Source organism: Rhodococcus sp. IEGM 1354 (assembly GCF_030056855.1).
GTDB lineage: Bacteria > Actinomycetota > Actinomycetes > Mycobacteriales > Mycobacteriaceae > Rhodococcoides.
In genome coordinates this window covers 171,780-221,046 of the sequence record NZ_JASHKT010000008.1, presented here as the reverse complement: position 1 = coordinate 221,046, position 49,267 = coordinate 171,780, and the positions used below count along the sequence as shown (strand labels likewise).

Below are 49,267 nucleotides of genomic sequence, written 5' to 3'. Positions count from 1 at the left end.
TTCGGCACTGACATTCATCGACACACTGTTGAGTTCTCAAAGAACACGCACACACCATGGTCACCGTGTGAACGGCAACGTCCGGGGCTTACACGCTCGAACCCCAGACATGGCTGATAAGCTCTGCCTTGTCTGGGTTGTTCAGGACGTACTCCGTACAACCTCGTTGTCCCGGTTTGTGAAGACCGGGTCGGTGTCCGTGTCGCTCTGACTCGACAAAAGTTACGCGAAGACCAACGCTTACGCAAATCGCCAGGTCAGATGTAATTTTCGTGTGAACATCTAGGTCGAGCGTGCAGTCAGACGACGGCGATGGCGTCTATCTCGACCAACATCTCCTCGCGCGGAAGCCCCGTGAACACGGTCGTCCGGCTCGGCAGCACGTCGCCTGTCGTGTTCGCCGAGACGAACTCGCCATAGGCGTCGTTCATGATCGAGAAGTCCTCACGCTTGGTCAGGTACACGCGCAGCATGACGACGTCGTCGAACGTCGCGCCGCCGGCTTCCACGATTGCCTTGACGTTCTCCAAGGTTCGAGTGGTCTGCGCGGCGACGTCACCTGGGAACAGGTATTCGCTCGTCGCCGGATCCACCGGGCCCTGACCCGAAACCTGCACGAACGGCCCTTTCCGCACCCCCTGGGAGAAGGTGCGTGCCGGGGCCGGGGCACCGGTGGTGCGGATTTCGATCTTTTCGCTCATGATTTTCCTTCCATCGAACTGTCGTTTGTCAGTGGGCGGTCTTATCGATCGGGCGGCCGCCAGCCCAGTCCCTCGGAAATTGCCGCTGCCGTGCCGCGCACTGCGGGCAGCGCAGCCAGTACCTGCTGATGGTCGAGCAACATGTCCGGTACCGACATGGACACCGCGGCCACCACGTCTCCGGTCCCGTTGCGCACCGCGCAGCCGATGCAATTGACGAAAGACTCGTGTTCTTCACGGTCCTCCGCAAAACCCTGCTGGTCCACGAGCTCGAGCTCGCGCAGGTACTGCTCCGGTGTGGTGATCGTGCGTTCCGTGAACGGCGTGTACGTGATGCGTCGAGCGATCTCTTCTCGTTCGGCGCGCGGGCGGCCTGCGACCAGTATCTTTCCCACCGCGGTGCAGTGCAGCGGTGCCGGCCGGCCGACGCGTGAGTACATCCGCACGCTCTGCTGTGCGTCGAACTTGTCGATGTAGATGACCTCCCCCGCCTCGTACGTGGCCAGGTGCACCGTCTGGCCCGTGTCGGAGTTCAGTGCAGCGAGATGCGGTCGCGCGACGGTGCGCACGTCTCGCTGCTCGAGCGCGTGATTTGCGAGCTCGAACAGCCTCGAACCGAGTTGGTACCGGTGATCCGCTCCATGGCTGACGAACCTGTCCGATTCCATGGTCCGAAGCAGTCGCAGCACCGTCGTCTTGTGTACACCGAGGACTGCGGCGAGTTCGTCGAGTGACTTCGATCCGTCCCCGAGCAAACCCAGGATCGTCAGCGCCCTCGACAAGCTCTGGCTCACAACGCCGCCTCGGTGTGCACCGCTGCCACGGCCGCGTAGTCGAGTGTCGCCCACGCATTGTCGTCGATTCCGACCAGTGCTGCCAGTTCGTCGTGCGGCAGGACTTTCGCCACATCACCGTGGCCGGTCAATGCGCCTGCGGCACAGAGATGTCCGAATCGCACACGCTGCGCCGCGCTGTATCCCATCAGGAACGCGGCCAGAAAGCCGCCGGCGAAAGCGTCACCGGCACCGATCTTTTCGACGACGTCGAGTGTCAATGCGGGTACGTCGACTCGCGCGACGCCCTCGAATGCCGTCACGGTATGTGCATCGTTCTTGATCACCAGATGACGGGGCTCGGGAAACATCTCGCGTAGTTCCACTGGACTCGAGGCCCCGAACACCGAAGCGGCCTCGTCGGCACCCATCGCCACGATGTCGCTACCGCGGACGTGCTCACCGAGGACGCGGGCCGCGTCGTCCGAACGCCCGGCCCACAAGGCCGGCCGATAGTTGAGATCGAAGCTGACAGTGGAGGGGCCGGCCATGAGGCTTCGCGTCAATTGTTCCGCAGTGGGTGAGATGGCGACGGTGATGCCGGTGAAATGGACGATGTCGGCGCAGTCGATCGACGCCTGCACCTCGTCGTGAATATCGTTGGGCGAGAGCGCAGTAGCAGCCGAAAAAGACCGGTAGTACGTCATCGCGCTGTCTCCCAGAGGCAGGTCGTGACGGTGATCGGACCCCGATCCGCGCTCCTTGATGTAAAGGCCCGTCGGCCGCCCGTTGTCGACGATCACGCCCGACGTGTCCACACCGGCAGCGTCGAGTTCCGCGACCAGATATCGGCCGAACCCGTCGTCACCCACTCGCGAGACCCAGGCAGCCTCGATTCCCAGTTGGACGAGGACACGAGCCACGTTGGCTTCCGCACCTCCAGCCGTCCGATGGAACGTCTCCGACCGTTCCAATGGGCCGGGGTCCGCGACGAGGACAGCGAGGCCTTCGCCTACACACACCACCCTGGGGGCTGTCATGTCCGTCTCCTCGAACTCTTGCGGGAATGCATCGTTGGATGCAGACTACAAGTGAACCACACGATACGCAACCGTCGTTGCACATAGCGCAACGCAGAAATCGAGGAGACTGACGTGATCGACACTGCCGGAGTCGAGGCGCTGAGTCGACGACTCCTGGGGCCCGAACACAAATCGCTCCCAGCGAGATCGTGGGGACAGAGCGCCGAGAGCTTTCTGGCCACCGCGCCGCGGCTGTCCGAGTTCACCACCCCTGTACTCACCCTCGACAGGACACGCATCGCATCGAACGTCGATGTGATGGCGCAGTGGACCGAGAAGGCGGGCGTCCTCCTGGCACCCCACGGCAAAACGACCATGGCTCCCCAACTGTGGAAGCAGCAATTGGATGCGGGCTGCTGGGCCATCACCCTCGCTACCGGTTGGCAGGTTCAGGTGGCACGCGCATTCGGTGTCGAGAGAATCGTTCTCGCCAATGCCGAAGTCGATCCTGTTGCTCTGAACTGGGTTGCCGCCGAACTGGACTCGCATCCCGAGTTCGAGTTCTACTGCTGGGCGGACAGCGTCGCCACGGTGCGAGAGATGAGCCGCATCCTTGCCGACCACGGCGATCGACCGGTGTCCGTCGTCGTCGAACTCGGCGGCGAGCACGGACGAACCGGCGCGCGAACGACCGAGGAGGCCGTCGCAGTAGGACGGGAGATCGCCGCGTCACCGCGCCTCGCACTGGCCGGTGTGGGCGGCTACGAGGGTGCCCTGAGCCACGACCGTTCCGAGGCCGGTCTCGCGGCAGTACGCACCTACCTCGACACTCTCGCCGCACTACATCGCACCTTCGATGCCGAAGGACTGTACGGCGATCACGCCATTGTGACCGCAGGCGGGAGCGCGTACCAGGATCTGGTGGTCGAACGCCTGCATTCTCTGACCTCGGGCAACGGCGTGCGCACCGACGTCGTGCTCCGATCCGGGGCCTACGTGGCGCACGACGACGGCTTCTATTCGCAGATCTCACCACTGACTCCCGCCCGAACCGAAACGCCGTTGGTTTCTGCGATGCACGGATGGGCGCGCGTGGTGTCACGCCCCGAGCCCGGCCTCGCATTGCTGGACGCAGGTAAGCGCGACTTTCCTTTCGACGAAGGAATGCCCGTCCCGCAACGTGTTCGAGGCAATGAAGTCCTGGATCAGGGCGCGGAGGTGACGGCACTCAACGACCAGCATGCATTTCTTCGACTACCGGCGGACGACGCCGACGCACTTCCGGTGGGGGCGGTGCTGCGGCTCGGCCTGTCGCACCCCTGCACTGCGTTCGACAAATGGCGTCTGATCCCCGTCGTGGACGACTCGGACAGCGACGACCCACTCGTGGTCGATCTGATACACACCTTTTTCTAGGAAGCAGAACTTGATGGCGGACACACTATTTCGCGGGTTCGACGTCATCGACGGCACCGGTTCCGCACGGCTGCGTCGGGACGTTCTCGTCCGTGATGGCACCATTGCAGCACTCGCCGCGCCCGGAAGCCTTTCCAGCGCAGACAGAACCGTCGATGCAGCACCAGGTCACGTCCTGTCCCCCGGCTTCATCGACATGCATGCGCACTCCGATCTGGGGTTGCTGACCGATCCTGGGCACTTCGCCAAGATCAGCCAGGGTGTCACCACCGAGGTGATCGGACAGGACGGCATCGCGTACGCGCCCATCGACGATGCGACGTTGGACGTCATCCGGCGACAGATCGCCGGGTGGAACGGCAATCCCCTGGATCTGGACTTCTCCTGGCGGACGGTTGCGGAGTATCTCGCCCGACTCGATCGAGGCATCACCCCGAACGCCGCATATCTGGTTCCGCAAGGAACCCTGCGCTACCTGGCCGTCGGTGCCGATCGACGTCCCGCAACGCCGTCCGAGATCACCCACATGCAGGAGTTGCTGGCACAGGGTCTGCAGGACGGTGCCGTCGGAATGTCGAGCGGACTCACCTACACACCCGGAATGTATGCCGACACAAGCGAATTGCGAGCACTGTGTGAGGTAGTGGCAGACTTCGGCGGGTTCTATGCTCCCCACACCCGGTCGTACGGCGCGGGTGCACTCGACGCCTACCAGGAGATGCTCGATCTCTCCAGAGAAACCGGATGCGCCCTGCATCTGACCCACGCAACGATGAACTTCGGTGTCAATCGTGGTCGGGCACGCGAATTTCTGGACCGCGTCGACTCCGCCATCGCCGACGGCTGCGACGTCACGCTCGATACGTATCCGTACCTACCCGGGGCCACGACTCTGTCTGCGCTGCTGCCGAGTTGGGCGATGTCGGGTGGGCCGGACCGAGCGCTGGAACGACTCGACGATCCGGCCGAGCGTCGTCGCATAGCGCAGGACGTCGATGTCGACGGCTCGGACGGCTGCCACGGAGTCACCGTCGAGTGGGAGACGATTCAGCTCAGCGGAGTATCGAACCCGGAACTCGACCGGTACGTCGGTCGCACGATGGCCGACATCTCGGCGGACGAAGGGCTCGAGCCGGTCGACGTGTTCTTCGACTTTCTACGCCGCGACGCTCTGGCCACGACCATCCTGCAGCACGTCGGGCACGAGGAGAACGTTCGCGAGATCATGCAGCATCCGCGCCACATGGGCGGCAGTGACGCCATTCTCGTAGGCGAAAAGCCACATCCGCGTGCGTGGGGAACGTTCCCCCGCTATCTGGGCCACTACGTGCGGGACGAGCAACTGCTCTCACTCGAGGAGTGCATCAATCACCTGACGGGTCGTCCGGCTGCACGGTTACGACTGCGCAGTCGCGGCACGATCGCCGTGGGCCATGCTGCCGATCTCGTGGTGTTCGACCCGGACACCGTTCGAGACACCGCCACGTTCGAAGAGCCCAAACAGCAGGCCGAGGGAATCAGCCACGTGATGGTGAACGGTTCGTTCGCGATAGACGATTTCCTTCCCACCCACTCCTTGGCAGGCCATGCCCTGCGTATGGACTCAGCCAGAAAGCAGACGTCGTGAATGCATTGACGACAATTCTCGAAGACCGCGCACTCGCCGTGGTGCGCGCGCCGCACATCTCGGATCCCGCCGCACTCGCACACGCCCTGACCGGCGGCGGTATTCGCGCTGTAGAGCTCACGTTCACCACGCCGGGAGTCCTCGACCTCATCCGCGCCGCATCCGATGCGGGTGCCATCGTGGGGGCCGGAACGGTCCTCACAGCCGATCAAGCCCGGGCCGCCCTGGACTCGGGTGCCAGTTTCGTCGTGACACCCGGGCTGCGGTCGGACGTCGCCGCCGTGGTGACCGCCGCGCGCATACCGCTGATGATGGGGGCACTCACCCCGTCCGAGGTGATGACCGCGCTCGACCTCGGTGCAGACGCGGTGAAGATCTTCCCGGCGCGCACCGTCGGACCGGCTTATTTCAAGGATTTGCTCGGTCCGTTCCCGAATGCACGTCTGGTCCCGTCCGGCGGCGTCAACGCCGCGAATGCCGCGCACTTTCTGGCAGCCGGAGCAGTGGCAGTGACTGCCGGCACGGATGTGGTGCCGCCGAATTCTGTTGCTACCGCTCAGTGGGACGACATCGCGGCACGAGCCCGGGCATTCGTCCACGCCATCGAAACCGCCAACGAGAAAGAACTGTCATGAATTCTGCCGTCGACTGGCTGAGAACCTCCACACCCGGCCTTCTGGTGTTGTGCGGCATAGCAATCGCCGTGTTGCTCGTCGTGATCATCAAGATCAAGCTGGAACCGTTCGTCGCATTGCTCATCGTCGGACTCGGCCTGGCCCTGGCTGCCGGGCTTCCGGTCAATCAAATCGTCGGAACCGCGATCAAGAGCAACGAGTCGTTGCTCGAGACCGGCTTCGGCGGAATTCTCGGGCATATCGCCGTCATCATCGGCCTCGGCACCGTACTGGGGGCCATACTCGAAAAGTCCGGCGGCGCACAGGCGTTGACCGCCAAGTTGCTCGGAATATTCGGCGAGCGCGGCGCTCCCGTCGCGATGGGCCTGCTCGGATTGATCTTCGGTATCCCGGTGTTCTTCGACATCGGCATCTTCGTGCTCGCCCCGCTGGTGTACGTCGCCGCGCGCCAAGGCGGAAAGTCGCTGGTGCTGTACGCGTTGCCGATGCTCGCCGGCTTGTCGATGACGCACGCATTCTTGCCACCGCACCCCGGGCCGGTGGCACTCGGTGGACTGCTCGAGGTCAATCTCGGTTGGCTGATCCTGTTCGGCTTCATCTGTGGCATACCCGGATTCATCGCTGCGGGCCTGGTGTGGGGAAACTGGATCGGCAAGCGCATCATCGTCGACGTTCCGGACGACTTCATCAACGACGGGGACGACTCGCCCCGCGACTCGAACGGTGGCACCGGTGCCGTCACCACCGCACGACCGGTGGTCACGATGCCTCCCTCGGTGGGCACCATCGGCGCGATCATCGCAGTGCCGCTGGTCCTCATCCTCGGAGCCACCTTCGGCAGCATCCTGCTCGACCCGGGCAATCTGCTCGAAGTGCTGACATTCTTCGGCACTCCGGCCGTTGCACTGCTCATTGCCGTGCTGATCGCGTTCTACGTTCTGGGTATACGCCGCGGGTCCACCGTTCAGGAGCTGAGCAAGCTCACAGGTGAGTCGCTGCGCCCGGTGGGCATGCTGTTGCTCGTCGTCGGCGCGGGTGCCTTCTTCGGAAAGGTCATCTCCGCCACAGGGATCGGCACTGCACTGGCCGACACCATGGCGGCAGCAGGTCTACCGATCATCGTCCTGGCGTACATCATCAGTTGTGCACTGCGTGTCGCACAGGGTTCGGCCACCGTCGCGATCGTCACCACCGGTGGCATCGTGGGCCCTCTTGTCGCAGCGCAGGACTACTCTGCCCCCGCCGTCGCATTGATCGCCATGTCCATCGCAGCGGGCTCGATCATCGCGAGCCACGTCAACGACGGAGGCTTCTGGATCATCTCGAAGTTCTTCAACCTCACCGTCAAGCAGACGCTACAGACGTGGACCGTCCTCGAGACGATTCTGTCCGTGGTCAGCTTCGCGGTTGCCGGCATTCTCTTCGCGATCATCGCCTAGCTCGACGGCGCGGCCGGGTGTCGATGTCGGCACCTGATCGCGCCACTGGGAATGCACCTGATCGCCGACGAAATGCGTGTTCTCTGCCGACATCTCCCGGCTCCCCGACCGTCCGACGAGATCGTCGATTCGGTCGTCCAGGCTGTGGGCGCGAGCCATGGCGTCCGACGTACGTGCTTCACCCTCCGAAGATTCGACCAGATCGGCCAAACGAACCAACGCAGCAACTCGTCCCGTCAATTGGGTCCATACGACTTCCAGTGCGCGGCGACGTGATTCGACCTGTTCCGCCGTGTCCTCGTCGACCATCGTCCGACCGATTCTGATCAATTCGTCCCCTACCGAGCGCAAAGACGTTGCATCGACCGAGATTTCGGCGAGCTCGACGAACAGATCGACCTGGCTTCGCTGAAACTCGAAGTACGTCGACTGCCACGCAGGCGAGCGATGTATGCGATCGAACGAGGTGCCCGCGAGAAACAGCAGCGTGTCGTAGCGGTCCGTGAATCGGTCGTCTTTGCGATCGATCAACTGATCGACCACCCCGGCTGCCCACTGCACACGTTTGTCGATGGGCGTTCTGCGTGCAAGCGTGCTGACTCGATCCTTTGCGGCGTCCGCCAACGTCAGACCTCGCTCGGCGAGCACCCCGTATCTGTTGGGTGCAGGCGTGTGCATCAATGCATCGAAGACCGCGTCGCGCTGTTCCAGGTCGAGATGAATGCCTTCACGCCGTTCCTTGCGTGCCGCGCGGACGCCGTTGGCGTAGTGCCGGTTCGACATCACCACCGTGGTTCGCAGATGCTCGATCCGCTTGTTCGACTCCGCGACTCGCAACTTGTAGACCAGGGCCGCGCCGGGCTTGCCCGACGAATCCTTGGCTTGCCATCGATCTCGCTCGTCCACCAACTGCCGCAGGGTTCCGAATCCCCCGACCGACGGGAGCGAACGCCCCGCATGCCACCGAGCGATGAGCACCGTTCTGGTGGCTCCGTCGACCCTGCCCGCAGCAACAGCCGTTGCGGCGGCGTCGGACAACGGCTCGGAATGGCCGGGCAGCCGACAGTCGGCGCAGAGACGATGCACCCGGTCATCGAATCGAGCGCGCTGCTGCGCCGAATCACCTGCTTCGAACTGGGACATGACTACTCCTCGGTCGCACCGCCGTCCGGCGCGCTCGCAATCGAGTGTTCCAGAAAGTTCAGATCAACCCCTTCAGGGTTTCCTCCGTGTGCGGCTTCTTCTCCGCCAGCAAGGTGCGCGCCTCGTCCAGCCCCTCCCAGACATTCCACATCAGTACCCCGCGCACGACGGCATCGTCGTCGAGGTAGTAGACGACGCCTTCTTTGCCGATCGTCTTCCAGTCCTCCACCGTTTTCATCGACGTTGCTACCGTTCCGATTGCCTGGTAGCCGTCGTCGTACACGTCGGAGTAGAAGTACGGCGTGTAGGTGTAGGCCGTTCCGGCACCTGCCATGTTGCGGCCCGCCGCTTTGCCCATCTCGGTTGCGTTGTCCACGTGCTCGATGCGTCGGCGACCGAGAATGGCGTCCGGATAGTTGGCCACGTCGCCGGCCGCGTAGATGTGCTCGTCCGCGGTGCGTAGGAACTCGTCGACGACGATGCCGTTGTCCACCTCGAGACCTGCCGCCTCGGCCAGGTCTGTGCTGGGCCGGACACCGAGTCCGAACACGACCCCGTCTGCTTCCACCGCGGACCCGTCGTCCAATTGCAGCTGAACACGAGCCGACGCCTCCGCTCCCGACGTGACCTTGGTTCCTCGGCGCACGGTGACCCCGTGATCGGAGAACCCCTTGTCGAACCCGGCGGCCAGCGAGCGGGGGAACATGTGGCCGCCCACGACGTCGTCGGACGTGACGAGGGTGACTTTGACACCCTGTTGAGACAGCGCTGCTGCGATCTCCGTTCCGATGTAGCCGCCGCCCACCACCGCTATGTGCTCCGCGGTCTCGGTCAGTTCCCGCAACATCCGGTAATCGGCGAAGGTGCGGAAGTAGATCACTCGCGGACTGGGCGACAGGTCGATCTGCGTCGGTGCTGCGCCGGTTGCGAACAAGAGCGTTCCATACTCGTGGTTCTCGCCGTTCGCTGTCGTGACCGCCTGCTTCGACCGGTCCACCGACGCGATACGCGTAACCGTATGGACCTCGGCACCGGTGTCCGAGGCGGTGCCGAGGGGAACCTGATCACGGCCGAAATCGCTGTCGGTCCACAACTTCTTCGACAACGCGGGGCGCGTGTACGGCTCGTCGGAGTCGGCTCCGAAGATCCCGATGGAACCCGTTGCGTCGTGTTCACGAATCCCACGAGCAGCACTGTCGGCAACCATTCCGCCGCCGATGATCAGGTAGTCGTATCGCATCGCTCACTCCTTGCACGTGGGGGTATCGACGACCTGGCTACCCGGAACGGCGTGAGCGCAACCACTCCGACGCCTCAGTTCGGAAGGCCGGAGCAAATCGAACCGAACGAACTGTATGCAGCATCACACCCCGTAAAGGTTGGCCCAGGCCCGTCCAGTGGGCATCTTGGTTTGCGAGACGAAACATCGCGTTCACACATTTTGGGTTGTAACGGTTCGGCTCGGACGAACGACTCACACCTCAGGACGCGAACAAAAGGAGACGATGTGACTGTTCAGATCGATTCGCTCGCAGCCGGCACCAGCAATGCCGACAATGCGATCGCAGACGTCGACCAACTCTTCGACGAAGTTTCAACGCTGGACGCCAACATCCTCGACGCCATCGAGCGCCGCACCAGCTTGGCGCGCACCCTCGCTGCCGTGACGCCCGACGCCACCGTGTCGGACACCACAGCAGACCCCTACGCCGATCTCGGCAACGACGGCCGTGTTTTCTCGCGGATGCTTTCCCGCCTCGCGCAGATAACCCGGTAACGTCCTTTCCCCCTTTGATTCGCAGTCTGCGGCCCCGTCGAGCACGTCTCGGCGGGGTCGCGTTGTGTCTGGTGAACAGGCACCGGTGAATTTGTGGACGGCCCGTTGTCAGTACCGGCACAACCGTTGTTCGACGGTTGCACAGTGCCGGTCCCCGACGAATAGGTGTAATCCATGTCCCGTTTGCTGTTCGCCAACATGCCCGTCCGCGATGTCACGGCCACCCGCGCATTCTTCGAGGGTCTCGGCTTCGAGTTCAACGACATTTTCAGCGACGAGAACACCGCCTCGATGATCGTCAGCGACCAGGCCACGGTGATGTTCCTGGCCACATCGCGGTTCGGGGATTTCATCTCCGATTCGATCTGCGACACGACGTCGGCTCGTGAGGTACTGATGTGTATTTCGGCCGACAGCCGCGCCGAGGTCGACTCACTCACGGACGCGGCCATCGCTGCGGGTGGATCGAAGTGGATGGAACCGCAGGATCATGGGTTCATGTACGGCAGAGCATTTCGTGATCTGGACGATCACGTGTGGGAAGTGATGTGGATGGACCCCTCGGCCGTTCCGACGAGCTGATTTCGCTCAGAGGCGGTCGGGCAGTCCGAATCGATCGAACAGCGACAGATCGAAGAAGCAGGCGACATGCCCGACGCCTCGAGCGTCGACGTCGAGAACGTGTAGTTGGAACGGTCGATGTATTCCGTCCTCGCCCACCATGTAGAGCCCGTACGCAGGTTGACCGTTCGCTGATGTCGCCACCATTCGCATGTCGCCCGCTCCCTGTGCGGGGCAATTGTTTCGGATGAGAGATCCGATCGTCTCGGCTCCCTGATACCAGCCGACGAACGGAGGCATCTCCCACACCGCGTCGGAGGTGAAGAGTGTGACCAGCCGGTCGATGTCGTAACTCTCGAAGCACTCCACGTACTGGGTCAACAGGTGCTGCAATTCGGCGGATTCGATGGGCTCGACGTTGTCCAGTTCCGGGGCGATCTCGTCCAGTCGCTCGCGGGCCCGCTGCAGGAGGCTGTTGACGGCAGTGGTCGTCGTGGCGAGAACCTCGGCAACCTCGGAGGCCCTCCACTGCAACACCTCGCGCATCAACAGCACTGCGCGTTGTCTCGACGACAGATGCTGCAGCGACGCGACGAAGGCGAGGCGAACCGATTCCCTCCCCACCACCAACGTGGCCGGGTCGTTCGAGTCGGCCAGATCCGAATCGGCGATCGGTTCGAGCCACGGCACCTCGTTGTTCTGCACGAGTTCGTCGGTCGGGCCGGAACTCGGCGCGCCCAGCCCGGTCGGTAGCGGACGCTTGGCTCGCCCCTCGAGGGCGGTGAGGCACGTGTTCGTCGCGATTCGATACAGCCAGGTGCGCAGCGACGATCGGCCCTCGTACTTGGCGTACCCCCGCCAGGCGCGGATGTAGGTCTCCTGGAGCATGTCCTCGGCATCGTGGATGGACCCGGTCATGCGGTAACAGTGCGCCAACAGCTCGCGACGGAACGGATCGAACTGCGCGACGAAGTCGTCGTTCTGCACAGATGCCACGGTCATGCGCAAGAGCTTAAACCGGGTTCGGCCGCATCGGCGGCCGATCGCGCGCCACCGCCGGAATTGGTCGGGCCCTTGGGTTAACCTCGGCTCGTGACATCGCTCAGCAGCATCGACGACTTGGTAGAAGAGCTGTATCTGCACCGTCGTCGCGCGTGGGAAGCCGCACTCGTCACCGCACAGAATTTTCTCGAGACCATCGCCGACGAGATACTCGAAGACGTCGACCGAGACAGACTCAATGCCCAGACTGCGCGGATCAAGGACCCTGGCAGATCTGCCGACAAACTCCGTCGATATCTGTCCGAGGGACGCATCAGCGAGCCCCACGACGCCGACGCCGTAGCCGAGGCACTGCCCGATCTGGTCGGCATCAAGGTGCTGTGCAAGACCCCACGGGACCAACTCTCGTTCGTCACCGCACTCGAGCGCGCGTGTACCGATCCGAAATGCTCGGTGCGGTTCGCACAGCCTCCCACCGACTACGTCTCGTTTCCCAAGCCCAGCGGATACCGGGCATATCACGCTGTGCTCGTCGTGCGAGTGGCCACGCATCAGGGCGACCTCGACGTGAAGGTGGAAGTTCAGGTCAAGACCCGGCTGCAGGACGCGTGGGGCGAGCTGACCCACGAGGACATGTACAAGCCCGGTGAAGCACTGAAACCGACCAAGAAGCACACGGATTACGCCGCACACATGGCGCACCTGCTCGATCAGGTCGACGCCATGGCCGACGATCTCGCCGCACAGCTGGACTCGCTGACCGCCGCCTCGAAGGACGGCAGCGTGGCAGCACCCGACCCGATTCCCAAGGATCCCGACTTCATCCGGGCCCGCGTCACGCGCACCGGCCCTCGCTACGCGCTCGCCGTCGGTCCGGACGGGCGCCGTGGGCTCGTCCCCGCACGGTCGGTCAAAGCCGTGATCGGCTCGACCGATCGCATCGCAGTCAACGATTACCTCGAGGTGGGCGACTACATCGACGTCGTCGTGGAGGACTCCGAGGACGCGCTGTACTACCACCTGACCTCGCAGCCGCCGCGGCGCACACAGGGAAAGAAACGCAAGCGCTGACCGGCGTTTCTCAGGAAGATCTCACGTCGGTCCGGTAGACATGCCATCTCGTGACCACTACCGAGAAACCCCAGGTCGTCACCGACGGCGATAGCGTCGCCGCAACTACGACCGGCACCCGTGTCATCGGCCGTCTGCGCAGGAGACTCCGGTCTCCCGATGTGATGGTCCCGACCGTCGCGTTCGTGCTCCTTGCATCGCTGTACTCCACGATGTCCGTTCTCGGCCACCGTCAACTGCGCACATCGGGCTTCGACCTCGGTATTTTTGTGCAGCAGGTGGCGTCGTACTCGCAGTTCCGGGCTCCGACCTCCGATTTGCTGGGCACCGGCTACAACACTCTCGGCGATCACTTCTCGCCGATCACGGCCCTGCTCGGCCCGGTGTATCGCGTCTTCCCTCATGCCGAAACGCTGCTCATCGCTCAGGCGGTTCTGTTCGCGCTCGCGGTGATTCCGATCGGCCGATTGGCGGTGCAGAAATTCGGCACTGTCGTCGGAACAGTGATTGCCGGCGCGTTCGGCCTGTCGTGGGGCGTACAAGCCGCGCTGAACTTCGACTTCCACGAAGTGGCCTTCGCGATGCCGTTATTGGCGATGTCCCTGGTGGCTCTCGTTCGCGAACGCTGGGTGCCCGCTCTGACATGGGCTCTTCCGCTGGTGTTCGTCAAAGAGGACATGGGTTTGACCGTCGTCGTCATCGGCGCGCTGGTTGCCTTGTTCACCACCGGCCGTCCGCGCATCCTGGGAGCGATGACCGCGGTGTGGGGGCTGACCTGGGTGATAGTGGCCGTCAAGGTCATCATTCCCGCGCTGAGCTCCGACGACTCGTACGGCCAGGGCTCGAAATTGCCGCCCATCGGCGAAGGGATCGCCGATACCGCGCACGGCCTGGTTGCCGGGGACTCCCGGGCCGCGACGGCGTTCCTGCTGCTTGCCGTCACGGGGTTCTTCGCGCTGCGATCCCCACTTCTGTTGGTCGCGGTACCGACGGTTGCCTGGCGCTTCCTCAGCGACAACACCAACTTCTGGAAGCCGATCTACCACTACAACGCCATTCTGATGGTGATCGTCTTCGTCGCCCTCATCGACGCCTTGGCACGCAGCGAGCGCCACGCCCAGCTGACCGAACGGGGTCGACGAGCGATCGTCGCCTTCGTCGCTGCGTTCGCACTGGTGGCGCTACCGTTCCTGCCCATGTCGCGGATGGTGCACGCCGAGGAGTGGCGTGTCGATCCACAGGCAGCCACTGCCCGCGACATCTCGGCCTGGATCCCGGCCGGTGATCGTGTTGCAGCGTCGAACAATCTCGTGGCACAACTCGTCGCCGACCACGACGTCTCGGCGTTTCCGCAGCGACCGACCGACTCGACCGTCCCGGACTGGATCGTCGTCAACCGAGAACGGCCCGCGGGTTGGCCGACCGACGAACGCGGCGATCGGCAGGCGATCGACCGGGCACTGACCACCGGATACGACGTCGTCTTCTCCGTGGACGGTATCGAGGTGCTGCACCGCAACTGAGCGGTCCCTACTAGGGTTTCGATCAGTTCGGGCATTTCGGAACCGCGGGGTTATCGAACTCTCGACACTCGACCGATCACGACAGCTACGGCAAGGCAGGTACAGGACATCGACGCTCGAACCGGCGATCTCGGCACCACCCGAACAGCATCGAAGCGATCACCGTGGAATCGGAAGAATCCGTACCGCGCGCAGGTGTCGAGCAACCGACTGCTCTCCGGTCCCACCTCGGCGAAAGAAGTACGACACTTCGCGATCGACCTCGGGGACAGCGGGATCACCTACGAGGCGGGAGACGGATTCGGTGTCAAACCCGTCAACGACACCGCACTGGTCTCGGCCGTCATCGGCCGTCTCGGTGTCCCCGCAGACACGGCCGTCCACACCAAGTCCGGAGAAATCAGCCTCGCCCAGGCACTGACCACCGAATACGAAATCGGCATACCGTCGATGGACCTGATAGAAGCCGTCGCTGAGCGGGCCGGTGATGCCGAACTGGACCACGTACTGCAGAACGGCGACCGCGCGTCGTTCGACGCGTGGACATGGGGACGCGACGTCGTCGACGTTCTCGACCTCGATCGGTCGGGTGCACTCGACCCGGCTGAATTCCTGGGCTTGCTCCGTCCCCTGCAGCACCGTGTCTATTCGATCTCGTCGTCCCCGACAGCGCACGAGGGAAGCGTTCACCTGACCGTGTCGACCGTGAGGTATCGATCGGCCGAACGAGATCGCGGCGGGGTGTGCTCGACGTACTTGGCGGATCGCGTCGGCGACGCGCAGGAAGCGGGAGTGTTTCTCTCGGCCAACAAGTCGTTCCGACTTCCTTCCGACGACACTCCGATCGTCATGATCGGTCCGGGCACCGGGGTGGCACCGTTCCGTGCGTTTCTGCACGAGCGTCGGGCCCGCGGTGCCTCGGGCCGAAACTGGCTGTTCTTCGGGGACCAACATCGAGCGAGCGACTTCCTCTACGAGGACGAACTCACGGAATTCGAGCGTGACGGTCTGCTGACGAGGCTGGATCTGGCGTTCTCGCGTGACCAGTTCGAGAAGATCTATGTACAGCACCGCATGCGCGAGGCCGGAAAGCAGCTGTACGGCTGGCTCGAAGAAGGCGCGCAGATCTACGTCTGTGGAGACGCGTCACGCATGGCGCAGGGAGTCGACGAGGCACTCCACGAGGTCGTCGCCGAACACGGTGGCCGCTCCTCCGACGCCGCGGAGGACTACGTGAACGACCTCAAGCGTGCGAAGCGCTACCTGCGCGACGTCTACTGACGGCCGTTCTTGTCGGACCCCTTCGCTACCGTCACGGGCACAGCAATGAAGTTCTCGTCCGAGTAGAGGGTGTGCACCGTGAACGCAGTGCAGAACGACCATTTCGACTCCACCACCGCGCGTGCATGGGGCACGTTCACCGAGAATCTGCACGCGCACCTGCGGTCGCTGCCGATGCGGGACTACATCACTGTCACGGCCGCGCAGGCCAGCCCGGGCGAGCGTGGGCTCCGGCCGTACATCGACATCGCAGCCAGGGACGACGGGGCTCTGGTGTCGGTCGCGTCGTTGCCCTCGCTGCTGTATCCGCAGGCGCCGGAGTCGGTCACCCTCGATGTCCAGTTGCTCGACTTCGGATGGCTGGACCGAGGCAAGCCCGTCGCAGACGGGTCGATCATCGATCTGACCCGAACGGATTCGAGGGCCGACGCTGCGCTCGTCGCCGAAATGGTGACCCGGGCGTTCCGTGAGTTGTGGAACGTGCCCCACCCGTCGTTCCTCAGCGTGTGGGGAGTCGCCGCAGACGGATCCACCTCGGGCCCGGTCGATCTCCAGCGTGGAATCGTCGGCGTCCGGTCCAGCACTGCCGTGGACGGCAGTGCCGAGTCGACGCCGACCGATCCCCCGTCCGACATCACCGACGTTCCAGCCGAACTGCGATCACTGCACACCCTGTGCCAATTGACCGGTCAAAAGATCGACGCGCAGACAGTGCACTCGGTGTGCGTGGGGGCGGACATCGACGAACTCGGTATCCATGCGCTTGCCCTGCATCGCACGGCGGCCGCGCACTCGGACCGCAACGCAGCCGAGGGGGCGGACACCTCGATCGCGGTGTGGACGGGTCTGGCCCGAACCTGGCTGTTGGTGGCCCGCAGTATCGCAGCTGCAGCCGGATCGGACCGGCACGCCTACCGCTGAGCTGCTACAGAATCTTTCGCCGCAATCCGCTGGCCCGCAGGACCTGTCGTTCCACTCCGGCACGAATGGCCTCCTCGGTGCCGATCACCCGCACATGCGACCTCGCACGGGTGATCGCGGTGTAGAGCAACTCGCGAGTGAGCAGAGTCGAAGCCTCGGCGGGCAACAGAACCGACACGGTGTCGTACTGACTGCCCTGGCTGCGGTGAATCGTCATCGCGTACACGGTCTGCACGGACGACAGCACGTTCGGGTGAATGAGAATGTGGCCGCGTCCCCGCGCGAAAGCAGCCATCGGCGTTCCGTTCTCACCCGACACCACAACACCCGTGTCGCCGTTGTAGATTCGCGCTTCGTGATCGTTTGCGGTCACCAGCAGCGGCTGACCGGGGTACCAGTAGGCGGGGTCGAGGAAGGTCTTGTTCGCTTCTCCTACCCATTCGAGTGCCAGCCGATCCCACAGCGCGACGCCCCACCGCCCCTCACGGTGCGCGCACAGAAGTCGATGCTTCTCCAGTCCCTGCAGCGCCGCGGCGGCGTCACCGCGGGTTGCCGCCGCTGTGACCTCGGCGGCGGTGTCGACCACGTCGGCGCGCAATGCGTCGGTGTCCTCGGGTGCATGGAACGAGATCTGGTCGTCGCCGGATTCGAGTAGTTTCATCACCTCGTCACCGCGACCGTCTCGAACTGCGACGGCCAGACGGGCAATCGCGCCACCGAATCGTCTACCACGGCTGAGCCGAACCACTCCGCCGCGCAACCTGTTTCGCTCGAACGTGCTCAGTGCCGCCTCGTCAGGATCCTCGGCCGCAGCGAAATCCGCGTCGACGAGTTGCGCCAACACAGGGTTCTCGACGCCGGTGACCGGGCGTGCCACGAGGTCGGCCAACACTGCTCCGGCGTCGACGGACGTCAACTGGTCGGGATCGCCCACGAGTATCAACCGCGATTCCGGTCGTACTGCTTCGAGCAGTCGGCACATCATCGTCAACGACACCATCGACGTTTCGTCGACGACGACGACGTCGTAGGGCAGTCGATTGTGGGAGTCGTGACGAAACCTGGTCTTGCTTCCCGGTTTCCACCCCAGCAGGCGATGCAGAGTCATTGCTTTCAGTTCTGCCGGGAGACCCAGCAGCCCCGCTTGTTCGGCCACCGACTCCTGCAGACGAGCGGCAGCCTTGCCGGTGGGGGCAGCAAGACCGATTCTCACGTCGCTGCCGTGTTCTCGGACCAACAGCGCCAGGATTCGAGCCACCGTGTGGGTCTTACCGGTGCCCGGTCCGCCCGCTATGACCGTGGTCCAGTGCGTCGCCGCCAGGGCTGCTGCAATCCGTTGACGATCGGGAGGGGTGGTGGGTGCGCCGGAATCGTCGATGAACAGGCCGGCCAGCGCACGCTCGATCTTCGCCCCGTCGACGACGGGGTGCGACTGCGATCGAACGTCGAGTATGCCTCGAACTGTGTTCTCCTGCAGGTGATATCGATCCAGGTACAGCAGTTCACCCAAGTCGGTGTGCACCAGCTTCAGTGGCGTCAGCGGCCCATTGGCGCTGCCGACCACGAGCGGACTGACCGCCAACGCGTCGAGAACGTCGGACAGATCGGGCCAGGGAAGAAGGCTCGGATCCACGTCCGATTCCTCGTCCACCGTGACATCCCGCAGGCGCTGCAGGTCCAGACATATCGATCCGGATCGCACTGCGCGCACCGTCAGAGCCGTGGCGAGCAGCACCGGTTCGGAGGCTTCCCCGGCCAGGGCACCGAGCCGCAACGCCACGTGCACGTCGGCCGCTGTCAGTACACCGGCGTCGTTGAAGGACCGCAGAATTCCGCTGCCGCGCAGCGCCGTCGAGACACTCGTCATCGTTCCACCTTTCCGGCGAGCAGATCCGACAACTCGACCACCAGTGCCGCAGGCGGATCCCAGTCGAACACACCGCAGCCGGCCGGAGTCAGTGGCCCCACCATGCCCCGAACGAACAGGTACCGTACTCCGCCGAGATGCGTCTCCGGCCGGTAGTTCGGTTGACGCCATCGCAGATACCTGTGCAACGCAACGGCATACAGAATGGCCTGCAGTGGATAGTGCGACCGCATCATTTCCTGCGCCATTTTCTCGCGCGTGAAGTTGCCGGTCGTCAGGTCGCCTCGGGCCAATCGGTTGGTCTTGTAGTCGACCACGACGTAGCGAGGGCCGGGTACCCGAAGGACGGAGTCGATACTTCCGGTGAGAAAGCCGCGCAATGGGGTGGCTTCCACTGCATCGAGCAGATCGGCGTAGTCCGCGAGCACATCCGCCGGGTCGAGATGTCGACGTAGCAGCTGCGCAACGGATGTCAGAGTCACGCTCGATGCCACCGGGTCGTCGCCTCCGGCCAAGGGCAACTCGAAATCCAGCTCGGCCAGGTGGTCGTTCGGCGCGATGTCCGCCAGCGTCCCGAAGCCCAACGGTGTCTGCATCACCGGCAACAGAGCGGCTGCCAGAGCCGTCGGATCGACATCTGCCATCCGTGAGGCAACGGCAGCTCTGCAGCGCTGCTCGAGTTCGGACAGAAGATCGGCTGCGGAGGTATCGACGTGCTCGAGGGCCTCGTGCACCAGGGTTCCGAATGCGGCACCGGCCGGCATTCCGTTCATAGGTGACGCGATCCCGTCCACGGTCTCGTCTGGGTTCGCGCTTCCCAGCGGAGGTTCGACAGGCTCATCCGCTTTCTCGGGCCGCTCGGCCTCACTGGTCACCCCCACCTCCGGCTCGACGGGCGACGCATCGTGTGCGTGAGCTGTCAAGGCCGAGTACGACGTTCGACGCCACAGCAGATCCAGAGCACGCCCGAAGCGAGCGGCAGTGACGTCGCGGTGTTCCTCCTCGGGGCGCACCCACTGCTGATCCGAGGGTGGTGTGGGGCCGACTGCCTCGATCGAGATCAGATCCGCTGACGGACCGACCCAAGATTGCAAGCGGTTGGCGGTAGTGGCGTCGTCGAGCACCTTGTACGACGGCTCCGGCTGCGCAATCCCCGGAATGCGGCCGAACAGCATGCGGTGCAACGACGACGTAGCGGTGTTGCGTCCCGGTGCCCACCACAACACCACCTGACACTGGGCTCTGGTGAGTCCCACGTACAGCAGCCGTAGTTCTTCTCCGGCTTCTTCCCGATCGTTGACGAGCTTCCGTGCCGCGTAGCCGGCCCCGGAGGGACCGCCGACGTCCCGGATGCGGTGGCCGTCCTCGTGGAGCAGCAGGGTCGACGGTGAGCTGAAGTACAGCGTGTCCCACGCGTACGGAAGGTAGACGACGGGAAACTCCAGTCCCTTGCTCCCGTGCGTGGTCATGATCTGCACTGCCGCCGAGTCACTGTCGAGCCGGCGACTGCGATCGGTGGACCCGCCGGCTGCCGGCTCCTTGATTCGATCGGTGAGCCACCGGGTGAGAGCGGTGATTCCGTACGATTCGGATACCGCTGCACGATTGAGCAATTGGGCGATGTGCCGCAAGTCGGTCATCGTGCGCTCCCCCGCCTCGACCGCGAGCAACCGAGCATCGAGACCCGACTGCGCCGACACCCGCTCGAACACTGCCGCGAAACCCGCCTCGTCGAACAGCACGGAGTACTCACGCAGCCGGCTGCTCACCTGCGACAGTGCGTCCTCGGCTCCTGAATCCATCTGGGCAGCAGTCCAACCGAGCAAAGGCGTCAGGGCTGCGAGTCTGACGCGGTCGGTACGGTGCGGTTGTTCGATCGCTTGCAGGAGCCACAGCCAGTGTCGAGCACTGTCGGTGCCGAAGACGCTGGTGCTGCTCGACACCACCGACGGCACACCCACTGCGTCGAGCGCATCTCGAATCAGCGCAACCTGTTTGGTCGTGCGAGTCAACACCGCAATGTCCCGCGGTTCGACCGTCCTCGGCCCGTCCGGCCGGTCCATGACGGCGTTTCCGGACAGGAGCGTCACGATCTCGGCCGCCACATCCGCAGCCACCCGACAGCGAAGTCGATCCACCGCCGGGAATCCCGAACGTAACGGTCCTGCTCCGGTGCGCGGCAGATAGCGCAGACGCAGCGGAGAATGTCCTGCCATGCGCGAGAACGGGTTCCGCGCTTCGACGCGATGGACGACGATATCGTCGTGTCCGAGGGCGGCACCTCCGTAGAGATGGTCCAACGCGTCGAGGAGCCCGGAGTCGCTACGCCAGTTCGCCGTCAGCTCGTACAGATGATCGGCCGACTGCACCGCATCCAGATAACTCAGCACTTCGGCACCGCGGAAAGCGTAGATGGCCTGCTTCGGGTCTCCGACGAGGATCAATGTCGTGTAGCCGTGAAAGGCCCGGCGCAGGATGTCCCACTGCATGGGGTCGGTGTCCTGGAATTCGTCGATCAACACGACACGGAACCGGTCTCGCACACGCGCGCATGCTGCCTCCCCGTGCACGGGATCGGACAACACCGAGTGCAGGAGTCCGAGTAGATCGTTGTAGTCGCGGATGCCGAGAAGACGTTTGCGCCGCTCGACCTCACGGCGGGCCTCCCGAGCGAACTGCACTCGCAGGGCGGCCTCCCGGTTGCCGTCGTCACCGTCGAGGTCGTCGATGTCGGGGTACAGGATCGATTGTTGATCTCCGACGGCAGCCGCGGCCAGTTGTTGGGCGTCGCGTCGCCCGAACGGTGGTGCCTCGTCGTCGCCGCTGAACATCTGCAGATACAGATCGTCGACCACCTGCTCGAGCAGATCCGACACCGACTCGACGAACGTGGATTCGGGTTCGCGCTCACCCGCGATACCCAGCCCGTCGAGCATGCGTTGACAGAAGCTGTGCGTGGTGACGATCGTCCCGGCGTCGAAGTCCGACAGCGCTTTACGCAGTCGCCGGCGCCGCTTGTCCACTTCCTCTTCGTCTGCCGCGGCGAGAAAGGCGACGAGAGGGTCGCGCGCATTACGTGCAGCATCCGGATCCCCGAGGTCTCGTGCGATCGACGCGAACCGGCTGCGGGTGCGATCGCGCAGTTCCTGGGTCGCCGCCCGACTGAACGTCACCAACAGTAGATCCGAGATCTCGGCCAGTCCTTCGGCGATGTACCGCGCCGCGAGTCCGACGATCGCGTACGTCTTGCCCGTTCCGGCACTGGCCTCGAGCACGGTCGTCCCGGTCGGCATCGGACCGAGTAGGTCGAATCCGCGTGCGGCGGTCATGCGTTCCCCATGTTCTCTGCGGCCAGCAATGGATCCCACAACCGGCGGGAGAGAACTCCGAAGCGGCTCTGCTCGTTCGCGGGGGCGGTCTCGTCGTCGAGAGGGCTCGGATCGAGCAACGTTCCGAACGAGAGCGACGGGCCATACACGTATCGCAACGATCGGTCGGTGCCATCACCGAAATCGCCGCGCCACGCCCAACCGGCAGATTCGTAACCGTCCTCGATCGATCCGCCGCCGAACCGCTTCTCCGCGTAGGCAGCTGCCGTCCCGGTCGAGATCGGCAGCGGCGCAACCAATCCGCGATCCCGCAGGTCCACCACGTCGCGGAGTACCGCGAGGGGATTCGGAGGGGTCGTCAGGCGGGACCGGCGAGGCGGACGCATTCCGCTGGCGCGCCCGATGGTGACCGCGCTCCACTCCCCCGGCTCGGACGCTGCCACCGCCAGCAGACGCACCCACGCCGCGAGCCTGTGCTTGGCCGCCAGCCGTGAGTAGGACGAACGCACGAGTGTCCGGTCGTGAATGCCGGTGACGGTACCGGTCAGACGTCGCCCATCACCGAGATCGACCACGATGTCGGTGGTCTCGGCCGGGCCTTCGTGAAACGGCGCGGCCGCGTCAGCGATGATTCCGACGACTCGGCGGATGTCGGACATCTCGCGTCGACCTTGATGAAACGGAGGCAACGTGCCTCGCCGCCACTCGGCGTCGGCGAATTCGCCGATGTCTGTGCCGGCCAGCACCGCTGCCAACATCCGATCGCCGATGTTCCACCGAGACAGCGGATCCAGTTCGATGTCGAGACTGTCCGCCAGATCGTCTTCGAGCTCGGGAACTCGAAACCCGAGACGTTGACGCAGAAACGCCTGAACCGGATTCTCCACGAACGCGATCACGTCGGCGAGTTCCACGTCGCCCGAATTCGCTGGGGGCAATGCATCTGGCAAGAACAACGGCACCGGTACGGACGGCCGCTGCTGAGACACTGCGCCTGCCAACGCCACCGTGTCGAAGCTGAACGGGTGTCGGGCCTCGAAATTGCGAGGATCGAAGGGCTGCAGCGGATGCCGGTGTTCGACGCTTCCGCCGGCGGTCACGTCGAGGACGTCCATCAACTCCCGCAGTGGGATCGCGGGCGGCTTGGTCGATCCGTCGACGGGGTCGGCACCGGTGTAGAAGAGCAGTAGCTTTTCTTCGGCGGACATCACGGCATCGAGCAGGAGTTGGCGGTCCTCGCTGCGGATGTCGCGTTCGCCGACGGCCGGGTCGCGTGCGAGGACGTCGTCCCCGTCGAGGCTGCCGACGCGGGGAAACACCTCGTCGTCGAGACCGAGGAGGATCACGACGCGGTGCGGGACCGATCGCATCGGCACCATCGTGCACACGGTGAGCTCTCCGGTGCGAAAGTTCGCTCGGGTGGGGCGGCCGGTGAGCCGGCCACCGAGCATGGCGCGCACATCCGCCAGCCGCAGCTCGGCGGTGTCGCCGTGCTCGGTGGCCTCGGCGATCTCGCGATGCGCTTGCGCCAGTTGCCATTCGTCGGCGGTGGGCACGTCGGCAAGCAGATCGAGGGTGCGGCCGAGCTGCCGCGTCCATTCGGTCACCGGGGCGCGCCCGGACAGCGCCCGTAGTACCGAGGCGAGCCGGTCGACCAGCTCGGCGAATCGGCCCGCAAGCCCGATGTCGTTACTGTCCACGTCGTCGAGAGGCAGCGCGAGGTCGAGATAGTCGTTCCCACTCTCGTCCGCCGCTACCCCGAGGAGGATACGGTCGAGTGCGGACTTGAAGGTGTTCTGCCGAAAGTTGTTCAAACCGAAGGATTCTCGTTGTCGTACCGTCAAACCCCAGCGGGCTCCGGACGTGGCGACCCATTCGCGGAGGCGTTCGAGGTCGTCGTCGGTGAACGAGAACTTCTGCCGCACCGGGCCGCTCGCCGCGAAATCGAGTAGTTCGCTGGCCGTCACTCGCCCCTCGGAAAAGTCGAGCACTGTCGCCACCACATCCAGTACCGGATTGGTGCGACGCAGGCCCCGATCGGCAAGCCGGACCCGCAGTCGATGACCGGGATGCACCAATGTGGCCTGGCCGAAATTGGCACGGATCAGCGGCGCATAGGTTTCGACGTCCGGGCACATGACGAGCACGTCACGGGGTTCGAGAGTCGGGTCGTCGGTGAACAGATGCAGCAGAGACTCGCGCAGCACCTCGACCTGGCGAGCAGGCCCATGACATGCGTGAATCTGCACAGTGCCGTCGGCGAGCGCCGCTTCGCCGACCGTCGTTGCGTGGGAGGGCACTTCGTCGCCGGCGATGTCGGATTGGATCGTTCCGAGCAAGGTCCGCGTTGGTTCGGGGCCTTCGTGGTGCACGGTGCGATCGGTGATCGAGCCGATGGTCGCCTGCAGTTCCCGCACGTCGCGCGACAGACTCGCCAGCAGCGGGTGCTGGACGGCCAGAGCGGTCGCATCGTCTCGTCGTCGGGTGGCCGCCGGGATGTCGGCGAGTGTGGCCCACATCGACGGGCTGGGGTGTGGGATCCAGATGTGGACGTCGCGGTGGTGCGCGAGCGCGTGCAGGATGTCGAGCTGGTCGGCGGTCAGCCGAGTCGGACCGAACACCGACAGCCTGGACGGTAGGTCCACTGCGTTCGGTTCCGATCGCAGTGTCGAACACGTATCGGGAAGGCGCTCGGCCGGACTCGGACTGCCGATCCGCTCGCGTACCAGGCTCCATATCCGCGGTTGCCACGTCAGGTCGTCGTCCAGTTCCTGGCCGAGCCCGTCGGTGAATCGTCCGGCGCGCCAGTCGCGCAGCATCTGCGGTCGCTGAGATCCGTAGGCGCGGAACAGCTCCGCGATGTGGGCGGCCGTCGACCAGCGGCGCCCTACCCGATGATCGTCCGATCCCGCACCCAGATGCTTGGAGAGCACCGCGGCCCACGGTTCGGTGCGGCAGTCGTCGATCACCGACAGCGCGGTCCACAGCACTCGGTTGTGCGACCACGGGTCGTCGTCGGGATCGATGCCGTCGACCTCGGAGATGGTGCGCGCGACCAACCTCGCCGGGCTCGGAAACTCGATGTTCGCGGCTATTCCATCACCGTCGGGAGCACCCAGGACGCTCGACAGACGCTGTGTGAGCCACCGCTCGACACCTCTTGCCGGCACCGACACGATTTCGGGCACGAAGGCGTCGGGCAGCGGCTCGGACAGTAAGTCGGCGAGGGCTGCAGCGAGCGTTCCTGCACGTTCGGCGCGGTGGAGCGTCAACACGGTCGAAGTCCCCTGCCTGCTCGTCTGAGAACGCCCGAATTCGGACTGGTGACGACCCTACTCGAGCCACCGACAAGTTCTGTCCGGTGAGTCGAGCCCTCGGCAGCGGTCCGTATATGCAGAACCCGACAGCAACGGAGGAGAACGGCATGTTCAGACACATTTTCGCGGTCGTGGCGGTCCGGGACATCGATATCGCGAACGCCTGGTACGAGAAGTTGTTCGACCGCCGGGCGGGCAACAATCCGATGTCGACACTGGTGGAGTGGCAGGCCGCTCCCGGAGCATGGGTGCAGGTGACCGTCGATTCCCAGCGTGCAGGCTCGTCGCTGGTCAATGTGGCGGTCGACGACCTCGAATCGTTCGTGTCGGCTGCCCACTCGCGCGGAATCGACTTCGCCGACATCGTCGAAGCGAACAAGGGCGTTCGGCTGTCCACGGCCACGGATCTCGACGGCAATTCCATCACCGCTATCGGCGGTTTTCGCGAGCACTACTGAGCCGGGGCGTGCCGTCTCGGCTCGAGGTGTAACGACGCTCGCACGCGGTGCGACATGGTGGAAGGAAATGCGACCGCCCGGTTCGGAAGAACGTGGGGTTGCTCCCGTCTCGCGGACACCCTTCGCCGCGACACCGACACCCCGTGACCCGAGGACGATCCGACATGACCAGTGCCTACCCACCACCGTTCCAGCGCCCCGCACCCGAGCCAGCTCCTTCTCGACGCCCTCTCATCGGTGTGATCATTGCCTGTGGCGCAATCATTTTCGGTGCCGTCTTCTTGATCGGAGCGATCGCATCGTTCGAATTCGGTGCAGTACTCGTCGGAGCGTTGATGGTCGCCTCGGGCATCGCGTATCTGCGGTTGTCCCCCGAGCGTGGACGCAAGGGTTGGGCCGTACCGGCGATCGCTGTTCTTCCGGCATTGATCGTCATGGGAATGACGGGGGCGACCGAACCCGAGAAGGTGGCCGTCACCCCGGTCGCGGCCGTGCCCGCGCTACCCACCGTGACGACGACCTCCGCACGTCCGACGACCACCACACCGGCACCGACCACGACGACCACGGCCGCACCCACAACAGAGCCCGTCGCCGCGATCGTGGAAATACCGACGACGTCGGAGTACATCCCCGATCCCGAGCCCGTCTACATTCCCGAACCTGTCTACATCCCGGAGCCGGTGTACACACCCGAGCCCGTCTACACCGTTCCCGCGCCGTTGGCAGCGGTGCCGGAGAGCGTCTACTACGCAAACTGCTCCGCGGTGCGTGCAGCAGGCGCAGCCCCTATCTACGCCGGCGACCCGGGATACGCGAGCAAACTCGACCGCGACGGGGACGGGGTCGGCTGCGAGAACTAATTCACCATCCGCTGTGTCAGCTCGGCAGCCTCGCGGGAGTATGCGACGAGCATGACGAGGTCCACGGATGGCCGCGCTGACTTGACTGCAAGGACCTGTCGAGTGATGGCGTCGTGCATCGGCCAACCGTAGGACCCGGCCGAAATGAGCGGAAAGGCGATGGATTTCAGATTCATCGACGCCGCCAGCGCCAGGCTGCGCTGGTAGCACAGGCGTAGTAGTTCGGATCTGTCTTCGTTCTTCGAATAGCGCGGGCCGACGGTGTGGATCACGCAACTGGCGCGCAACCTGCCTGCGGTGGTGGCCACAGCGGCACCGGTGTCGAGGCCGTGGGGCAAGGTGGTGGCCCGCAACGCCTTGCATTCCGCGAGGATCGTGGGACCCCCGGCCCGATGCAGCGCGCCGTCCACCCCGCCACCGCCGAGGAGTCGGGTGTTGGCCGCATTGACGATCGCGTCTGCGGCCACCTCGGTGATATCACCATGCACTACGTCGATGAGCGTCATGCGTCGTCTTTTCTCTCGGCGATCGCGATGGCGATGCGATCGAGGTCGTCGGCGCGCAGCCCCGGGTAGCCGTGGACCAGCTCGCGCCACTGCGTCGGGACCGCCGACGCGCCCCTCCGTGCACCGAGAAGTCCGCCTGCGATCGCGGCGGTGGTGTCGGTGTCCCCGCCTGCTCGGACACACAGTTCGAGCGCGGCAGGAAGGGGCAACGATGCGTCTGCCGCGCGATGTATCGCCCACCAGGCCGTTTGGAGCGCGTGCACGACCCAACCGTTCTTCGGGAAGTCGGTCGGCTCGCCCTCCCGAGCGCTGTCGAGCAGCGGCTGCCAGAAGTCCCGGACATCGGGTTCTTCGTGGCGCAGGAAGTCGGCGATACCGTCGTACGTTCCGTGTAGCACCGCGTGCCGGATCGCGTGCGACCACAGTTGACATGCCTGACCGGCACGAGGATCGGAGTGGGTCAGCGCGCTGATCCGCTCCGCAGCAGCCCGGCATCCGGTCACGTCGTCGAGATAGGCCAGCGCGACGGGCGCGGTCCGCATCAACGAGCCGTTTCCACCGGCCCGGCCGGTCAGCGACGCCGCGACCGCGGCCATCTCCGATCCGGTGCTCGCTCTCTGCGACAGCACTTTCCGGGTCTGATTGCCGACGTCGGGAGGATTCACCGCGAACCAGGCGCGGAAGTTCGCTGCCACCTCATCGACGTCTCCGCCGATCTCGAGAGCGCTCGCAACGCAGAGTGCCATCGACGTGTCATCGGTCCATTCCCCCGGGGCCCAGTCGAACGCGCCGCCGCCGATCATCGCAATGGCAGTCTCCGGCGTCGGATATCCGAATTCATACCCCGCTCCCAACGCATCGCCCACTGCAGTGCCGAGCAGCACCCCACGCGCCCGATCCCGCTGATTGTCGGTCAAATTCATTCGCTACCCCTTAGATCGTTGTTGATCTAACAATAGATCAGACTTGCGCTAAGCTGCAACCCATGACGTGGACGGACCGAGACGGCAAGGCTCTGACCGATTACCCGCGCCCTTCGGTTGCGGTCGATGTCGCGGTCCTGACGGTCCGTGAACAGCAGCTACAGGTCGTTGTCGTGCCCTCGGAGCGGGGCCTCGCACTTCCCGGAACGTTTCTGCGCCCGTCGGAAACCCTGACCAAAGCCGCCGAACGCGCACTCGAGTCCAAGGCGAACATCGTCGATCTGCGGTTCCACCAGCTCAAGCTCTTCGACGAGCCCGGCCGCGACGACCGCGGTTGGGTGCTGTCGATGGCGCACGGCGCAGCAACACCGAGTCGATCACTGCCTGCGACAGCCGAATCGGTCGCCATCGACGGTGTGGTGCCGGGCTCGACACTGGCGTTCGATCACAGCGAGATGGTCACCGAGGCAGTACTGGACCTACGAGCTCGCTACGCGCGAGAGATCGACCCTGCAGGATTGCTAAATTCCACCTTCACCCTCCTCGAACTGCGATCGCTGTACGAGATCGTCTTCGATCGCGCGTTCTCCAAAGACACGTTTCGCCGTCACGTCATCTCCGCGCTGGAAGGAACGAGCACGACGACGACGGCAGGTGGCGGTCGCCCGGCCGAGCTGTATCGCCGGGCACCCGATGCTGCACTCGCCGCTTCTGCGGACTCGTTCCTTCGCGGCTAGAGGCGTCACGCGACGAAACCGGACATGTCAGCGGATAAGCTGCGAGCCATGGGATCGAAGCGGCCTGCCAACCGCGGACAGAAACGTGCAGAAAAGACCAAGGCCCGGCAACGGCGTCACCAGCAATCTCGGCCGGCACCGACCGGTGTCGTATCCGAGCGGATCAGCGATCTGATCGACGGTTTCGTCGAGTGGCTCGACGAGAGCGAGATGTCGGAGCAGGCCGAGGCAATCTCACGGTTGGTGTCGTCGACACTGACCCAGTTGTCCGGTGCGCGCCAGGGGTTCTCCCCCAGCGCGTGGATTCCCGCCGATGCGCACCTGCTGGTGGATGCTGCAGAACGCATCCTGCAGGAGGAATCGGAGACCGCCGAGGACACGGCGGTGAACCTCGTTCTCACGTCACTGCAGTATCTGACGTTCCTCGACGAGACCGATCTGTGGGACGGCAGCCCGGAGGACTACGCACACTGCATGCAAGACCTCTCCGATTTCCTCGAGGGTGACGAGCCCGACATGCTCGACGCAGACGACATCGATCTGCCGAACGTCTCGCTGGACCAGGAGCTCGCGGCCATTTCGGCGCTGCCGCTGTTGCCTGCGCTCGACGACATCGTTGCGCGCGTCGCCGACGGATTGGCAGTGGCGGACGACGTCCATCTACGCACCGCCGTCGATCCGGCTCCGCTCGACCCCGCCGGACTCATCGAGTCCTGCGACGTAGCAGCCGTCGATTACTGGTCGACGGCCATCGCGACCGAACTGGTCCGGATCGACGGCGACACGGCCAAGCCCGGTGACAACGCCCCGTCTCTGGCCAAGCGTGAGGCGGAGACCGTTCATGAGCTGGTTGCCGAACACGTCCGAGTGCAGCTGTCCGGAGACGCCGACGACCCCGACGTGTCCCGTTCGCTGGCCAACACGTTCGCGGTTCAAACGCTGCTGGCGGCGATGACCGACGAGCTGCCTCTGAACAACGAGGGCGAGGACTACGCCGACCTCGAAGGTGAGGATCTGCGGACGGCGCAGCTGATCGACCACCGGGTCCGATCTCTGATCGAACAAGGCATTCTCGTGCGAATCGAAGAGGTCCTGGCGGTCCCACATGCGCTGCGTCCCGCTGTCCTGGACGGCGTGGCCGAGGCGCACCCTTTCGGGGCGCTGGACGAAGAGACACACGAACCGCTCGAGGACTCGGCGTCGTCGTGAACGCACTCGCGCGTGCCGAAACTCTGTCGGTGCTCGCCACTAGCGTGACCGACGCCGCGTTATCTCAGCGCGATTCGGGTAAGGAGCCGACATGAGCGATTCACTCGAGTTCGACTTCGACGTCGACTCGGCATGGATGCACTTCCAGCGCCGGCTCGGCGAGTACGTCAGCGCCATGCGCGACGGTGACGCCTTGGTGATCGAGTCTCGGTACGACAGCACGGACGGCGTTCCGGACACCGCGGCCTGCGTCCAGTTCTACGCCTGGGATCTCGACATGGTTCGCTGCGAGCTGCCCACCAACGAGCACCTGCACAGTAGTCGTGCTATCACCGACGCTCAGCGAGAAGCGCTGAATGCGTTGGGCTTTCGGACATCTCGGGATTCCGAGCCGACGCCACCCCACGTCGACCGCAACCGTTCGTGGTCCGATGATCTGGCGAAGAAAACGGTCGCGGTGTTCCGCGATATCTGGGGCCTGCCGCACCCGTCCTTTCTGAGCTCGCGGGCCACCGGACGGTACGACGTGCCGAGCTTCGAGGCCACCACCGAACCCGTCTCGGCAGTCGTTCCACTGTGCGTGCAGCCGAAAGGGAAGGACCACCTGCAGCAACTGGTCGACCGTGCTCTCGAACCCTGGTTCGGCTTTCCACCCGATCACGACCCCGACGGCGACATTCCACTGAGATTCGTCAACGGCACCGCATACGTCACGGTCAAATCCACCGAGCCGGTCGTGGAGATCAACTCGACGTTGGTGCACGCGGTCACCGGACGCACTCGCGCGGCCGAGCTGCTGGTCGACCTCAACGTGCAGCTTCCGGATGTGATGTTGCACCTGGTCCAGGACTGCATCGTGGCGCAGGTACGTGTCAGCGGATCACCGTTCGTCGCCGATCACCTGCTGTGGGCGGTCCGGATGCTCTCGCACGTGTGGGAACAGGTCGACGAGAAGTTCGCCGAGGACTTCGGGGGCAGGCTCGGGGAACCGACCCCGCCGACCCTCGAGAGTGACGATTTTCCGGACGGTCTGCTCGCGTTGATCGAGCTGATCGCGGATTCGCCCGATGCTGTCGAGCCACGCACCGTTCTCGAGTGCTGCTCTTCGGACCGTGACGTGGTCGTGTCGTATCTCCGCATCAGCGCCGAGCAGGAGGCGTCGTGGCGCGGCATGGCGGTAGCTGCAGACCTGGGCGACGAACAATGCGACGTGGACGAGGCGGACCGCGAGGCCGCGAACTGGGGCCGCACAGTGACTGCCTTGCGAGAGGTGCTGCGAAGCACCCCCGAACAGGTCACTCCGGTGGTCGATCCGTCGGCGATCCAATTGCAACTGTTCGAGACCGACGAAGTTGCGGAGGTGTCCGACGAGCGTTCGGACGACCAGTAGCGCCATCCGGGTAGAAAAATCTCGACACGCTTCCCTTTCGTGTTAACTGGGGTTACATTAACTCCATGTTCGCACCACGTTTGGAGAAGCCATGACACTGACGACCGGCACCACGTCCGTTTCGGTGGACATCGACGCCACGGACGAGCAGCAGTACAACGAAACACTCACGTTGCTGTCCGAGGGGTCGGTGCACAAGCATTTCGATCCTTACGTCGACATCGACTGGGAGTCCGAGAAGTTTGCGGTACCAGCCAACGATCCCCGCTGGGTACTGCCCGCCAAGACCGACCCCATCGGTGGCCATGACTGGTACAAGTCCCTGCCGCTGGACCGGCAAATCGAGATCGGTATGTGGCGTCAGGCCAATGTCGCCAAGGTCGGCCTGCAGTTCGAGAACATCCTGATCCGCGGCATGATGCAGTACGTATTCTCGCTGCCCAACGGTTCGGCCGAGGCACGCTACTGCACCCACGAATCCATCGAAGAGTGCAACCACACCCTGATGTTCCAGGAGATGGTCAATCGAGTGGGTTCGGACGCTCCCGGCATGAGTCGACCGATGAAGATGCTCTCGCCCTTCATCCCTTTGTTCGCGACGCTGCTACCCGAGTTGTTCTTCGTCGGGGTCCTCGCAGGCGAGGAACCCATCGACCACATCCAGAAATCGGTGCTCCGCTCCGGCGAAGAAATCCATCCGATCATGCAGAGCGTGATGGCCATTCACGTGGCCGAAGAGGCTCGCCACATCTCCTTCGCGCACCAGCTTTTGCGTCGTCGTGTGCCCAAGATGTCCAAGATCGGACGCTTCCTGCTGTCGCTGGCCTTCCCCGTCACGATGCGCATTCTGTGCGACGTCATCGTCATCCCGCCGAAGAAATTCTGGACGAAGTTCGACATTCCGAAGAGCGTCAAGAAGGACCTCTTCTGGGGAACCGAGCAGTCGCAGCACGCTCTGCAGGACTACTTCGGTGATGTGCGCATGCTGGCCACCGATACCGGAATGATGAACCGGGCGGCTCGCCTGATGTGGAAGCTGTGTGGAATCGACGGCAAGGCATCACGTTTCCGTAGTGAGCCGGACCGCAGCTCCAGCCAGTTCGCCGCATAGCCCTCTCGACACCCCACGCGCCAGTTATCCGTACAGCAGCGCCCGCCGTCAGGAACCCCACATGCCCCACGTCGTCACCCAATCATGTTGCAGCGACGCGTCGTGCGTCTACGCGTGCCCCGTCAACTGCATACACCCCACCCCCGACGAGCCGGACTTCCTGACGGCGGAAATGCTGCACATCGACCCGCAATCGTGTGTCGACTGCGGTGCCTGTGTGTCGGCCTGCCCGGTGGACGCCATCGTTCCCCAGGCCAAACTGACCGAGGCTCAACTTCCGTTCCTGACCATCAACGCCGACTTCTACAAGCAGGAGCGGCCGCCACGGCCGATTCTGGCTCCGGTCACGCCGGCCGCCTCGGTGTCGAGAGATCGCCAACCGCTCCGGGTGGCGATCGTCGGGTCCGGACCGTCAGCGATGTACGCGGCCGATGAGCTGCTCACGCAGCCGGGGGTCAGCGTCGATGTCTACGATCGGCTTCCGCAACCGCACGGTCTGGCACGCCTGGGCGTTGCACCCGACCACCAGAAGACGCGTCAAGTGTCACGGCTGTTCGAAACTATCTCGGCGCAAGAGGGATTCACCTATCACCTCGGCGTCGAGGTAGGAAAAGACGTGACGCACGACGAGTTGATGGACACCCATCACGCCGTGATCTACGCGGTTGGAGCGTCGTCGGATCGCGAACTCGGTATCCCCGGAGCCGAACTGCCCGGGCGCACGTCGGCGACCGACTTCGTCGCCTGGTACAACGGCCATCCCGATCACGCTCACCGCACGTTCGATCTGTCACACGAACGCGCAGTCGTCATCGGCAACGGCAACGTCGCACTCGACGTGGCCCGGATCCTGACCATGGACCCCGACGCACTCGCCGCGACCGACATCGCCCCCCACGCCTTGGAAGCGCTGCGCCACAGTGCCATTCGAGAGGTGATGGTCGTCGGTCGGCGCGGCGTGGCGCAATCCGCATTCACGGTGCCCGAATTCGCGGGACTGCTGACCGTCCCCGATATCGATCTCACCGTCGATCGCAGCGAGCTCGCACTGGATCCGGTGACGGTACGACTGGCCGGCACCAACGACCTGCCTCACGCGGTCGCCCAGAAGCTGCAACTGCTGCGGCACGTCGACGAGTCACCCGAGCACATCGACGGCCGAAAGCGCATCACGCTGCGCTACCTGCTCTCCCCCACTCGAATCCTGGGCACGGATCGGGTCACCGGCGTCGAGTTCGAGCGCATGGGTCTGACCGCAGACACCGACGATGTGGTGCGCAGCACCGCCACCGGCGAGAACGAAACGATCGACACCGGCCTCGTCCTCACCTCGATCGGATACCGCGGCGTCGCGCTGCCAGGAATTCCGTTCGATCACGCAGTCGGCATCATCCCCAACCTCGGCGGCCGCGTCCTCGAGGAAGTGGGCGGATCCCCGTCGACCGGTACGTACGTCACCGGGTGGATCAAGAGAGGACCTTCGGGCTTCATCGGCACCAACAAGTCGTGTGCTCAGGAGACCGTCGGACATCTGGTCGACGACTTCAACGCAGGCCGCCTGACCGATCCGATCGATCTGCCGAGCGCATGGACGGCGAGCTCGGGTCGAGGGTCGCTGCGTCGCTCGAAAAACAGATTGCTGGCACTGCGCCGATCCTGACCGCTCGGCTCCGACACCCCACCCGGTCGGGATCAATGCGACTGTCAGTCGTTCTGAGTGCAACAAAGCCACATTCATCCGGTCCGGGCGTGAGGTTGAAGCGACGACCATCGGGGTAGATTGGGGTGTATCGGCCACCGATTCGCGGCGGGCCAACACCTCGAGGAGACCGAGATGCCGGGCCTGCGTCGCATCACAGCCACAGCTGCTGTCCCATTTGTCGGAATTGCCATGGCGCTCGCGTGCGCCGCACCGGCGCGGGCTCTGCCCACACCGGGCGATCTGGCAGATGTGCCGGCGCGGACGTCGATCTCGTACGAACACGTCCCGACGGGTACGTACGTCGGCAGCGCAGAGGACAATTCGGCGCGCCCGGGGTTGTCGACGGTCAAGCTCTACATGGCCGACTACGTCGTGCGCTTCGGAGACGGTTCGCCGCGAGATCGCGACCTGGCCGCACGCATGGTCCAAGTCAGTGACGACGGTGCCGCCTCGGTACTCGACAACAAATATCCCCAGGCCATCGATTCGACGGCAACGGAGTTCGGGCTCACCTCTACCTCGCGGGGCGGTTTCTGGGGCAGTTCCTACACCAGCACAGCCGACACCGTGCGATTCCTGGCGGCCAAGAAGCGAACAGACCCCGCCAGCCCGGTCCTCGGCTGGATGAACTCCGCCGCACCGGTTGCAGCCGACGGAACCGTGCAGGACTGGGGCACCCAGCAACTACCCGGCGTGACCGGTAGCAAATGGGGATGGGCCGACGACGGATCGAGCGTGGTTGCGTCCGCGTCGATCGGTGACGAATTCGTCGTGGCTTCCAACACGTATGGACCGCGCCGCTCACAGACCGACGACGTCCTGGCAGCGCTGGGCGGCGTCGAGTTGACGGCACCGCCCGCTGCTTCTCCTGTACCGAACCTTCCCGTGATTCCCGGCCTGCCGTCGGTGGAAGAACTGCTGCTGATGCTCGCTCCTCGCTGACATGTTCGAATAACTTGTCGGACCCCTCCCCTACTCTGCGATTCACCGAAAAGTTCGGGGACCACACCGGGGGACGTGGAGGGGACGACGATGAGTCGTATCGATCTGGACAGCTTTCAAAATTTTCACCGCACCGGTCAAATCCGGCCGGACACGGATCCGGTTCGCCTCGTCGAAATGGGCCTCGACTACGCCACTCGAGGGTCAGGGTGGAAGGCGTACGTTCGGCTGGTTGCAGACCGTCTCGCGAAATTCGAGTGCACGCCCGAAGTCGATCCTGCGTACGCCGTATCAGCACGGATACTCGACCTCTCTGTCGACAGGTTGTTCGAGATCGGTTGGCAGCCGGCCGAACTCGCGCACGCTACTCGAAAGATGGCCGGGGGCGCGGCCGGGATACTCGTGGTGGAGGCGATCGCCACCCATGCGGGGCGTTCCTCTGCCCTCACCAACGCACCCGATTCCTGGCGAGAGCAACTGATCGATCTGAAAATCGATTCCACCGCAGGCGTGTCCGTCGACCGTCTCCGGAGGTGGTGTGCGAGGCCTCGGGTCTCCACGTCCGACTCCTGGAACACGGTGTTGACCGTCCTCGGTCATACGACCTCACTGGGTTCACTCGACAAGCTGGTTCCCATTCCATCGCAGTGGTCGTCGGTTCGATCCTCGCCCGCACCGTCATCGGCCCGCAAGAGTGGCGTCTCGGATTCCAAGATGCTGGGCAAGATCCGGGGGTTACTGGCAAAGGCGGAGTCCACCCAGTTTCCAGCCGAGGCCGAGGCGTTTTCGGCGAAGGCTCAAGATCTCATGACCCGCTATGCCATCGACCATGCGCTGCTCGAGTCCGACAACCCGCGCGGTTCGATCGGCGACGTAACCACCCGCCGCATCTTGGTCGACAGTCCGTACTCGGAGGCCAAGTCTCTTCTCCTGCACAGTGTTTGCGAAGCAAATGGTGCCCGAACCCTGTGGTACAAGCGATTCGCTCTGGTCAACATCGTCGGGCTCGAAGTCGATCTGGATTTGTGCGAGCTGCTGTTCACATCGCTACTCGTGCAGTCTTCTCGCGCACTCGACGAACTTGCCGAATCACCGGAAGCCCGAGGTCGCAGCTTCAGGAAATCTTTTCTGATCGCGTACGCCCACCGTATCGGCCAGCGCTTGCTGGAAGCTCGGGAGCGAGCTACAAAGGCGGCGTCGGAGCATCACGGTAGCGCCTTGCTGCCGATCTTGGCCGAGCGCAGCGATGCCGTGAACAAGGCATTCACGGCCATGTATCCGTCGACAACGGAGGTGCGTATCGAGGCACGCGATCATGCGGGTCGACGTGCAGGCCGTGCCGCCGCCGAACGCGCCGACCTTACCGGTGGGCGCGAACGTATCGACAAATCAGATCTGGCCTCGTAGTGCGCGCTACATTGGCTGACATGACCGGTCTGGATACTCCGCTGACACCACTTCGCTTTCTCGAACGCGCTGCGGAGGTTCATCCCCACAAGATCGCCGTAGAGGATGGTCCGCGCACCTTCACCTACGAACAGTTCGCCGCCGCCGTCACCCGGCTCGCGCATGCACTGCGCGCGTCGGGGGTCGGCCACGGCGATCGGGTGGCCTACATTGCGTCGAACTCGGCAGAGCTGCTGTTCGCGCATTACGCGGTGCCACTGGCCGGCGCCGTTCTGGTCGCCATCAACACCCGGCTCTCACCGGACGAAGTTCGGTACATCTGCGATCACTCCGGTTCGGTTCTGTTGGTGGGTGATTCGGCACTGTTGGCCGGTCTCGGAACGGACCCCATCGCAGATTCGGTCACCGAGATCGTCGAGACCCCCTCGGCGGACGGCACGTACGACAGGCTGCCGCACACCACGCGATACGACGCGTTCCTCGAACGGGGCACGAACGAACCGATGGAGTGGGAGGTCGACGACGAGACGTCGACCATCACGATCAACTACACCTCGGGCACCACCGGTCGACCCAAGGGCGTTATGTACACCCACCGCGGTGCTTACCTCAATTCCCTGGGAGAACTTCACCACCAGGGATTCGGGGTCGACACCCGATATCTGTGGACTCTGCCGATGTTCCACTGCAACGGGTGGTGCACCACGTGGGCGGTCACGGCCGCGTCCGGCACACACGTGTGCCTTCGCGGAGTGCGCGGCGACGCCATCTGGTCGGCCATCGACAACGGCGTCGATCACCTTGCCGGTGCGCCGACCGTGTTGACCACTCTCGCCACTGCTGCAGAGGCACATTCACTCGATCGACCGTTGACCATCGTCACTGCGGGAGCTCCTCCGAGCCCGACGATCATCGCCAAGATTCGAGCATTGGGAGCAACGCTCGTACACGTCTACGGCCTCACCGAAACCTACGGTCCGTATTCGGTGTGCGAGGCGAAGCAGGAATGGCTCGAACTGGACGCCGACGAACAGGCCCGTCGCTTGGCTCGACAGGGAGTCGGCATGCTCACTGCGGACCGTTTACGGGTGGTCCGCGACAAGCCTGGCCCCGGTGGGGTTTTGATCGATGTCGAACCCGACGGCACCGAAATGGGTGAGATCGTCATGCGCGGCAACAACGTCATGAAGGGGTATTACAACGACACGGCCGGAACGACACAGGCTTTCGCGGGCGGCTGGTTCCATTCCGGTGACCTCGGGGTGATGCATCCCGACGGCTACGTTCAGCTACTCGATCGCGCCAAGGACGTCGTCATTTCCGGCGGCGAGAACATCTCCACCATCGAGGTGGAACAGGCACTGGCGAGCCATCCTGCCGTCGCGGATGTTGCGGTCATCGGGGTGCCCGACGACAAGTGGGGAGAGCGGCCGAAGGCGTTCGTGGTGCTGGTGCCCGGCGCCAACGTCTCGGAAGCCGAGCTCGTGGCGCACGTGAAATCGGCCATCGCGTCGTACAAGGCCCCGCGCAACGTCGAGTTCATCGTCGAGCTGCCGAAGACATCGACCGGCAAGATCAGGAAGAAGGAGTTGCGCGACGCCGAGTGGGGCACGTCCGCGTCCAAGATCAACGGATAGCCACTCCGGTCACGCCATCTGCACACCGGCGATTTCGGTGACGCCGCCCTTGCCGTCGAACGACAGCTGCCGAAATGCCACCTTCTCGACGAAGAACCTGTCGTGGCTCACCAGAATCACCGCGCCGGGAAAGGCCATCAGCGCACGTTCGAGTACCTGAGTGCTCTGCAGGTCGAGGTGGTTGGTGGGCTCGTCGAGCACGATGACGCCTGCGCCGAACAACAGGCACTGCGCCAATGCAACTCGTGCCTTCTGGCCTCCGGACAGAACGCCGATCTTCGACTTGAGATCCATCTCGGAGAACTGCAACAACGTGAGGAAGCGGTGTACTTCTTTCTTGGTTGCTGTCAGCGCGAGACTGCCCGGCATCGCGTTGACCGAGTGCGACACGGTGTCGTCGAGATCGAGATCGGCGAGCACCTGGTTGTAGTAGATGAACGACGGTGCCTTGGTCTTCCATTTGATCTTGCCACTGTCGGGGTGCTCGGCACCGACGAGGATGTCGACCAGCGTGGTCTTTCCGCATCCATTGGGTCCGGTGATGGCGATACGGTCACCGCGGTGCACGGTGAACGAGATGTTCTCGAAGAGTCGTTGGTCGCCATAGCTTTTCGAGATTCCCGTGATCTCCGCTAGGTTGTCGTGCACATGCAAACCGCCGTAGATGGCGGTGACCACCGTGTCGACAGGTCGTGGACTCTTGCTCTTCTTGATGTTCGCCAGTCGACGTTTGAGCACCCCGCTGGGGTTCTTCACTGCTTCCTTGCGATCACTGATCGCTTCTTGCTCGTAGGCCAGCAGCTGCTGTTCGTTGCTGAATTCACGTTCGAGGTTCTTGAGTCGAAACTGCTTCTGCTGAACGTATTCCGAGTAGCTACCGTCGTAGGTCTGCAGGTGATGGTTCTCGATTTCGACGATGCTGGTGACGACCTGCTCGAGGAACGCACGGTCGTGCGAGACAACGAGAAGCGCACCGCGGAAATCTCGTAGCCACCGTTCGAGCCACGCGATTCCGGCGACATCGAGGAAGTTCGTCGGCTCGTCGAGGAGCAGGACGTCGGGGGCCTCGATGAGAATCTTGGCCAACGCAGCGCGGTTGCGCCAACCACCGGACAGCCGATCGACGGGGAGCTCCCGTCGTTCGGCGTTGAATCCGAGCATCGACAGCACCGTGTCGATCTGCTGGTGGTAGGTCCAACCGCCGCTGTTCTCCATGGCGTCGAGCAGTTCGGCTTGGCGATCGACGAGCTTGTACATCTGCTTCTCGTCCAGGTCACCGCCCAATGCGGCCTCGACCTCGGCCAACTCGGTCTCGATTGCGTGGACCGCCCCGAACAGCGATTCGAGCTCCGCTTGAATGCTGCGATCGCCGTCGAGTTCGGAGAACTGCGAGAAATACCCGATGCGAGCGCCCTCGGTGACGTCGACGGTTCCGGAATCGGGTGTCTCACGCCCGAGGAGAAGCTGTAGCAGGGTGGTCTTGCCTGTGCCGTTGCGGCCGATCAGACCGATGCGATCGCCGTCGGCGAGACGAAAGAACACCTCACGCAACATCACCTTCTGGTCGTATCCCTTGGCAACGTCGTTCAAGCGAATCCAGCTCAAGCGTCCACTCCTGTAAAGCACGGGGTTCGCTGAGTCGTCGAACCGACTCGCTCACTCTAGTCGCGTATGTGCGAACGCTCCGCGTCGCCGATCAGGTCGACGAGCCGCGGATCAGCTCCCGGACTCGAATCACCGACGCCGATCGGCGTCATACTTCGCGATCAGAGGAGCGGATCTCCCACGGGCACACTTATCGCCCGGTGATTGTCGCAAGTGAATCGTTCGGCGGAGACACGACGACTGGATCGCGTCCGGACCACAGGTCGAGCACTGCCTTGGGGCGCGCCAACAACTCTCGCGTGTAGTTGCGCACCACGGCCAGCGTGTTGCAGTCGATGCAGTCGGCAGTCACGCCGTCGACCTCCAGATCCATGTCCTCGCACAGCGCCACGGCACGGGAGACATGAAGGGGTTGACTGATAATGAGTCCACGTTCGACGCCGAACGTCTCTTTCGCGCGGGCGCACGTGTCGTAGGTATCGATGCCGTGGTCGTCACCAATGATGACGTCAGGGTCGATTCCATGCTCGATCAGGTACTCGGTCATGGCCTGAATCTCGTTGCCGGAGTTGCCGTCTGCGTCTCCGGAGACAAGGATTGCCTTGATCTTTCCTGCGTCCATCAATTGGATGGCGGTGTCGAGCCGACCGGCGAGAAAGCGCATCGGCTTGCCGTCGCGCACCTGGGCACCGAGAACGATCCCTACCGGCGCGTCCGGTGCGTCGTCGACGTCGTAGACCTTGCCCGCCGTCGCGTACGCAACCCATCCGGCCGACGCCAGAACGACCGCGACCAGCGCTGCGACAACAGCGCACATCGCTTGTAGTAGTCGCCGAACCAGTCCTCGAGGCTTTGCTGTCGTACTCATGATCTCGTTTCGTCGGCTGCGGAAACTCAACGTAGCTCACGAAATCGGCGAACCGTCGATCGCGCAGCGCACCCTCATCGATTCCACAGTGAACCCTCAGAAGAACCCTGCCCGTCGCGGCGATTGTCGGACGAGTACCGTCTTACCAGTGAATCCGCTGCTGACCTCTCGACGCTACGTCGACTTGCGTCTGCAAGCCAGCGCTACCTGTTGACGGTCCTCTAGACCGCAACCTCTCCGTCGGGCACATCGTCCCGATGAGCACTCTCTCGCCCACCTCTGTCGGCGTCTCTTCTTTTCGAAAGGCATCACCATGTCTGCGCCCAGCGCTACCCGTACGCGCCGTGTCCCTACCTGGGCAACCGCGTTCGGTCCACAAATCGTTGCCGGTCTCGTACTCGGTGTCGTGTTCGGGCTGATCGCTCGATCGATGCCCGACGCGGCCGACGGCAACGAAAACTGGTTGGTCGGTACCCTCTCGACCATCGGTTCGAGCTACGTCAAGCTGCTTACCGTCGCGGTCATTCCGCTGGTCTTCACGGCCATCGTCAGTTCCATCGCCAATCTTCGTGAAGTCACGAATGCTGCGCGTCTGGCTATCCAGACGTTGTGGTGGTTCGCCATCACGGCGTTCATCGCAGTGATCATCGGCATCGTCATCGGTCTGGTCGCTCAGCCCGGATCGCGGACCAGTGCTGGGGCGGACTCGGCAGGAGATCCGTCCAGCGTCGGGTCTTGGTGGTCGTTCCTCACCGGTTTGGTGCCGAACAACTTCCTTGCGCTCGGCGCGAAGACCACGGTTGCCGAGAGCGGTACCGCGACCACGTCGTTGAGCTTCAACATCCTGCAGTTGCTGGTGATCGCCGCAGCCATCGGCATCGCAGCACTCAAGGTCGGCAAGAAGGCCGAACCGTTCCTGGCCTTCAACGCGTCACTCCTTGCGATCGTGCAGAAGGTGTTGTGGTGGATCATTCGCCTCGCGCCGATCGGCACGGCTGCTCTGATCGGCAATGCTGTGGCCACCTACGGCTGGGACGCGATCGGTTCGCTCGGGGTGTTCACCGTCTCGATCTACGTCGGCCTCGCTGTCGTGTTCTTCGTGGTGTACCCGTTGATCGTTCGTGCACATGGTCTTTCGGTGCGCGCCTTCTACTCGGGCGTGTGGCCCGCGACGCAGCTCGGTTTCGTCTCGCGGTCGTCGATCGGCACTCTGCCTCTCACCGAGCGTGTCACCGAACGCAACCTCGGCGTGCCGCGTGAGTACGCCTCGTTCGCGGTACCGCTCGGGGCGACGACGAAGATGGATGGTTGCGCGGCAATCTATCCCGCGATCGCAGCACTGTTCGTCGCGCAGTTCTACGGTATCGACCTGACCATCACCGACTACCTGCTGATCATCGTCGTGTCTGTGATCGGTTCAGCTGCAACAGCAGGAACGACAGGCGCGACGGTGATGCTGACTCTTACACTGTCGACCTTGGGACTGCCTCTCGCCGGCGTCGGCTTGCTGCTCGCAGTGGAACCGATCGTCGACATGGGCCGTACCGCGGTCAACGTCACCGGCCAGGCTCTGGTGCCGACCATCGTCGCCAAGCGCGAAGGCATCCTGAATCTCGAGCGCTACAACGCTCCGCGAAACGGCGATCCCTTCGTCGACGAGGAAGCCGAAGTGGAACTGGCTCGCTAGCAAGACGTCTCGAACGATCGATCCCGACGACCAGGTAACTGGGTCGTCGGGATTTTTCGTCTATCGCGGAGGCGACAGTGCTTCGACCGATGCCGCGGTGGCACCGTCCACGGCCTCGACACTCGCGAAATAGTGTCGAAAGAACTCGCGCATGGTCTTGATGATCTCGATCTGCTGCTTGATCACAAAGCGAGCGGAGCCTTCTTCGCCGACAGCAAGGCGATGGAATTTGGCTCCGAGTTGTTGAGCTGACGGCAGGTTGCCGAACGACTCAGGCCTCGACAGACCATTGGTCATCTCGAGCATCCTGGACAGGTCGAGCAAATAAATCTCGCATGCCCTGTCACACCGCTGGGCAACGTCCGATTCGACCGAGAGCTCGCCTGCGGAGGCTCGGTCCCGCAGCATCTGCCAATGAATGAGGTTGTCGGTGAGTCCGAACGATCTGTCGGTCATGCGTCTACTTCCTCACTTCGGTAGGTGCAGCTCGAGCTCGATTGCGTGCTCCATAACCTCTTCGCACGGATCACCCAAGGTGTCTTCTGAACCAATCGTGTCCACCACGAAAATGATCAGATTTCCGTTCACGTCAAGTGCGATGTCACATCCAGTCGGCGGGTTTCCTTGGTAGTCGGAGTTGTATTGAACTGCGTCACGCGAGCCGACCTGGACTGAGAGTTGCCGCTCGTTCTGTGGGCTACGCAGATACTCGTCGATCGAGTTGATCGACGACATGACGGACAGGTAGTGCCAGGCCTCCGGCCCTCGTGCATCCCACGTGCAGTTCTTCCAGCCCGGGTATGTCGTGATTCCTGCGAAGTCCGGCCGCTCAGTACTCACGTCCAAGCCGCTTGCTGTCACCGCAGATTTCGGGATAGTGCATGGATCGAATGGCTCTCGTGGGCCCGGTGCCGCTACCGCCGACGTCGAGGTGTCCTCGCTCGCGACCGGGCTTCCATTCGTCGAGCCGGCGCATCCCGTCAGCAACAGCACCGCGCTGCACGCCACAGCAATTCGACGTCCAGACATCACACGCATTCGTTCAACCTCTCGACGCCGACGGCACTGACGGGTTGGACGCACGCAACGCGCGATCGGTTCCCTAGGCGGGCTGCGAGGCCTCGATCTCCTGTGACTTCACGGAAGCAGGACTCCCACGTTCGGCTGCCCACACCCACAAGGCCAGCGAGATCAAAGCGATCACTTCGGCAACGACGAGTACCCGCTCCACGTATCCGAGTGTGACCACCCGATACCAGGGTCGCGTGCCGACGGCACCGACAACGAGTGCGTATGCGATCGGCAGCAGCGTGCAGACGGACAGCACGCTCAGCCATAGTGTCGTTCGTGCCCGGACAGTCCATGGACCCTGACGAATCCAGGGCCGCGAGAACGCGAAGACCGCGACGGGGATGCTGACGAACGCCACTGCCGCACCGAGTCGATGGATCGTCCCGCCGAGGCTCAGTGACGCGTCGTTCGACCAATCCTGCTTCGGCACGGCGACAACGGCAACAAGGCCGATAGTCCACAACACCAGACACAAGGACGCTACCGAGGTGGGTCGGGTGAGCCGTTGTCGCACCGCGGCCAGCAGAGTGAAAGCAGAACCCAATGCGAGCAGGACGACCCCGATCGAGAACACCCACTGCTCTGCGCCGAGTCCGTATTCACTGATCGTGCGCCGAAGGTGCGAAGGCGTCTGCAATGCAGTGTGAGCATCGAGAACCAGAACGACCAGCGCTCCCAACACGATCGACACGGTGCCGACCTCGGCCGGACGAATCGACACGAAGACCCCTCTCACGGACGACGTCGGTCGCGTCCGACCTCCATGGTGCCCGAACCGTTGCTCGAACCCCCTTGGATCGTTGTGCGCGGAAAGTCGGTCTCTGCTACGAATTTCCGCGCACATGCGGCGAAGCCGCTCTACTCGGGAACAGAGCTGACGGTGAACGGCTCGACGGGTTCTCCCCCACGCTTGTCGAACTGACTGTTGACCACCAGTAGTCGATCATCAACTGCTGCAACGGTGGTGGGGTAGGCGAACGATGCGTCGGTGATCTCGCCTGTGACCGCGCCGGTCCTGCCGTCATCGTCGAGATCGACCTTCGAGATCAGACCGTCCCGATTGCGGACGACGTACAGCGTGTCGTCGTCCATCTCCATCCCGTCGCCGTTCATGAGCGTTGCTCCGCCGAGATCGACCTGTGTGACCTCCTTGGAAGTCTTGTCGATTCGATACAGGTTGCCGGTACTCGATTGCACGACGATCAGCGCCGTCTCATTGTCGTTCTCGACGATGCCGTTCGCGTTGAAGCCGTCTCCGTATACAAACGGAGTGCCGTCGAAACTCACGAACGTTTGCAACGGAGCGTCCTGCGTCCCAGCCACGATCTGATCGAAAGGAATGCGGTACAGCGCCGGGCTGCGTGAGTCCGTCACAAAGGCATCGCCGTTGTCGGCAATCGCAACGTCGTTGAGGAACGTCGCGTCGGTGCCGAGACCGTTGATGAACGTGGCCACCAGATCACCGGAATTGGCGTCGTACACCCACACCTTGCCTGTCGCTCCACCGGCGATCACCAAGTAATCGGGCCGATCGTCGTCATCGGTGACATCGATCCCGGCAGCGCCGGTGCGTCCGTCCGCACCGCCGGGCAGGAACACCGATACATCCGGCGATCCCACGGTTCCGCGGAACACGGCACCGTCGGAAGTGGAGGTGACGTAGAACGTGTCGTCGGCGGCGGTGATGCCTTCGGGGAACACTCCTGTGCCCGGCAGGTTGTAGACGCCGGCGTTCGATGGGCCGGATGAGGCCGACACGGACGACGACGCCGGAGCTGACGGTTCAGTGGGAGCGGAAGCGGGGGTCGGCTCCGAATCGGAGGACCCGCAGGCACCCAGCACGAGTGTGGCGGCGGCAACAACGGGCAGTACCTGGAGGGCTCGTTTCACCCTCGCAAGTGTTCCATATGTCTCAATTTCTTGGCATTTCTCCTGGTGAGCAGATTTTCGGTCGAGACGTTTCGTACAGTCGTAGTCATGAGTGAGCTCTCCACCCTTGCCGCGACCAGCACTGAACTCGGCGGAATCGCCGGGTGGGCGGTGAGTTTGATGGAGGCGATCGGAGGTCCCGGTGCCGGTATTGCCGTCGCTGCCGAGAACTTCTTCCCGCCGCTACCCAGCGAGATCATCCTGCCGTTGGCCGGCTTCACCGCATCTCAGGGCGGGATGACGCTCTTCGGTGCATTGTTCTGGACGACGGCGGGATCGGTGCTCGGCGCTCTGGTTCTCTACTGGCTGGGCATCAAACTCGGACGTGACCGGATGTACGCCATTGTCGAGAAGATGCCGTTCGTCGGAACCGAGGATCTGACGAAGGCCGAGGACTGGTTCACCAGACACGGTCGATCGGCGGTGTTCTTCGGCCGCATGATCCCGGTCGTTCGCTCGGGCATCTCGATTCCGGCCGGTGTGTCACGGATGCCGGTACTGCAATTCACGTTGTACACCACGCTCGGCAGCCTGATCTGGAACTCGATTTTCGTGCTGGCCGGATACTTCCTCGGCGAGAACTGGCACTACGTGGAGAACTACGCCTCCGTGTTCCAGTACATCGTGATCGGCATCGTTGTGGCGCTGATTGCGTGGTTCGTGGTGAAGAAAATGAAGTCGCGGCGCGTCGAGGTTGAGTGAACCTCACAGATCGTCGATATCGATGAAGCCGTCCTGCAGAGCCCTCGCCAACAATGCCGCTTTGGTGGGTGCCGTGCGCCCCACCGCGGAGTACTTGGCTCGGATCCGGGACAAGTGGGTGTTCACGGTCCCCATCGACAGATAGAGCGCCCGCGACGCCTCCGACTTGGAATCGGACACCAGCCATGTGGTGAGCACTTCGATTTCGCGAGCGCTGAGCCGCGGACCGGGCGTTTCGCCGATGTGGATGTCGAGAACTGTCATGGAAATCCTTGATTTCGGGTGCCTCCGCTGTCCCGGCGGCACGAACACAGCACATGACACCGCACTCTCTCCGCTAGGTCACTCCGACTGATGACCGAGGTTGCTCTCACCCGACAGTGAGTACTGTCACCGGCACCGTCACGGTCGGTCTCCACCTCGGTAAAGTCCGTCCCCATGAACGAGCTCGACGCGACTGCCACCCATTTCGTCGAGGCGGCCGTCACATTGTTGGTCGCGGATCCTCGACGAATCCTCGACCGCGGTATGCGCATCGAAGACGTCGTCCACGCATCCGACTCGTCGACAGCGACGTTCTTCCGCAAGTTCAGCACCAAGGCCGACTTCCTCGACAAGGTGGTCGAGCAGCTGGCCCGGACCTCGCTGCCCACCGACGTCCACGAAACAATTCGCAGCCAGGTGACGAACAACGGTGCATCGATTCGCTCGACGGTGACGGCACTCGTTGCGCAATACTTCCCGGCAATCGTCGACCGGAAGAGCATCACCGAGTCTCTGCTGGACCACGTTTTCGGCGGGCCGTCGTCGCCTACCCTCATAGGTAATTACCGCGTCCGGGACGAAGCCGTATTGGGCGCGTTCGAGGCATTATTCGATTCCGACGGTGGGGCCTTTCGCCGTCCCTTCACGGCCCGATCGTTCGCAGTGACGGTCAACGCAATCATCGATGGATTTCGCCTCCGCAGTCAGGCGGACGCCGCGTCCGTATCGGCCGATGTGATGTCCGACGCGGTGCTTGCCTTCCTCGGGGCCGTCGTCGACACGTCCGGACGTCATCAGCACCTCGACGACGTGGGGGAAGTCGATTCACCGGGTGAGGAACGCCCGCTTCCGCGTGATCCTCGCGCTGCGATCATCACAGCTGCGCGCGACGAGTTCGGAAAGCGTGGCTACTTCATGACGCGGATGGACGACGTCGCCGACATCGCAGGAGTGCCGAGGACGGCTTGCAAGACTCTGTTTCCGACCAAGCCGTCCGTCATCGTTGCAGCCCTGCAGAATCGAGTCGATCATCTTCGCGAGTCGGTAGCCGACGACCAGTTGCTGGGCCTCGACGAGCTCACGATTCTGCGACATCACCTGCTGCGGTGTGCGCAGCTCGCCGCCGACGAACTCGAATTCATGGACGCTCTCCTCGTGGCCGTCGCACACGACACATACGGCGAGCCGGAGGGGTTGATCTCGATCAAGGAGAAACTCAACCTGCCGGCAATCATCGGGCCGGTCATCGCGCGGGGTCAGGACAGCGGGGTATTCCGAAAGAGCTCGAGCCCAGTCGATCTCGCAGCAGGCATCACCAATACTCTGCTGATGCGATGCTTCACACGACGACAGAACAGCCCACAGGACAACGCGAACTTCGTCGCCGAACTTCTCCTCGACGGTCTCGGCGTGCACTGAGCATCGACCGAGTGCGTGTCATCGGACCCGCCGGATGCCGTCCGCGAAGTCGTCGAGCGCGGCAAGGATCTCCTCGGCCTGCCACACCCTGTTTCGTCGCCCCTTCGACGTCTGGTGCAAAATTCCCACCTCGGTCAGCTTGTCGATTGCCCGCTGAGCCGCAATCTCGCTGACGGCGAATGTGTTTCGTACGTAGCCGTTGTCGACGACCGGTTGCGCCACCAGAGCGTCGAGGAGTTTCCACACAACCGAGTCGCTGCGTGCGACGACGCGATCGGTGTACTCGGTTCTGACGTGGGCCAGCTCGTCTACCAATCGCCGCCCACCTTCGACGGCGTGAAACGTGGCAGCGGTGAGGCTTCGCACGATCGCCTCGACATCTCCGTCGCGGTAGGCATCCAGACTTCGGAAGTAACCTGCGGTGTCGGTGAGGAGCCCGGCAGACAGTGGAACCGTCACTCGCTCCGTCACTTCCGCCCTACGCAGCATCGCGTGGACTATGGCTCGGCCCGTTCGCCCGTTTCCGTCCGTGAACGGGTGAAGCGTTTCGAATTGCGCATGCGTGACGGCGATATGCGGGATGACGGGCAAGTCCGAACGAGCTGCGAACTCGAACAGGTCGGCAAGTGCACCCGGAAGCCGGTCGTGGTGCGGTGGAACGAAAGCGGGACGGTGCGGGCCTCTGTCCGATCCCCCGATCCAGACTTGCTGAGTTCGCCATTGCCCTGGGAACGGATCACCGTTGGACTCCATCAGCGATCGGTGCATCTGAAGCACGCTTGCTTCTCCGATCGATGATCCGACCTCGAGTGCTGCTTCCATCGCACGGACGTTTGCCGACACGATCGAGGCGTTCCGCGTTGTGGGCGCACCCAATTCGGCGAGTGCAAGTGCCCTGGCTCCCACGGTCAGATTCTCGATCTGCGAGGACGCCGAGCTTTCCGTCCGCAACAGAATCGAACTCATGGGTGCAAGTTTTACCGACGAACCGAGCCGCTCAGAGGCATAGTGGTCGAATCGAACGATCTCACGGAGGGCGTCCTCCGACTCCGCGATCAGCTGCGCAGGCAGGTTCAGCTCTACCTCTGCAATACGCGGCGGTACAGCTGCTCGATAGTCACCCTGATGCAGCCGCCTCTGGGCGCGCGACGTGTACGAATCGGCGACACACCACGGCCGGCTCTCGAACTCCACCGCAGGCCAGGATGCACCGGCCCCACCGTCTGCCATTACGTGAACATACCAAACCTTATTTGTATATAGTTTGGTATGGCCCGCTGAACCGCACGATCGGCACGCTCGGACAGTGTCGAGATGAAGGTAGACTCCGCCGATGGCAGCCACCTTTTACAGTCAGGCTCGAAGCTGGCCATGGTGCAGCCGCTCCCCTGAGTCAGTCCTTCGGAATACGGTATCGACTCCCCATGAACGC

The 49,267-nt window shown here is 63.6% G+C and carries 43 protein-coding genes (1 of these 43 running past the window's edge); 23 read left to right on the top strand and 20 right to left on the bottom strand.

Annotated elements, in window-relative coordinates; all coding sequences use genetic code 11:
* Positions 1–299: 299 nt before the first annotated feature.
* Genes QM588_RS18880 through QM588_RS18870 form a run of 3 tightly spaced genes read right to left on the bottom strand, consistent with a single transcriptional unit; the run spans position 300 to position 2,514 of the window.
* A complete protein-coding gene (locus QM588_RS18880; protein ID WP_283315579.1) occupies positions 300–701 on the bottom strand; it encodes a RidA family protein in 402 nt (133 codons plus the stop codon).
* A gap of 41 nt (positions 702–742) precedes the next feature.
* Positions 743–1,495, bottom strand: coding sequence for an IclR family transcriptional regulator (locus tag QM588_RS18875; RefSeq protein ID WP_283315576.1), 753 nt, complete (start codon positions 1,493–1,495; stop codon positions 743–745).
* Positions 1,492–2,514 carry a sugar kinase gene (locus QM588_RS18870; protein ID WP_283315575.1) on the bottom strand — a complete coding sequence of 341 codons (1,023 nt, stop codon included), beginning with the start codon at positions 2,512–2,514 and terminating at the stop codon, positions 1,492–1,494. The genes QM588_RS18875 and QM588_RS18870 overlap by 4 nt, the downstream gene beginning before the upstream one ends.
* Before the next feature lie 114 nt (positions 2,515–2,628).
* Between QM588_RS18870 and QM588_RS18865 the strand changes: the two genes are divergently transcribed.
* The 4 genes from QM588_RS18865 to QM588_RS18850 are packed head-to-tail and all read left to right on the top strand — an operon-like array spanning position 2,629 to position 7,613.
* Positions 2,629–3,912 (top strand): alanine racemase, encoded by a 1,284-nt coding sequence (locus QM588_RS18865; protein WP_283315574.1) that lies wholly within the window; start codon positions 2,629–2,631, stop codon positions 3,910–3,912.
* Positions 3,913–3,925: 13 nt separating this feature from the next.
* The gene (locus tag QM588_RS18860) at positions 3,926–5,539 is read left to right on the top strand and encodes an N-acyl-D-amino-acid deacylase family protein (RefSeq protein ID WP_283315573.1); all 1,614 of its coding nucleotides are present in this window, start codon (positions 3,926–3,928) and stop codon (positions 5,537–5,539) included.
* Positions 5,536–6,174, top strand: a complete 639-nt coding sequence (locus QM588_RS18855) for a bifunctional 4-hydroxy-2-oxoglutarate aldolase/2-dehydro-3-deoxy-phosphogluconate aldolase (protein WP_283315570.1) — start codon at positions 5,536–5,538, stop codon at positions 6,172–6,174. Before QM588_RS18860 ends, QM588_RS18855 begins: the two co-directional genes overlap by 4 nt.
* The gene (locus QM588_RS18850; RefSeq protein ID WP_283315567.1) at positions 6,171–7,613 is read left to right on the top strand and encodes a GntP family permease; all 1,443 of its coding nucleotides are present in this window, start codon (positions 6,171–6,173) and stop codon (positions 7,611–7,613) included. The genes QM588_RS18855 and QM588_RS18850 overlap by 4 nt, the downstream gene beginning before the upstream one ends.
* Here QM588_RS18850 and QM588_RS18845 read toward each other — a convergent pair.
* Both QM588_RS18845 and QM588_RS18840 read right to left on the bottom strand, forming a co-directional pair.
* Entirely contained in the window at positions 7,530–8,756 is a 1,227-nt protein-coding gene (locus QM588_RS18845; RefSeq protein WP_283315565.1) for a hypothetical protein, read from the bottom strand. The two genes, QM588_RS18850 and QM588_RS18845, sit on opposite strands and share 84 nt — an antisense overlap.
* Positions 8,757–8,814: 58 nt before the next feature.
* Positions 8,815–9,996 (bottom strand): NAD(P)/FAD-dependent oxidoreductase, encoded by a 1,182-nt coding sequence (locus tag QM588_RS18840; RefSeq protein ID WP_283315563.1) that lies wholly within the window; start codon positions 9,994–9,996, stop codon positions 8,815–8,817.
* A gap of 267 nt (positions 9,997–10,263) precedes the next feature.
* Between QM588_RS18840 and QM588_RS18835 the strand changes: the two genes are divergently transcribed.
* Positions 10,264–10,533 carry a hypothetical protein gene (locus tag QM588_RS18835; RefSeq protein WP_283315562.1) on the top strand — a complete coding sequence of 90 codons (270 nt, stop codon included), beginning with the start codon at positions 10,264–10,266 and terminating at the stop codon, positions 10,531–10,533.
* Positions 10,534–10,707: 174 nt separating this feature from the next.
* Entirely contained in the window at positions 10,708–11,115 is a 408-nt protein-coding gene (locus QM588_RS18830; RefSeq protein WP_283315560.1) for a VOC family protein, read from the top strand.
* A gap of 6 nt (positions 11,116–11,121) precedes the next feature.
* Here QM588_RS18830 and QM588_RS18825 read toward each other — a convergent pair whose 3' ends face one another.
* Complete coding sequence (locus QM588_RS18825) at positions 11,122–12,096, bottom strand: sigma-70 family RNA polymerase sigma factor (RefSeq protein WP_283315558.1); 975 nt, start codon at positions 12,094–12,096, stop codon at positions 11,122–11,124.
* A 90-nt stretch (positions 12,097–12,186) separates the two neighbouring features.
* On the opposite strand from QM588_RS18825, the gene QM588_RS18820 reads away from it, so the two are divergent.
* From QM588_RS18820 to QM588_RS18805, 4 genes are all read left to right on the top strand, one after another.
* Positions 12,187–13,167: a GTP pyrophosphokinase gene (locus QM588_RS18820; protein WP_283315557.1), complete on the top strand. Its 981-nt coding sequence runs from the start codon at positions 12,187–12,189 to the stop codon at positions 13,165–13,167.
* 50 nt (positions 13,168–13,217) lie between these two features.
* Positions 13,218–14,690, top strand: coding sequence for a DUF2079 domain-containing protein (locus tag QM588_RS18815; RefSeq protein ID WP_283315556.1), 1,473 nt, complete (start codon positions 13,218–13,220; stop codon positions 14,688–14,690).
* Between the two features lie 21 nt (positions 14,691–14,711).
* The gene (locus QM588_RS18810) at positions 14,712–15,971 is read left to right on the top strand and encodes a sulfite reductase subunit alpha (protein WP_442972944.1); all 1,260 of its coding nucleotides are present in this window, start codon (positions 14,712–14,714) and stop codon (positions 15,969–15,971) included.
* Positions 15,972–16,049: 78 nt separating this feature from the next.
* A complete protein-coding gene (locus QM588_RS18805; protein WP_283315554.1) occupies positions 16,050–16,892 on the top strand; it encodes a TY-Chap domain-containing protein in 843 nt (280 codons plus the stop codon).
* Between the two features lie 4 nt (positions 16,893–16,896).
* On the opposite strand, the gene recD is transcribed toward QM588_RS18805, so the two are convergent.
* Genes recD through recC form a run of 3 tightly spaced genes read right to left on the bottom strand, consistent with a single transcriptional unit; the run spans position 16,897 to position 25,363 of the window.
* Positions 16,897–18,759, bottom strand: coding sequence for an exodeoxyribonuclease V subunit alpha (gene recD, locus QM588_RS18800; protein WP_283315553.1), 1,863 nt, complete (start codon positions 18,757–18,759; stop codon positions 16,897–16,899).
* Positions 18,756–22,088 carry a UvrD-helicase domain-containing protein gene (locus QM588_RS18795; RefSeq protein ID WP_283315551.1) on the bottom strand — a complete coding sequence of 1,111 codons (3,333 nt, stop codon included), beginning with the start codon at positions 22,086–22,088 and terminating at the stop codon, positions 18,756–18,758. Before QM588_RS18795 ends, recD begins: the two co-directional genes overlap by 4 nt.
* Positions 22,085–25,363, bottom strand: a complete 3,279-nt coding sequence (gene recC / locus QM588_RS18790) for an exodeoxyribonuclease V subunit gamma (RefSeq protein ID WP_283315549.1) — start codon at positions 25,361–25,363, stop codon at positions 22,085–22,087. Before recC ends, QM588_RS18795 begins: the two co-directional genes overlap by 4 nt.
* A gap of 149 nt (positions 25,364–25,512) precedes the next feature.
* Between recC and QM588_RS18785 the strand changes: the two genes are divergently transcribed.
* Together QM588_RS18785 and QM588_RS18780 are read left to right on the top strand one after the other, a co-directional pair.
* The gene (locus tag QM588_RS18785; RefSeq protein ID WP_283315547.1) at positions 25,513–25,863 is read left to right on the top strand and encodes a VOC family protein; all 351 of its coding nucleotides are present in this window, start codon (positions 25,513–25,515) and stop codon (positions 25,861–25,863) included.
* Positions 25,864–26,027: 164 nt separating this feature from the next.
* Entirely contained in the window at positions 26,028–26,726 is a 699-nt protein-coding gene (locus QM588_RS18780) for an excalibur calcium-binding domain-containing protein (RefSeq protein WP_283315545.1), read from the top strand.
* On the opposite strand, the gene QM588_RS18775 is transcribed toward QM588_RS18780, so the two are convergent.
* Positions 26,723–27,232: an O-acetyl-ADP-ribose deacetylase gene (locus QM588_RS18775; protein WP_283315542.1), complete on the bottom strand. Its 510-nt coding sequence runs from the start codon at positions 27,230–27,232 to the stop codon at positions 26,723–26,725. The genes QM588_RS18780 and QM588_RS18775 overlap by 4 nt on opposite strands.
* Positions 27,229–28,155 carry an ADP-ribosylglycohydrolase family protein gene (locus tag QM588_RS18770; protein ID WP_283315540.1) on the bottom strand — a complete coding sequence of 309 codons (927 nt, stop codon included), beginning with the start codon at positions 28,153–28,155 and terminating at the stop codon, positions 27,229–27,231. The genes QM588_RS18775 and QM588_RS18770 overlap by 4 nt, the downstream gene beginning before the upstream one ends.
* A gap of 62 nt (positions 28,156–28,217) precedes the next feature.
* Here QM588_RS18770 and QM588_RS18765 point away from each other — a divergent pair, with 62 nt between their 5' ends.
* From QM588_RS18765 to QM588_RS18730, 8 genes are all read left to right on the top strand, one after another.
* Entirely contained in the window at positions 28,218–28,892 is a 675-nt protein-coding gene (locus tag QM588_RS18765) for an NUDIX hydrolase (RefSeq protein ID WP_283315538.1), read from the top strand.
* Positions 28,893–28,940: 48 nt separating this feature from the next.
* Positions 28,941–30,101: a hypothetical protein gene (locus QM588_RS18760; RefSeq protein ID WP_283315537.1), complete on the top strand. Its 1,161-nt coding sequence runs from the start codon at positions 28,941–28,943 to the stop codon at positions 30,099–30,101.
* 91 nt (positions 30,102–30,192) lie between these two features.
* Positions 30,193–31,491: a T3SS (YopN, CesT) and YbjN peptide-binding chaperone 1 gene (locus tag QM588_RS18755; protein ID WP_283315535.1), complete on the top strand. Its 1,299-nt coding sequence runs from the start codon at positions 30,193–30,195 to the stop codon at positions 31,489–31,491.
* A 91-nt stretch (positions 31,492–31,582) separates the two neighbouring features.
* On the top strand, positions 31,583–32,602 hold the full coding sequence (locus QM588_RS18750; protein ID WP_032364396.1) for an AurF N-oxygenase family protein: 1,020 nt from the start codon (positions 31,583–31,585) through the stop codon (positions 32,600–32,602).
* A gap of 61 nt (positions 32,603–32,663) precedes the next feature.
* Positions 32,664–34,262, top strand: coding sequence for an FAD-dependent oxidoreductase (locus QM588_RS18745; RefSeq protein WP_283315532.1), 1,599 nt, complete (start codon positions 32,664–32,666; stop codon positions 34,260–34,262).
* A gap of 174 nt (positions 34,263–34,436) precedes the next feature.
* On the top strand, positions 34,437–35,246 hold the full coding sequence (locus QM588_RS18740) for a hypothetical protein (protein ID WP_283315529.1): 810 nt from the start codon (positions 34,437–34,439) through the stop codon (positions 35,244–35,246).
* 90 nt (positions 35,247–35,336) lie between these two features.
* Positions 35,337–36,653 (top strand): DUF2786 domain-containing protein, encoded by a 1,317-nt coding sequence (locus QM588_RS18735; RefSeq protein ID WP_283315528.1) that lies wholly within the window; start codon positions 35,337–35,339, stop codon positions 36,651–36,653.
* Between the two features lie 20 nt (positions 36,654–36,673).
* A complete protein-coding gene (locus tag QM588_RS18730; RefSeq protein WP_283315527.1) occupies positions 36,674–38,290 on the top strand; it encodes an AMP-binding protein in 1,617 nt (538 codons plus the stop codon).
* 9 nt (positions 38,291–38,299) lie between these two features.
* Here the strand turns inward: QM588_RS18730 and QM588_RS18725 are convergent, their stop codons facing one another.
* Both QM588_RS18725 and QM588_RS18720 read right to left on the bottom strand, forming a co-directional pair.
* Complete coding sequence (locus tag QM588_RS18725; protein WP_283315525.1) at positions 38,300–39,895, bottom strand: ABC-F family ATP-binding cassette domain-containing protein; 1,596 nt, start codon at positions 39,893–39,895, stop codon at positions 38,300–38,302.
* A 190-nt stretch (positions 39,896–40,085) separates the two neighbouring features.
* Positions 40,086–40,763, bottom strand: a complete 678-nt coding sequence (locus QM588_RS18720; protein ID WP_283315524.1) for a SanA/YdcF family protein — start codon at positions 40,761–40,763, stop codon at positions 40,086–40,088.
* Between the two features lie 313 nt (positions 40,764–41,076).
* On the opposite strand from QM588_RS18720, the gene QM588_RS18715 reads away from it, so the two are divergent.
* Positions 41,077–42,450, top strand: a complete 1,374-nt coding sequence (locus QM588_RS18715; protein WP_027497711.1) for a dicarboxylate/amino acid:cation symporter — start codon at positions 41,077–41,079, stop codon at positions 42,448–42,450.
* A gap of 60 nt (positions 42,451–42,510) precedes the next feature.
* Here QM588_RS18715 and QM588_RS18710 read toward each other — a convergent pair whose 3' ends face one another.
* From QM588_RS18710 to QM588_RS18695, 4 genes are all read right to left on the bottom strand, one after another.
* Entirely contained in the window at positions 42,511–42,906 is a 396-nt protein-coding gene (locus QM588_RS18710) for a hypothetical protein (RefSeq protein WP_283315523.1), read from the bottom strand.
* A gap of 12 nt (positions 42,907–42,918) precedes the next feature.
* Positions 42,919–43,479 carry a DUF3558 domain-containing protein gene (locus QM588_RS18705; protein ID WP_283315592.1) on the bottom strand — a complete coding sequence of 187 codons (561 nt, stop codon included), beginning with the start codon at positions 43,477–43,479 and terminating at the stop codon, positions 42,919–42,921.
* 73 nt (positions 43,480–43,552) lie between these two features.
* The gene (locus QM588_RS18700; RefSeq protein WP_283315521.1) at positions 43,553–44,242 is read right to left on the bottom strand and encodes a DUF998 domain-containing protein; all 690 of its coding nucleotides are present in this window, start codon (positions 44,240–44,242) and stop codon (positions 43,553–43,555) included.
* Positions 44,243–44,379: 137 nt separating this feature from the next.
* The gene (locus QM588_RS18695; RefSeq protein ID WP_283315520.1) at positions 44,380–45,411 is read right to left on the bottom strand and encodes a superoxide dismutase; all 1,032 of its coding nucleotides are present in this window, start codon (positions 45,409–45,411) and stop codon (positions 44,380–44,382) included.
* An 87-nt stretch (positions 45,412–45,498) separates the two neighbouring features.
* Between QM588_RS18695 and QM588_RS18690 the strand changes: the two genes are divergently transcribed.
* Positions 45,499–46,152, top strand: a complete 654-nt coding sequence (locus QM588_RS18690; protein ID WP_027497716.1) for a DedA family protein — start codon at positions 45,499–45,501, stop codon at positions 46,150–46,152.
* 3 nt (positions 46,153–46,155) lie between these two features.
* On the opposite strand, the gene QM588_RS18685 is transcribed toward QM588_RS18690, so the two are convergent.
* Positions 46,156–46,416 (bottom strand): LuxR C-terminal-related transcriptional regulator, encoded by a 261-nt coding sequence (locus QM588_RS18685; RefSeq protein ID WP_336620087.1) that lies wholly within the window; start codon positions 46,414–46,416, stop codon positions 46,156–46,158.
* 174 nt (positions 46,417–46,590) lie between these two features.
* Here QM588_RS18685 and QM588_RS18680 point away from each other — a divergent pair, with 174 nt between their 5' ends.
* Positions 46,591–47,835, top strand: a complete 1,245-nt coding sequence (locus QM588_RS18680) for a TetR/AcrR family transcriptional regulator (RefSeq protein WP_283315516.1) — start codon at positions 46,591–46,593, stop codon at positions 47,833–47,835.
* A gap of 18 nt (positions 47,836–47,853) precedes the next feature.
* Here the strand turns inward: QM588_RS18680 and QM588_RS18675 are convergent, their stop codons facing one another.
* Together QM588_RS18675 and QM588_RS18670 are read right to left on the bottom strand one after the other, a co-directional pair.
* A complete protein-coding gene (locus QM588_RS18675) occupies positions 47,854–49,065 on the bottom strand; it encodes a Fic family protein (RefSeq protein ID WP_283315514.1) in 1,212 nt (403 codons plus the stop codon).
* 163 nt (positions 49,066–49,228) lie between these two features.
* A protein-coding gene (locus QM588_RS18670) for a hypothetical protein (protein WP_283315512.1) crosses the window boundary here: on the bottom strand, positions 49,229–49,267 show its 3' end. It continues 465 nt past the right edge of the window; 39 of the gene's 504 nt are visible here — the last part of the coding sequence; its start codon lies off the right edge, out of view; the stop codon is at positions 49,229–49,231.

Bases quoted from the DNA above. Each gene is read 5' to 3' on its own strand.
- QM588_RS18880 (WP_283315579.1), bottom strand. From the start codon at position 701: ATGAGCGAAAAGATCGAAATCCGCACCACCGGTGCCCCGGCCCCGGCA.
- QM588_RS18870 (WP_283315575.1), bottom strand. From the start codon at position 2,514: ATGACAGCCCCCAGGGTGGTGTGTGTAGGCGAAGGCCTCGCTGTCCTC.
- QM588_RS18860 (WP_283315573.1), top strand. From the start codon at position 3,926: ATGGCGGACACACTATTTCGCGGGTTCGACGTCATCGACGGCACCGGT.
- QM588_RS18850 (WP_283315567.1), top strand. From the start codon at position 6,171: ATGAATTCTGCCGTCGACTGGCTGAGAACCTCCACACCCGGCCTTCTG.
- QM588_RS18845 (WP_283315565.1), bottom strand. From the start codon at position 8,756: ATGTCCCAGTTCGAAGCAGGTGATTCGGCGCAGCAGCGCGCTCGATTC.
- QM588_RS18840 (WP_283315563.1), bottom strand. From the start codon at position 9,996: ATGCGATACGACTACCTGATCATCGGCGGCGGAATGGTTGCCGACAGT.
- QM588_RS18830 (WP_283315560.1), top strand. From the start codon at position 10,708: ATGTCCCGTTTGCTGTTCGCCAACATGCCCGTCCGCGATGTCACGGCC.
- QM588_RS18825 (WP_283315558.1), bottom strand. From the start codon at position 12,096: ATGACCGTGGCATCTGTGCAGAACGACGACTTCGTCGCGCAGTTCGAT.
- recD (WP_283315553.1), bottom strand. From the start codon at position 18,759: ATGACGAGTGTCTCGACGGCGCTGCGCGGCAGCGGAATTCTGCGGTCC.
- QM588_RS18795 (WP_283315551.1), bottom strand. From the start codon at position 22,088: ATGACCGCCGCACGCGGATTCGACCTACTCGGTCCGATGCCGACCGGG.
- QM588_RS18785 (WP_283315547.1), top strand. From the start codon at position 25,513: ATGTTCAGACACATTTTCGCGGTCGTGGCGGTCCGGGACATCGATATC.
- QM588_RS18780 (WP_283315545.1), top strand. From the start codon at position 26,028: ATGACCAGTGCCTACCCACCACCGTTCCAGCGCCCCGCACCCGAGCCA.
- QM588_RS18775 (WP_283315542.1), bottom strand. From the start codon at position 27,232: ATGACGCTCATCGACGTAGTGCATGGTGATATCACCGAGGTGGCCGCA.
- QM588_RS18770 (WP_283315540.1), bottom strand. From the start codon at position 28,155: ATGAATTTGACCGACAATCAGCGGGATCGGGCGCGTGGGGTGCTGCTC.
- QM588_RS18765 (WP_283315538.1), top strand. From the start codon at position 28,218: ATGACGTGGACGGACCGAGACGGCAAGGCTCTGACCGATTACCCGCGC.
- QM588_RS18760 (WP_283315537.1), top strand. From the start codon at position 28,941: ATGGGATCGAAGCGGCCTGCCAACCGCGGACAGAAACGTGCAGAAAAG.
- QM588_RS18755 (WP_283315535.1), top strand. From the start codon at position 30,193: ATGAGCGATTCACTCGAGTTCGACTTCGACGTCGACTCGGCATGGATG.
- QM588_RS18750 (WP_032364396.1), top strand. From the start codon at position 31,583: ATGACACTGACGACCGGCACCACGTCCGTTTCGGTGGACATCGACGCC.
- QM588_RS18745 (WP_283315532.1), top strand. From the start codon at position 32,664: ATGCCCCACGTCGTCACCCAATCATGTTGCAGCGACGCGTCGTGCGTC.
- QM588_RS18740 (WP_283315529.1), top strand. From the start codon at position 34,437: ATGCCGGGCCTGCGTCGCATCACAGCCACAGCTGCTGTCCCATTTGTC.
- QM588_RS18735 (WP_283315528.1), top strand. From the start codon at position 35,337: ATGAGTCGTATCGATCTGGACAGCTTTCAAAATTTTCACCGCACCGGT.
- QM588_RS18730 (WP_283315527.1), top strand. From the start codon at position 36,674: ATGACCGGTCTGGATACTCCGCTGACACCACTTCGCTTTCTCGAACGC.
- QM588_RS18720 (WP_283315524.1), bottom strand. From the start codon at position 40,763: ATGAGTACGACAGCAAAGCCTCGAGGACTGGTTCGGCGACTACTACAA.
- QM588_RS18715 (WP_027497711.1), top strand. From the start codon at position 41,077: ATGTCTGCGCCCAGCGCTACCCGTACGCGCCGTGTCCCTACCTGGGCA.
- QM588_RS18710 (WP_283315523.1), bottom strand. From the start codon at position 42,906: ATGACCGACAGATCGTTCGGACTCACCGACAACCTCATTCATTGGCAG.
- QM588_RS18705 (WP_283315592.1), bottom strand. From the start codon at position 43,479: ATGTCTGGACGTCGAATTGCTGTGGCGTGCAGCGCGGTGCTGTTGCTG.
- QM588_RS18690 (WP_027497716.1), top strand. From the start codon at position 45,499: ATGAGTGAGCTCTCCACCCTTGCCGCGACCAGCACTGAACTCGGCGGA.
- QM588_RS18685 (WP_336620087.1), bottom strand. From the start codon at position 46,416: ATGACAGTTCTCGACATCCACATCGGCGAAACGCCCGGTCCGCGGCTC.
- QM588_RS18680 (WP_283315516.1), top strand. From the start codon at position 46,591: ATGAACGAGCTCGACGCGACTGCCACCCATTTCGTCGAGGCGGCCGTC.
- QM588_RS18675 (WP_283315514.1), bottom strand. From the start codon at position 49,065: ATGGCAGACGGTGGGGCCGGTGCATCCTGGCCTGCGGTGGAGTTCGAG.